Here is a 56,417-nt window from a genome sequence, read left to right on the forward strand (position 1 = left end):
ACTCCCGCTCGGGGGCCCACAGGGCCCCGGGGGTGCGGTGGCTGAGGTGGCCCGGGTGTCCGGGTTCGCCCTGGTCGTGCGGATCGCGAGAGCCGTCGGAGCCGTCGTCGGTCGGCATCCGGCTCTCGGAGCAGGTACGGCACAGCAGCCGGACGGAGGACGACCAGTCCTCGGCGGCGTAGCCCGCGTCGGCGGCGAGTTGCTCCAGAGCGTCGCGGTCCGACTCGGTCGCCGCCTCCAACAGGACGAGCCAGGTCGGTACGGGCGAGGGCGCCCACAGCTCGATCTCGTCGAAGACGGGGTACGTGGCGCCGTCGGCGGTGCGCCGCTCGCCGTGCGGGACGCCGTCGTGGAGCACGACCTCGCCCCAGCGGCGGCCGGAGGACGGCAGCGGGATGCTCAGGACCTCGATGCGGGCTGGGTCGATGCGGCGGCCCCAGACCACCTCGGCCTCGCCCTCCGGGGAGAGCCGCACCGCGGAGCTGCCCAGCTCCATCTCGACGGCGCCGGACCCGGCGGCGTCGGGGCGCAGCCCGTACGCCTGCCAGGCGCGGCGGGCGAGCGGCCAGTCCTGCAAGGCGGTGGCGGCGATGCCGACGTTCCACCAGTCGGGGGCGCCGGGCGCGCGGTCCAGCAGGGCGACGGCCCGCAGGCCGGTGGTGCGGGCCTGCTCCCAGTCGTGCCGGAACTTGTGGAGCAGCGCGAGGTTGTACCAGGACTCCGAACGCCAGGGCTCGAGGTCGGCCGCACGGATGAGCAGCGCGCCGGCGTCCTCGTACCGCCCGTCGCTGATCAACGTGAACGCCCGGTCGGTCGCCTGCCGCCACGTGGCGGAGGGCCGGTGCCGTGCCCTGCCGAAGATCCTCAAGGTGTCCCGCCTGCCGTTCGCTTTCGCTGGTGCCCCACGGTGCCCCGTCCGTTCCCCCACGTCCCGTGCTCAGCGGTGCTCATCAGTCCTCCTTGCCATCGGCGGGGCCTGTCACACACGGCCGGGCTCGTCGGTTTGGCAGCATCGGCGCCATGGTGCGCCTCTTGAGTGCTCTGCGCCTCTGCGGGCATCCAACCATGCCCCTTGGTGCGCCCGCTCATTACCGGTGGGTTCACGCCCCGGCACGGGCAACGACCCTGGTCAGCGCCTCAACCACCCGAGGGTCGTATTCGTGCGCGGTATCGAGGCGTAACCGCTCCAGCGCCTGCAGCCCCCGGCCCACGGCCGTACCGCCCCCGGCCAGGTCCTCGTAGGCGTTGGCCGTACGCACGATGCGTCCCGCGAGCGGCTGGTCCCGGTACGGATCGGCCTGTCCCTCCACGATCCGCGCGACTTCCTCGGGGGCACCCGTCCGGCGTACGACCTCCGCCCCGAGCAGGGCGATGCGCCGGCGTTCCACCTGATCGAGGGACGAGGTGGCACCGCCGGGCACCGGGTCGACGAGGGAGAGCTGGCCGATGTCGTGCATCAGCGCGGCGTGCTCCAGGGCCGCCAGCGCCTTTCCGCCCAGGCCGAGTTCGCGGCCCATGGCGTGGCTGAGCGCGCTGACCCGGCGGGCGTGCCCCACCGGGGTGTAACCGGCGACCTCGGTGGCCCGGGCCAGCGAGGCGATGGTCTCCCGGTGGGTGGCCCGGATCGCCGCGTGCCGCCGGAAGGCCGTCTGGGTCAGCAGCAGCGGGACCCCGCACACGGGCAGCGCCCACAGTCCCGCCGCCTGCTCGGCCTGCGCCAGCACGACCCCGCCGGCGCACACGGCCGAGCCGACGCCCGGCAGGACGGCCAGTTCGTCGCGCAGGACCGAGGCGAAGGGATGCCCGGTGCGGGCGGTGCCCAGCACGGCGGCCAGTACCGCGTCGCAGAGGATCGTGCTGGCCAGCAGCAGGACGGCGTACCCCGGATGGCCGCCGCTGCCGCCGTACAGCGGCTGCGCGGTGGCGGCGGCGAACGCCACCGTCAGCACGCGCCGCGCCGCCGCGTCGCGGGGTGCTCCCCTCAGCTGCCCGGCGACCACCGCTGCGGCCGAGACCGCCACCACGACCGCCACCGCCTCGGCCGCGAGCAGCGCGTACGCCAGGGCCCCGGCGAAGGCGACGGGGGCGGCCTCCCGGCCCTCGGGTTCCGGGATCCGGAAGGCCTCGCCGACGACGACCAGCGCCCCGAAGGCGGCGGCCGCCGCGGGATCGGCGACACCGTGCACCGCCGTCCACGCCGTCGCGGCGCCGCCCACGGCGAGCGCGAGCCCGTGGACGGCGAAGACGACGGAGGGCGTGCGTCTGCGGTGACGCCGGTGGTCCCCGCCGCCGCGGCGTCCGGGGGCGCTCACGGGCGCGGCTCGGGGGTGGGGCGCGCGGCGGCCTCGCGGCGGGCGTGGCGCCTGGCCTGGGCGGGGGCGAAGGGTTCGGGCTCGTCGGCGGTGACCGCCGGGTTCCAGCCCTCGCGGCGCACGGCGCGGATCAGGGCCTGCACCATGAGCGGGTCGAAGTGGCTGCCGGCGCAGCGGCGCAGCTCCCCCAGCGCGTCGTCGACACCGCGGGTGGCCTGGTAGGCGCGGGTGGAGGTCATCGCGTCGAAGGCGTCCGCCACGGCCACCAGCCGCGCGGAGGACGGGATGGCCTCGCCCGCCAGGCCGTACGGGTAGCCGGATCCGTCGAGGCGTTCGTGGTGGTGGAGGATCGCGGTGCGGGCGTCGTCGAGGAAGGCGATGCCGCGCACCATCTCGTGGCCGTAGCCGGGGTGCAGCTCGATGATCCGCCGTTCCTCGGGGGTGAGCGGGCTGTCCTTGCGCAGCACGCGGGTGGGCACCCCGAGCTTGCCGATGTCGTGCAGGATGCCGGCCAGCCGCAGGGCCTCCACCCGCTCGGGCGGCAGTCCGATCTCGCGCGCGATCAGTGCCGACGCCCGCCCGACGCGCTCGCTGTGGCCCCGGGTGTAGCGGTCCTTGATCTCCACGGCCTGCACCAGCGCCCGGACCGTCGCCTGGTGCGCGGCCCGTTCGCGGCGGGCCTGGCCCACGACCCAGCGCGCGATGTGCGTCGGCAGGAGGGCGAGGACCGCGGCCACCGCCCCGTACGGGCCCTGCCAGAGCACCGCGGCCATGAGCCCCACCAGGCCGTAGGTCAGGTGGGGGGCGAGCGGTTCCAGCAGCGCCTCGCGCCAGGCCGCCGGCGGGGCGGTGCGTTCGGCGGTGATCAGCACGCCGGCGGTGAGCGCGGCGGAGAACAGGCAGAAGGCGAGGACGGCCGCGAGCGCGGGCACCAGCAGTCCGGGCAGCCGCGTGAAGGGGCCGTCCCCGAAGGCGGTGCGCACCTGGGCCGCGGCGGCCGTCGCCAGGGCGAGCTGCGCGGCGTGCCAGACGCGGCGCACCGTCCGCGGCTCGCCCCGGACGGGCGCGAGCAGGCCGCCGGGCACGGCGACGAGTGCGGCCGCGCCCGGGGGAAGCAGGAGCGCGGCCGCGAAGAGCACCGGGGGCAGTGCCGCCCCCGTGCGTTCCCCCGCCGCGTAGAGCGCCGCCAGCACGGCGGCGGTCGCCCAGGGGGTGCCCTCGTGGGGGCCGGTGACGAGGGCGCCGCAGGCCGACACGACGACGACCGGGATGTAGACCCGCGCCGCCGCGGGGAGCATCCGGACCGCCCGCTTCGCACGCACCCCACCGAGGCTAGGGGCGCGGCCGCCGCCCGGTGGGCGAGCGGCCGCGATTCCCGCCTTCGGGTGATCCCGGGTGACCTGCCGGCGCCGTGCGCGTCAGACGGTCGGCGAACCGGTCGGCGCGCTGCCGCCGTCGGCCGGCTCCGGTACCGGCGCCACCTCGCCGGCGCGGATCAGCTCGATCCGCGTGAGCACCTTGGAGCGCAGGTCCGTGGGCACGTCGTCGTGCCCGCAGCAGCGCTTGACCAGCTTCTTGACGGCCTGCTCGAGGCCGTACTTCTCCAAGCAGGGGTGGCACTCGTCGAAGTGCTGCTTGAACTTGGCGCAGGCGTCGTCGGACATCTCGTTGTCCAGGTACTCGTAAAGGTGTTCGAGTACCTCGGAGCAGTCCGTCTCATGCGGGTTGCCGCAGCTCATGTGCCCGAGCCCTTCTCGTCTCCCGCGCCCGCCGGGACGAGCCCGCGCTCCCGCGCGTAGTCCTCCAGCAGCGAACGCAGCTGCCGCCGCCCACGGTGCAGACGGGACATCACCGTACCGATGGGGGTTCCCATGATGTCGGCGATCTCCTTGTAGGCAAAGCCCTCGACGTCGGCAAGATAGACCGCGATCCGGAACTCCTCCGGGATCGCCTGCAGAGCCTGCTTCACGTCCGAGTCGGGCAGGTGGTCCAGGGCCTGGGACTCGGCGGAGCGCAGGCCCGTGGACATGTGCGACTCGGCGCGTGCCAGCTGCCAGTCCTCGATCTCCTCCGTGCCGCTGCGCTGGGGCTCGCGCTGCTTCTTGCGGTAGGAGTTGATGAAGCTGTTGGTGAGGATGCGGTACAGCCACGCCTTCAGGTTGGTGCCCTCACGGAACTGGTGGAACGACGCGTACGCCTTCGCGTACGTCTCCTGCACCAGGTCCTCGGCATCGGCCGGGTTGCGGGTCATGCGCAGCGCCGCCGAGTACATCTGGTCCAGGTACTCCAGGGCGTCCCGCTCGAAGCGCGCGCTGCGCTCGACGTCGGACTCCGGAGTCACCTGCACCTCAGGCACCTCGGACGGGCTGTCGTCGTTGCCGCTGACCGGACCCACCTCCTCCACGACGGTCACGGGGCCGTAAGCGGACCCCACGCCATCGGAGGATATCCCGGTCGGGATCGGCGCGCTGTTCCTGTTCGCCCCGCCCGTCGACGGCCACTCCGGCCACGACAGGTACGGTGCCTCGGCACGCGCGCGGCACTCGGCTCTGACCATCCGGCTGCCTTCCTCACTGTGCGTACGTTCTTTCGTGCGGACGCCTGGCACAACACGGGCCGCGCACCGCTCATTCCCGAAGCGGGGGCAGTTCCTCCAGCCAGCCCAGCACCGCGTCGGTGATGACGCTCAGTGCTCCTTCCTGGGTGAGGTCCGCCGACTTCGGGACCGCGAACCCGTGGTCGCCGAAGGGCACCCCGACCGGCTCGTACCCCTCGGGGAACTCCTCGGGGCGGCCGAAGGGGTCGCGCCCGCCCTGGACGACCAGCAGGTGCACGCCCTTGAGCGACGCCCCGAAGAGCTCGTCCGCGCGGGATTTCTCCGGCTTCCCCGGCGGATGCAGCGGGAAGGACAGCGCCAGCACCGCCACCGCGCCCAGTTCCGCCGCCGTACGGCAGGCCACCCGGGCGCCCGCGCTGCGGCCGCCCGCGACCACCGGCAGACCGGGCCGCGCGAGCGCCGGCCACAGCGCCGTCCACGCGGTGTCCAGGGTCTTCGGCGCGGGCGCCAGCTTCCTGCCCGCCACCCGCCAGGGCTGCTCCACCAGCGCGACCGTCCAGCCGTGCGGCGGCAGTGCCGCGGCCAGGGCCCGCAGGTCGCGTGCTTCGACGCCGCCTCCCGCGCCATGGCCCAGCGCCACCACGGCGCGGGGCCGACGGGCCCGGTGCCAGGTGACGCGGGCGTCCCCGACGGGCGTCGGCACGGTCTCCATGATCTCGCTCACAGCGGCCAGTCTGACACCGCGGGCGGTCAGAACAGCGTCGCCTCCTCGGGCGCCTCGATCGGCTCGACCAGCTCCGGCCCGTTGTTGCGGACGTTGCTCACCTCGGTGCGCACGGGGTGCACGCGCAGCAGGCCGGCCGCCGGCGGCGCGAGCAGCCCGCGCAGGTCCTCGACGTCGGTGCGCGTGGGGTCGAGCCAGTCGCCCCAGTGGTCCGGGGTGATCCACAGCGGCATGCGCGGGTGGATCTCGGCCAGGGAGCGCGGGCCGCCGGGGTGCTCGTCGGCGTCGGCGAAGGGCTCGCCCCAGGCCTCCGTGGTGATGACGGTGCAGGTGACCCACCAGGCGCGCGGGTGCTCGTCGGGCAGGGTGCGGTCGCGCCAGAACTCGTACAGCCCGGCCATCGCGAAGACCGAGCCGTCGACGGGGGTGACGAAGTACGGCTGCTTGCGGGTCCGCTTCTTCTTCCCCTGCTCCTCCAGCTGCCGCTCGTCCCTGCCGGTGACCCACTCGAAGTAGCCGTCGGCGGGCAGCAGGCAGCGGCGCGAGGCGAAGGGTCGGCGGTAGGAGGCCTTCTCGTGGACGGTCTCGGCCCGCGCGTTGATCATCTTGACGCCGACGTCGGGCGTCTTCGCCCAGCTCGGCACCAGCCCCCAGCGCAGGGCGCGCAACTGGCGGACGATCTCGCCCGTCTCCTTGTCCGGCCGTTCCAGCACCGCGTAGGTGGTGTCGGTGGGCGCGACATTCCAGTTGGCGTCCAGCGCCTCCGTGGGATCCCATTTCTGCACGTCGAACACCTCGACGAGCTCCTCGGGCCTCCGACTCGCTGCATATCGACCGCACATGAGTGCCAGATTGCCACGGCGCGGACACGGCCGGACATCGTATGGTGCGGAACCGTGCAGCTCATCGACTCGATCCTCGGCACCCAGCCCGCGCCCTCGTCCTGGCTGGTGGGCGTCACCGCGGCCGTCGCCTTGGCCGCGGTCCTGCCGCACGCTCTGTGGCGGCTGTCCCGCAACGCGATCACGATCGCCCACGAAGGAGGACACGGCCTGGTCGCCCTGCTGTCGGGCCGCCGCCTGCAGGGCATCCGGCTCCACTCGGACACCTCGGGCCTGACCGTCTCCCGGGGCAAGCCGTACGGCCTCGGCATGATCCTCACCGCGGCGGCCGGGTACACCGCCCCGTCCCTGCTGGGCCTCGGCGGGGCCCTGCTTCTCGCGGCGGGCCACATCACGGCGCTGCTGTGGGGGGCGACGGCCCTGCTGCTGGTGATGCTGGTGATGATCAGGAACGCGTACGGGGTGCTGACGGTGTTCCTGACCGGCGGCCTCTTCCTGCTGGTGTCCTGGCTGACCGAGCCCGCCGTCCAGGCGGCGTTCGCCTACCTCGTGGTCTGGTTCCTGCTGTTCGGGGGTGTGCGGCCGGTGCTGGAACTCCAGCGCAAGCGGCACGGCGGTGCGGCTCCGGGCTCGGACGCCGACCAGCTGGCCCGGCTGACCCACACCCCGGCGGCACTGTGGATGGTGCTGTTCTACGCGGTGGCGCTGCTGTCGCTGTTCGGCGGCGGCCGCTGGCTGGTGGGGCTGTAGCCCTTGCGGGCGGGTTACTGTTTCCTTGAGGTTTCGTCCGCTTTGTGAGCGATTCGCCTTCTCCTTGAGCCACTACGCTTGGGGGCATGACCGGTAACCCCGCGCACACCGCCCTGTGGCCCGCGCCGCTCGCGTCCGCCCCCGTCCACGCGACGGTCACCGTGCCCGGATCGAAGTCGGTCACCAATCGCGCCCTGGTGCTCGCGGCGCTCGCCTCCGAGCCGGGCTGGCTGCGCCGTCCGCTGCGCAGTCGCGACACCGTGCTGATGGCCGACGCGCTGCGCGCCATGGGCGTGCAGATCGACGAGGTCGTCAACCCCTACGGCGGCGAGGCCTGGCGGGTCATCCCGGCGGGGCTGCACGGGCCGGCCACGGTCGACGTCGGCAACGCCGGCACGGTGATGCGGTTCCTGCCGCCGGTCGCCGCGCTCGCCGACGGCCCGGTGCACTTCGACGGCGACCCCCGCAGCCACGAGCGCCCGCTGGGCGGGGTCATCGACGCGCTGCGCACCCTGGGCGCCCGCATCGACGACGAGGGCCGCGGCGCGCTTCCGCTGACCGTGCACGGCGGTGGGGCGCTGGACGGCGGTCAGGTGTCGGTCGACGCGTCCTCCTCCTCCCAGTTCGTCAGCGCCCTGCTGCTGTCCGGCCCCCGCTTCAACCAGGGCGTCGAGGTACGGCACACCGGCCCGACGCTGCCGTCGCTGCCGCACATCAGGATGACGGTGGAGATGCTGAGGCATGCCGGCGCCAAGGTCGACACCCCGGAGAACGGCGGCGAGGCGAACGTGTGGCGGGTCGACTCCGGCGCGCTGCTCGGCGTCGACCTCACCGTCGAGCCGGACCTCTCCAACGCCCAGCCCTTCCTCGCCGCCGCGCTGGTCACCGGCGGCCGCGTGGTCATCCCCGACTGGCCGCACCGCACCACCCAGCCCGGTGACGCACTGCGCGAGTTGTTCACCCGCATGGGCGGTTCCTGCGAGCTGACGGACACGGGCCTGGTCTTCACCGGCTCCGGCCGCATCCACGGCATCGACGCCGACCTGTCGGAGGTCGGCGAACTCACCCCCGGCATCGCGGCGGTCGCCGCGCTCGCCGACTCCGAGTCCGTGCTGCGCGGTGTGGGTCACCTGCGGCTGCACGAGACCGACCGGCTGGCCGCGCTGAGCAAGGAGATCAACGAACTCGGCGGCGACGTGACCGAGACCGAGGACGGACTGCGCATCCGGCCGCGGACGCTGCGCGGCGGCGTCTTCCACACCTACGACGACCACCGGCTGGCCACCGCGGGCGCCGTCCTGGGCCTGGCCGTCGACGGCGTCCGGGTCGAGAACGTCGCGACCACCGGCAAGACGCTCCCCGACTTCCCCGAGATGTGGACGGCCATGCTGGGTGCCGCACCGGCGGCCCCCGCGTCCCCGGTCCGGGCCTGAACCATGCGGCGCTACGGCAAGCACACCGACGAGGACGACGTCCGGGTCCGCCCGAACCGCAAGGGGAACCGTCCCCGCACCAGCATCCGGCCCAAGCACGAGGACGCCGAGGAGGGCTTCGTCCTCACCGTCGACCGGGGCCGCGTCACCTGCCTCGTCGAGGACCGCACGATCACCGCGATGAAGGCCCGTGAGCTGGGCCGCAAGGGGATCGTGGTCGGCGACCGGGTGGGCATCGTCGGCGACCTGACCGGCGAGAAGGACACCCTCGCGCGGATCGTGCGCGTCGAGGAGCGCAGCTCGGTGCTGCGCCGCACCGCCGACGACACCGATCCCTACGAGCGGGTGGTCGTCGCCAACGCGGACCGCCTCGCCATCGTGACCGCCCTCGCCGACCCCGAGCCGCGGCCCAGGCTCATCGACCGCTGCCTGGTGGCCGCCTACGACGCCGGGCTCGAACCGCTCCTGGTGCTCACCAAGTCCGACCTCGCGTCCGCCAAACCCCTGCTGGAGACGTACGCCCCGCTGGGCGTCCCCTATGTGGTGACCAGTCACGAGAACTTCGACGCCGAGGCGACGGAGGCCGTGCGCGAGCACCTCAAGGGCCGCGTCACCGCCTTCGTCGGGCACAGCGGCGTCGGGAAGACCACCCTGGTCAACGCACTGGTGGAGCGGCAGCGCGCGACCGGCCACGTCAACGCGGTGACCGGCCGCGGCCGGCACACCACGACCTCCGCACTGGCGCTGCCGCTGCCGGCCGACGAGGGGTGGGTCATTGACACCCCCGGCGTGCGTTCCTTCGGCCTGGCCCACATCGACCCGTCCCGGGTCATCCACGCCTTCCCCGACCTCGAGCCCGGCACGGCGGACTGCCCGCGCGCCTGCAGCCACGACGAACCCGACTGCGCGCTGGACGCCTGGGTGGCCGACGGACACGCCGAACCCGCCCGGCTGTTCTCGCTGCGGCGCCTGCTCGCGACGCGTGAGCGCAAGGAAGGGGACTGAGGAGCCATTTCCGGGCATGCTGTGTGATGATCGCTCATCGACAGACGGAAACGGGAGGGCGCTCGATGGCCTGGCTCCTCGTGGTGGTCGCCGGACTCCTCGAAACCGGCTTCGCGGTCTGCCTCAAACTCTCCCACGGGTTCACCCGCCTGTGGCCGACCATCGCGTTCTGCGCCTTCGCGCTCGGCAGTTTCGGCCTGCTCACGCTCGCCCTGAAGAAGCTCGACGTCGGGGCCGCGTACGCGGTGTGGACGGGCATCGGGGCGTCCGGGACGGCGATCTACGGCATGGCCTTCCTCGGTGACGTCGTCTCGACCCTGAAGCTGATCTCCATCGGCCTGGTCGTCATGGGCGTCATCGGACTCCAACTCTCCGGCTCCACCCACTGATCCATCAACCACGTACCCTCGCCGGCCCGCCCCCGTGCCGGTTCGCGCCCGTGCCGGTTCGCGCCCGTCACCAGCCGCGCTGGAGGAGTCCCCGGACCAGCCGGGCGACCCGCCGGCACACCTCCTCGTCGGAGGCCGCGGGGGCGAGGACGTAGGAGACGGTGACGCGCACCGCGGTCCCGCAGGCCCAGTCGGCCTCGGCCTGGTCCAGTTTGGGGAAGCGCCGCCCCAGCACGGTCACGGCGCGCGCCCGGAACGCGTCGAGGAGCTCGGCCGGAGCGATCGGGGTGTCGTCCTTGCGCGGTCGCCGACCCGGCAGCCGCGGCACCGGCACCGGCACGACGGCCGCCGCCGGCACCCGGTCCCCGCGGCAGCCGGTGAGCACCGCGCGCACCAGCGGGCTGCGGCGGGCGCTGTGCAGGGTCCAGGCGGTCGCCGCGGCGAAGCAGTCGCCGGCGTCGGCGCCCTGCCGCCCGGCGGTGTCCAGGGCGCGTTCCACGCCCGCCAGGAACGCCTCGGCCTCCCGCCGCGCCAGGGCCCGCGCGAGCCCCTCCTTGGTGCCGAACTCGTTGTAGAGGGTCTGCCGCGACACCCCGGCGGTGGTCGCGACGTCCACCATCCTGACCGTCGCCCACGACCGGGCGCCCAGTGCGGACAGCGCGGCGTCCAGGAGCGATTCACGCGCTGTCGGCACGGTCGCCTCCAAGGTCTCGAGCGGTCTCGAGCGGTACCGAGCGGCCTCAGGGAGCTGTGGGGCCAGAATTGACGCGCCGTCGGCCGGTGTCAACCCTCCCCGCGCTCCCTGCGTGACCTCGACCTCCCACGATCGATACTGTTCGCTTCATGCCGGACTTCAACGACGATCTGCGCCTCGCGCACATCCTTGCCGACGCCGCCGACGCCGCCACCATGGAGCGCTTCAAGTCCCTGGACCTCAAGGTCGAGACCAAGCCCGACATGACGCCGGTCAGCGAGGCGGACAAGCGCGCCGAGGAGCTGATCCGCAGTCAGCTCGGCCGGGCCAGGCCGCGCGACGCCGTGCTCGGCGAGGAGTACGGCACGGAGGGCAGCGGCCCGCGGCGCTGGATCGTCGACCCGATCGACGGCACCAAGAACTACGTCCGCGGGGTGCCCGTGTGGGCCACCCTGATCGCCCTGATGGTGCGCGGGGAGCGGGGCGACGAGGGCGTGGTCGGCCTGGTGTCCGCGCCCGCCCTGGGGCGCCGCTGGTGGGCGGTGAAGGACGGCGGGGCCTACACCGGTCGCAGCCTGGCCTCCGCCACGCGGCTGCGGGTGTCGCAGGTGAGCCGGCTGGCGGACGCCTCGTTCGCGTACTCCTCGCTCAGCGGCTGGGAGGAGCAGGGCCGCCTGGACGGCTTCCTCGACCTGACCCGGTCCTGCTGGCGGACGCGCGCCTACGGTGACTTCTGGCCGTACATGATGGTCGCCGAGGGCGCGGTGGACATCTGCGCCGAGCCCGAACTGAGCCTGTGGGACATGGCGGCGAACGAGGTGATCGTGCGCGAGGCCGGCGGGCGCTTCACCAGCCTGGACGGGACGCCGGGCCCGTACGGCGGGAACGCGGCGGCGTCCAACGGGCTGCTGCACGAGGAGACGCTCGCCTTCCTGAACCGCCCGTAACCGACCGCCCCCTCACACTACCGATCACACTCCGCACGCCCCTTGCTGCGGACCGCGGCGCATGTGAACATGAGAATGCGTGAGCTTGTGCATTTGTGAAACTGTTCTCAAGACGGCCACGACGCAGCCCGAGGGGTATCCCATGCTCGTACGCGACGCCATGAGCACGGTCGTTCTCACGGTCGGTCCCGCCCACACCCTCCGCCAGGCCGCCCGGCTGATGTCCGCCCGACGGGTGGGCGCGGCGGTGGTACTCGATCCCGACACCTGCGGTCTCGGCATCCTGACCGAGCGCGACATCCTCAACGCCATCGGCGCGGGGCTCGACCCCGACCACGAACTCGCCGCCGCCCACACCACGACCGACGTGGTCTTCGCCGCGCCCCGGTGGACCCTCGAAGAGGCCGCCGCCGCAATGGTGCGCGGCGGCTTCCGGCACCTGGTGGTGCTGGACGACCGCAACCCGGTCGGCATGGTCTCCGTACGTGACATCGTGCGCTGCTGGCAGCCCGCGCACGCGGCCCTCACCGGCTGACGGCCGGGCCGGACGTGGATCGGAGGGGGCCGGGTGCCTGGACGCACCCGGCCCCCTCCGGGCCTGTGGGACGGACGCCGGTCAGCCGCGCAGGGCCTGGACGGCGGCCTCCAGCCGCTTGCCGAAGTCCTCGTCGGCACGGCGGAAGTTGGCGATCGCGCGCTCGGCGATGTCGTCGCGCGACACCTTGGCGATGAAGCCGGAGAGGTTGGCGACCAGGCGCTCCCTCTCCTCCTCCGACATCAGCCGGTAGAGGTCGCCGGCCTGCGCGAAGTCGTCGTCCTCGGCGTGCGAGGGCGCCTCGTGGTTGCCGGTGTACCCGGTGACCGCGGTGGCCGACCACAGGGGGCGGCCGGTCTGCGCCGGGCCGCCGAAGCTGTTCGGCTCGTAGTTCCTGGCACCGCCGTGGCGGCCGTCGTACAGCGCGCCGTCGCGGCCGTGGGTGCGCGCCTCGGTCGCGTGCGGGCGGTTCACCGGCAGGTGGTCGGCGTTGATGCCCACGCGGTAGCGGTGGGCGTCGCCGTAGGCGAAGAGCCGGCCCTGCAGCATCTTGTCCGGGGACGGGCCGATCCCGGGCACGAAGTGCGCCGGGGAGAAGATCGACTGCTCGACCTCGGCGAAGACGTTCTGCGGGTTGCGGTTGAGCTCCAGCCTGCCGATCTCGATCGGCGGATAGTCCTCGTGCGGCCACACCTTGGTGAGGTCGAACGGGTTGAAGCGGTAGCCCGCCGCTTCGGCCGCGGGCATGATCTGCACCTGCACGGTCCAACTGGGGAACTCGCCGCGCTCGATGGCCTCGCGCAGGTCGCGCTGGTGGGAGTCGGGGTCCTCACCGGCGATCCGGTTGGCCTCGCCCTGGGTGAGGTTCCTGATGCCCTGGTCCGTCTTGAAGTGGTACTTGACCCAGAAGACCTCGTCCGCCTCGTTGGTCCACTGATAGGTGTGCGAGCCGTAGCCGTTCATGTGGCGGTAGCTCGCGGGGATGCCGCGGTCGCCGAACAGCCAGGTCACCTGGTGCGTCGACTCCGGTGACAGGCTCCAGAAGTCCCAGACGTTGTCCGCCTCCTGGGAGCCGGTGTACGGGTCGCGCTTCTGGGTGTGGATGAAGTCGGGGAACTTGACGGCGTCCTTGATGAAGAACACCGGGGTGTTGTTGCCGACGAGGTCGTAGTTGCCCTCCTCGGTGTAGAACTTCAGCGCGAAGCCCCGGGGGTCGCGCACCGCGTCCGGCGCGCCCAGGTTGCCCGCGACGGTGGAGAAGCGCAGGAAGGTCTCCGTCTGCTTGCCGACCTCGGAGAGGAACTTCGCCCGCGTGTACCTCGTCACGTCCGCGGTCACGGTGAAGGTGCCGTAGGCGCCGGCGCCGCGTGCGTGCACCACGCGCTCCGGGATGCGCTCGCGGTTGAAGCGGGCGAGCTTCTCCAGCAACTGCTGGTCCTGGACCAGGACCGGCCCTCCCAGGCCCGCGGTCTCGCTGTTCTGGTTGTCCGCGACCGGGGCGCCCGCCTCCGTGGTCAGCGGGCCGGTCTCCTGAACCGTCACGTGCCTCTCCCTGGGTTGGTGCTGTGCCGTGGCTTTCGCCGGAAGCGATCCTACGATAGACAGAGTCCAAGTCAAGAAGAGCCCCAAACTCATACCCGGTCGGAACACGGACTGTCACTGTTAAGCTGTTCGCATCCCACTGATAGGTGAACTGGAATGAGTGACCTGCTGGAACGACTGCGCGGCCGCGGGTGGCGCATGACCGCGCAGCGGCGCGTCGTGGCCGAGGTCCTGGACGGAGACCACGTCCACCTGACCGCCGACGAGGTGCACGCGCGGGCGGCGGCCCGGCTGCCCGAGATCTCCCGCGCGACCGTCTACAACACCCTGGGTGAACTGGTGTCGCTCGGTGAGGTCATAGAGGTCGCCACCGACGGCCGCGCCAAGCGCTACGACCCCAACGCCCACCGGCCGCACCAGCACCTGGTGTGCTCCGGCTGCGGCACCATCCGGGACGTCCACCCGCACGGCGACCCGATGGCGGACCTCCCCGACGCGGAACGCTTTGGCTTCACCGTCTCCCAGGTGGAGGTCACCTACCGGGGCCTGTGCCCCGCCTGCGCCTGACGCTGGGCCGCCCGCCGCACGCGTTCCGCGGCCTTGCGCACCGCCGGCTCCGGACGGGTGCGCCCCACCCACACCGTCTCCACCGGCACCTGTCCCGCCACCTTGGAGAGCGCCTCGAAGGCCTCCCTGGCCACCCCGGGGTCCGGGTCCACGGCCAGCGACGCCAACTGCCGCACCAGCCCCTCCCGCGGGACGAGCCGGCCCGCCGCGCGCACCGCGGCCCGGCGCACCACCGGCGGCCACGGGGCGCGCACCTCGCGCGCCAGCCGCAGCACCAGTGGTCCGTCCGAGGCGTCCCCGCACTCCCCCAGCCCCGTCACCAGCCCGGCCACCAGCCGCGGCGGGCTCTGCGGGCCGCAGCGCAGCAGCTGCCTGCGGTACGCCAGGGCCGGGGGCTCGCCCCTGCTGTACAGCCGCCAGCGGGCCTGGGCGCGGACGATCCGCGCCGGGTCGGCCAGCGGCGCCGTCAGCCGGGCCGCGGGCACGTCGTCCGGCAGCGCCGCGACCGCCAGCTCCCGCACGGCCGCCGAACGGGCCCACAGCAGGCGCCCCGCCTGGTCCGGGTCCATCTGCAGCAGCCGCTCGGCGCACAGCCTGCGGCAGACCTGGTCCGGGTCGCGCAGTGCCGTGCGCACCAGGTCGCCGCGGACGAACTCCCCCAGCTGCAACGCCAGCTCGACCCCGAACCGCCGGGTCAGCGGGTCCGCGTCGGCCGCCAGCGCACGCACCGCACGCCGGGCCTCGGGGGCCGCCAGCACCCCGCGGTACGCCTCCGGGGTGTGCGCGGCGCGGCTCCGTCCGCGCAGCCTCAGCAGCAGCCGTACGGCCGCGGCGGCCTCGTCCGGGGCGGTACGGCGCAGCAGCGCCGCCAGGGCCGGGTCGCGGACCTGGTCCACCCAGTCCGCCGTGCGCAGCGCGAGGGCCGACGCCACCAGCGGCCCGCCGTGCACCGCCAGCTCCTCCACGGCTGCCTGGCGGGTCCGCCCGTCCCGGTCCATCGCGGCCAGCAGCAACCGCAGCGGCTCGCTGTCGCCGGGCGCCGGTGGTGCGGCGTCCTGCAGCCGCGCGGCACGGTCCAGCAGCACCCACAACCGCGGCGGCGCCGCGGCCAGCGCCTTCAGCGCCGCCGCGCGGTCGTAGGCGGCGTCCTCGTCATCCGCGGCGCCACGCAGCTCACGGAGCAGTTCCTCCACGTCCGCGGCCGCGCACAGTCGACCCCACCGCGTCACATCCCTGAGTTCCGTCGGCCGCCGCTTACGCCGCCTGCGAAGCACCCCGCCTCCTCGCGCCGCCTGAGGGCCTGCCCTCAGGATCGCGCGCCGGCGCCGGCCGGCCCAGGACCGTCGGCACCCTTTTGCCCGAACCATGCCTTGGCTGTACCGAACGCATAAGAGAAGGGCCCGGAAGCCATGGCTTCCGGGCCCTTCTCTTCAGTAGCGGGGACAGGATTTGAACCTGCGACCTCTGGGTTATGAGCCCAGCGAGCTACCGAGCTGCTCCACCCCGCGTCGTTGTGCCCTAAGACTAACCTCCCTGGGCTGAGCAGCGCAAATCGCTTCTCACGCGGAGAGTTCGTGCTCCAGGGCGTCGGTCAGCCGGGCCGCCCGCTCGGCCACCTCGGCGGGGCCGCACTCCATGGCGCGGGCGCACCACGCCTGGGCGTCCGCGAGCTGTCCGTGCCGCGCGGCCAGCAGCGCCAGCCGCAGCGCGGCGCGTCCGTGGCCCGCGTCGGCGGCGCGGGTCCACCACAGGGCCGCCTCCGGCTCCGCGCCCTCACGGGCGAGGAGCAGCCCGAGGTTGAAGGCCCCGTTGCGGCTGCCGCCCTCGGCGGCCTCGCGGTACCAGTGGGCGGCGTCGACGACGTCCCCGCGCTTGGCGGCGCACATGCCGAGCCGCACCTGGGCGCGGCGGTGCCCCTGGCCGGCGGCGCGGGCGTACCACTCCTCGGCCTCGGCGGCGGCCTCCGGCGTGTCCTGGGCGTCCAGCAGCGCCCCGAGCCGGAACGCGCCCTCCGGGCTGCCGCTGCCCGCGGCGCAGCGCAGGTGGCGCTCGGCGCCGTGCGTGTCGCCCTCCTTCTGCAGGGCGATGGCCACCTGGAGCGCGGCCTCGCCGTGCCCGCTGGACGCGGCGCGCTCGTACCAGCGCCGCGCGGTGGCGTCGTCGCCCCGCCCGGCGTACAGGATGCCGAGGTTGAAGGCGGCGTCCACGCTGCCCGCCTCCGCGGCCTTGGAGAACCACGGCTCGGCGCCCGCGGCGTCGCCGCGCTGCAGCAGCAGCACGGCCAGCGCGTTGGCGGCCTCGCGGTGCCCGGTGTAGGCGGCCTTGCGGTACCACTGCTCGGCCTGGGTGGTGCGCCCCTGGCCGGCGCAGAGCAGCCCGAGGTTGAAGGCGCCGTTGACGTCCCCCGCGTCGAGGGCCGCCCGGTACCAGCGCTCGGCGGTCTGGGTCTCGCCCTCCTGGGCGTGCAGTGCGCCCAGGGCGTTGGCCGCGTTGCCGTCGCCCGCGTTGGCTGCCCGCCGCCACCAGGTGGCGGCGCCGTCGACGTCGCCGGCGTCACGCAGCAGGAAGCCGAGCGCGCAGGCGGCGCGCGGCTCCCCGTCGCGGGCGGCGGTCAGGTACCAGCGCTTGGCCTCCTCGAACTCGCCGCGCTCCTCCAGGAGCGTGCCGAGCCGCAGGGCGGCCCTGCGGTGCCGGCGGGCCGCCGCCTGCCGGTACCACTGCTCGGCCTCGCGCTCCTCGCCGCGCTCGGCGCAGATGCGGGCGAGCCGGTAGGCGGCCTCGCGGTGGCCGTGCTCGGCGGCGGCGTGGAACCAGCGCTCGGCGCCGACGTCACGCCGGTGGTCCAGGAGGTCGGCCAGCGCGTACGCGCCCAGGGCGTGCCCGGACTCGGCGGCCTGGCGCAGCCAGTACTCCGCCCCGGGTTCGTCGCCGCGCTCGCGGAAGTGCCTGCCGAGCGCGTGCGCGGCCGCGGCGGAGCCGGCGACCGCGGCGATCCGCCACCATGCGGCGGCCTCTTCGGCGTAACCGCGCTGGTGCAGCAGCAGGCCCAGGTTGTTGGCGGCGGGACGGTCCCCTCCGGCGGCGGCGCCGCGCAGATGGGGCTCGGCGCCCTCCAGATCGCCGCGGCGCAGCAGCATGGTGCCCAGCACGCTCATGGCCCCGATGTCGCCGTGCTCGGCGGCCCGCCGGTGGCGTGCCTCGAGTTCGGCCTCCTCGCGGGCCTCCAGGGTCTCCTCGTCGGGGAGTTCGGACTCGATGAGGCGCTCGTCGTCGAGACCGCCCACCCGCGGACCGGGCAGCAGGTCGGCGACGGCAGGCACGAGCGCGGTCCCGGCCGCGGGCACGGTCGTCCGCCCCGCGGACCCGGTATCCCGGATCTGACGAGTGTTCAGCAGCCTTGCACCATCCCCCATGAGGTCCATCGTCGCATCACCCGTACCCGCAGTACACCTGGTATGCGGCAAACCTGCAGGTTCTGCCGATCCCAGTCGGTCACTTCGTAGGTCACTACAGCGTTTTGTCGACTTCCCGACAGGATGCCTGCCGAAACCTCAGGGGAAAGGAGTTCCCCCCAACAAGTGAAAGGGCCCGGAGTCTATTGACTCCGGGCCCTCTCCAACAGTAGCGGGGACAGGATTTGAACCTGCGACCTCTGGGTTATGAGCCCAGCGAGCTACCGAGCTGCTCCACCCCGCGTCGGTGCACCAACAGTACCACGACGCGGGATGGGTCCCGTCAGCCCGTCTTCTCCGCCTGCTGCTCGGCGTCCTTCGCGCGCTTCAGCGCGTCGGCGAGATCCTTCTGCGCCTGGCCGTACGCGCCCCAGTCGCCGTCCTTGAGCGCCTTCTGACCCGCGTCGTACGCCTGCTGGGCGTCCTCCAGGGCCTGGGCGACCGTCGGGTTGCCCGCGGCCGGCGGTTCGGTGCCCCCGCCGCCGCCCGTCTCCGGCGGCGTCACGGGCTCCCCGCCGTCCGATCCGAAGACGGCGTCGAGCGCCTGCCCGAGCGTGTCCTCGAACTCGGTCTGGCCGCCGTAGCTCACCAGGACCTTCTTCAGCAGCGGGTAGTTGGTGCCCGCGCCGCGGACGTAGACCGGCTCCACGTACAGCAGCCCGCCGTCGAGGGGCACCGTCAGCAGGTTGCCGTACTCGACCTCCGAGTCACCGCCCTTGAGCAGCCTGATCTTCTCCGCCACATTGGGGTCGGAGTTGAACTGGCTCTGCACCTGCTGCGGACCGGACACCGTGGTGTTCGACGGCAGCTTCAGCACCCTGATCGCGCCGTACTCCGGACTCTTCGCGTCCGCGTCGACCGCCATGAAGGCGCTGAGGTTCTCGCGCTTGTTCGGCGTGAACGTCGTGGTGAGCGAGAACGCCTGGTCGTTCTGGCCGGGCATCTTCAGGCTCAGGTAGTACGGCGGCACCGACTTCCCGGTCTTGGCGGCCGGGTCGTTGGGCACGGCCCACACCTCACTGCCGCTGTAGAAGGTCGACGCCTTGGTGACGTGGTAGCGCGTCAGCAGCTCGCGCTGCACCTTGAACAGGTCCTGCGGGTAGCGCAGATGCGCCATCAGCGCGTCGTCGATCGCCGTCTTGGGCTGGACGGTGTCCGGGAAGGCCTTCATCCAGGTCTTCAGCACCGGGTCCTTCGTGTCCCACTGGTAGAGCGTGACCTTGCCGCTGTACGCGTCGACGGTCGCCTTCACCGAGTTGCGGATGTAGTTGACCTGGTTCTGCTGCGCCAGCACGGCGCGCTGCCCGTCGGTCAGCGAGTCCGCGGTGGTGTCGCCGAGCGTCGTGCGCGAGGAGTACGGGTAGCCGTTGCTCGTCGTGTAGGCGTCGACGATCCACACGATCCGGCCGTCCACGACCGCCGGGTAGGAGTCGCCGTCGATCGTCAGCCAGGGCGCGACCGCCTCGACCCGCTCCTTGGGCATGCGGTTGTACAGGATCTGCGAGTCGTCGCCGACGGCGCCCGAGTAGAAGATCTGCGGCTCGCCGAAGGACACCGCGTAGGCGAGCCGGGTCACCGGGTTCTTCAGGCCGACACCGCTCTTGGCGGTGTACGTGTACGGCTTCTCACCGTTGTCGTCGGTGTAGTCGATCTCCGGCGTGCTCTTGTCACCGACGATCGACCACTGCTTGGTCTGCTCGCCGTAGTAGATCCGCTGCTGGTACGTCCCGAGGTCGCCCTTGGTCGGCAGGTTGTACTCGGTGAAGTCCGGCTCGCCGCTGGCCGTCGTGGTGGTGCCCTTGGCGGCCACCATGCCGTAGCCGTGCGTGTACTTGAAGTGGTCGTTGATCCAGCTGTGCTGCGGGATGCCCTCCAGGTTCAGCTCCCGCAGGCCCACCACGGTGTCCTGCTCCTTGCCGTCGATCGTGTAGCGGTCGACGTCCAGCGTGGACGGGAAGGCGTAGTAGCCGCGCACCTTCTGCAGCTGCTGGTAGGTCGGCGAGACCACGTTCGGGTCGAGCAGGCGGATGGACGCCGCCGTGTCGGCGTCGCTGCGCAGCTTCTCCTTGGCGTCGCTGCTCGTGCCCGTGTAGTCCGTCACATCGGTGTGGTCGATGCCGTACGCCTCACGGGTGGCGTCGATGTTCTTCTGGATGTACGGCTGCTCCTTGGCGGCCTCGTTGGGCTGCACCTGGAACTTCTGCACGATCGCCGGGTACAGGCCGCCGATCAGGATCGCCGACAGCACCATCAGGCCGAAGCCGATCAGCGGCAGCGACCAGGTGCGCCGCCACAGGGTGGCGAAGAACAGCAGCGCGCAGATGATGGCGATGGCGAAGAGGATCGTCTTGGCCGGCAGATAGGCGTTGGCGTCCACATAGCGCAGACCCGTCCAGTCGCCCGACCTGAGGTTGCCGGACTTCACCGCCAGGGAGTACCGGTCCAGCCAGTACGCGACCGCCTTCAGGGTGACGAACAGTCCCAGGAGCACCGACAGGTGCCCGGTCGCCGCCGCCGTGGCCCGGCCGCCCGGGGAGGTGATCCGCAGGCCCCCGTACAGGTAGTGCACGAGTGCCGCCGCCAGCAGCGAGAGCACGACGGCCGCGAAGCCGAAGCTCAGCAGGAAGCGGAACCAGGGCAGGTCGAAGGCGTAGAACGAGATGTCGACGTGGAACTGCGGGTCCTTGGTCCCGAACGGGGTGGAGTTCGTCCACAGCAGCCATGTGCGCCACTGGCTGGAGGCGGACGCGCCCGCGATCAGCCCCACGAGGGCGCAGACGGTGAGCAGCACCCACTTCTTGTAGGGGGCGATGCCCATCCGGTAGCGGTCGAGGCTCTGCTGCTCCATCGACATCGCGCTCAGCGGCGGCCGCAGCCGGTGCGCCAGGTACACGTTGACGCCGACCGCCGCGGCCATCAGCAGGCCGAAGACGAAGAACAGGCCGATCTTGGTCCACAGTGTGGTGGTGAAGACCGAGGAGTAGTCGACGGAGCGGTACCAGAGCCAGTCGGACCAGAAGCCCGCGAACATGACGAACGCCATGGCCAGCACGGCCAGTACGCCCAGGGTCATCAGCAGTGTCCGGGCTCGCCGCGACGGGCGGCCCACTCTGATCCGTGGCCCGTGCGGACCCCCGCCACGGTCCGGCATCTGGAATACCAAGGTGCGCACCTCGAAGTGTCGGTCTCCGTCGGACGCCGTCCCGGCGCCCACTGATGCAACTTACTCAGCGTTTACTCAGTTCCCCAAGGCTCCCGATTGGGGATGCGGGTCACAGAACAGGCAGGATATTGGGCATGTCCAACATCACGTCCGAGGGTGCGCCGCTCGCCGCGAACCCGCTCACCCGTGCCGTCCTGGAGATCGACGACTACGCGTCCGGCCTGGGCTGGGACCAGCCCGCCCGGCTCTTCGCCCTGGTCGACACCGCGGCGCTGCGCACACAGGAACCGAAGCTCGCCGAGGAACTCGGCCTCGGCGACCAGACAGCCGCCGGGCTGACCCCGATCGAGCAGGACGAGCTTCCGGCGGGTGCCGCGCTGGACGAGTTCCTCGCCACCATCGCCTGGCCGGGCGTCGTCAGCGGCTGCGCGCTCACCGTGGAGCGGCTGATGCTGCCGCCGTCCGCGGAGGAGTCCATCCCGCAGGGGCTCGACGACGCCGCGCTGGCCCGCTGGGTCGCCGCGCACCCCGACCGCCAGGAGGTCCGCATGACCGTGGGCGTGCTGCGGGACGGGTCCCGGGAGGCGGCGGTACGGCTGCGCGAGAAGGACTCCCCCACCGAGGTACTGACCGGCTCCGCACTGGTGCCGGGGCTTGCCGAGGCCCTGGCGGCGACCTTCGAGGACTGACGCCGACGGCCCCGGGGAGAGTGCCCCGGGGCCGTCGGACCGTGCGGACGCGCCGGGCTCAGCCCTTCGTGCAGGAGGGCAGGGCGGACGTGCGGCCCTCGCGGATGTCCTTGAGCGCGTCCAGGGCGTCGTCGATGGTCTTCACCTTGACCAGGGTGAGGCCGCTCGGGGTGTCGGCCGCCGCCTCCGCGCAGTTGTCAGCGGGGGTGAGGAAGTACTCGGCACCCTTCTCCCGGGCACCGATGGTCTTCATGTCTATGCCGCCGATGGGGCCGACCTTGCCCTGGTCGTCGATCGTCCCCGTGCCCGCGACGAACTTGCCGCCGGTGAGGTCCTCCGGGGTGAGCTTGTCGACGATCCCCAGCGCGAACATCAGGCCGGCGCTCGGGCCGCCGACGTCCGCCAGCTTGATGTCGATCTTGAACGGGAAGGTGTGCTCGACCCCGGCCTGGATGCCCACGACCGCCCGGGCCGCGCCGTCGTCGTCCGACTTCGCCGTAGTGATGGTCACGTCCCGGGTGGCGTCGCCCTTCGCACCCTTGGGCACGACGGTGAACACCACCTTCTGCCCCGCCTTGTGCTTGGTGACCAGCTCGGCGACGTCGCCCGCCACCTTCACCGGCCGGCCGTCCACGGCCTTGACCACGTCGCCCGCGTGCAGCTCGCCCTCGGCGGGGGCGCCCTTGACCACGGCGGAGACGATCACCCGGGAGCCGACGGGTATGCCGAGCTCGTCGAGCGCCGCGACCTTCGCGCTGTCCTGGGACTGCGTGAACTCCTCGGCGTTCTCCTGGTCGGCCTGCTCGGCCGTCTGCCCCTTGGGGTAGAGCGTGTCGTGCTCGACGACCTTCTGGTCGTGCGCCAGCCAGCCGACGACCGCCTCGACCAGGTTCATCGAGTAGTCCGCGCTCGTCACCCGCACCGTGGTCATGTTGAGGTGACCGCTGGTCGGGTACGTCTTGTGCCCCGAGATCTGCAGCACCGGATCCCCGCCGTGCGACCCGAGCGTGTTCACCGTGGGCCCCGGTGACATCTCCGCGTACGGGACGCGCCACAGCAGCGCGACACACAGCAGCGCTATCAGGGTCAGGGTCGATGCGAGCAGCGTCGCGGTGCGGCGTGGCATGGAACGACAGTACGGTACGTGACCGTCAGCCGCCCCGTGGGCCCTCAGGCCGGTCCGCCCGATCCGGTGCGCTGCATCGCCTCGCGGAAGCGCTCGTAGTCGGCGAGCGAGGCACCGTCCCCCGTGGAGCGCGTACGCGCCGCCCAGCTTCCCCAGACGGCCGCGGCGACGGCGGCGACCAGCGGGATGAGCAACCATGCGAGCGCTGCCACTTCGGCCTCCTGGACGCGCATGCCGATCAAGAACTATGAGCAGACTAATCTTCTGCTGCTACAACGTTCAGAGCGGGTCGCAGGTTACGCAACCGCAGGTGGGCCACCCAGTGGGGAGGCCGGTGGGGGACCGCGCGCCCGGTGGTCAGTGGGCGCAGGCTCCGACCCACTCCTCGGTCCCGTCGGCGAAGGCCTGGTGCTTCCAGATCGGGACCTCGCGCTTGAGGTCGTCGATCAGCCTCCGGCAGGCGGCGAAGGCCTCGGCCCGGTGCGGGCAGGAGACCGCCACGACGACCGCGAGGTCGCCGACCCGCAGTTCGCCCACCCGGTGGACGGCGGCCAGTGCCCTGACCGGGAAGTCCGCGGCCACCTTCTCCGCGACCCGGCGCAGCTCCGCCTCCGCGCTGGGGTGCGCCGAGTAGCCGAGCCCGGTCACCTCGGCGCCCGAGGGGCCGTCGTGATCACGGACCGTGCCGACGAACAGCGCGGTGCCCCCGGCGGAGTCGTGCCCCACCGCGCGGAAGACCTCGTCCACGGACAGTTCGGTGTCCCGGATCGCGAGGAGCCGGAGGGGTTCGTCGTGCGTCTGTGCCATGCGGCTCATGCTGCCCCATCGCCCGTCATGCGGAAACCCCCTTCCGGAGCGAGTTCGCGCGGCGACGCTCAGACACCGCGGCGCCTGCGCGCCCTCCGCACCATCGCCGCCGTGCCGACCAGGGCGACCGTCGCGCCCGCCGCCCCGAGCGTGGCCGCGTCCTTGCGCCCCAGGCGCCGCCCGACGACGGAGTTGCGGCCGGAGACCTCCTCGAGCAGGACGGCCAGCACCTCCTCGTTGGTCCACTTCGGCCGCCAGCCCGACTCGTGCAGCCGGCTGCCGCTGACCACCCAGGGATGCATCGTGTACGCCAGGTCGCCCGCCGGGGAGGGCGTGAGACCCAGCCGGTGCAGCCGGGAGGCCGCGCCGAGCGCCACGGCGGGCGGCAGCTCCATGCGCCGGATGCCCGAGAGCTCCTCGACCTCCTCCTGCTCCAGCCAGCCGTCGCACCCCACGGCCATCTCGCCGTCGACCTTCTCCAGCGCCGCGTGCTCCAGCGCCGTCACCAGGTCCTCCACGTGGCAGAACTGCCAGCAGGGGCGGCTGCCGCCCACCACCAGCAGGCGCGGCGACTCGAAGTAGCGGGTGAGCGCGGTGTCGGTGCCGCCCACCAGCACGGCCGGACGCAGGATCGTCACGTTCAGGCCGGGGTGGGCACGGGGGGCCCGCTTGCCGAGCCGCTCGATCTCCAGCAGGTCGCCCACGAACGACGCCTCCGCGGTGGCGCGCAGGGGCGCGTCCTCGGCGAGCGGGACGTCGTTGTCCGCGTGGGCGCCGTAGACCATGGCCGAGGTGCACAGCACCACGCGCCGCACGCCCGCGGCGGCCGCCGCGGTGAGCACCGTCTGGGTGCCGCGCACATTGAAGGCGCTGCGCGCCTTGGGGTCGGACTCCAGGTCCAGGTCGAGCGCGAGGTGGACGACGACGTCCACGCCGCGCAGCCGCTCGGCGATCGCCGGGTCGCGTACGTCGAGCACAGCCCACTGGGCGCCGGGAACGTCACCGCGGCGCTCGTCGATCGCCACGACCTTCTTGACCTGGTCGGATTCGGCCAGCCGCAGGGCCAGCAGCAGGCCGACGCCGGAGGCGGCGCCGGTGACGGCGACCACGGGCCCGGCGGGGGCCCGGCCGCCGCTCCGCTCTGGGCGAACGGTCGGTTCTGGGGAACTCACCAGGTGTCTCCCACGGTTGTCTCTGGTACCGGGTGCGCGGTCCGCAACCGCGGTCCGTACGCAGCCATCCTGCCTGACGGGTGTCTAGGCTGGAGGTACAGCCCACAACACACAGAGCCGAGGAAACCGTGAGCGACATCCCATTCGGATTCGGAGTCCCTCCCGAGGAGCCCGAGGAAGGGGACGACGGCAAGAAGCCGGGCGGTTCCGGCGACAGCTCCCGGGGTCCGGCCAATCCCTTCGGTTTCGGCGGCGCGAATCCCTTCGGCGGCGGACCGGGCGGGGACAACCCCTTCGCCGCGATGTTCGGTTCGCTGAACCCCAACGACCTGGGCGCGGCCTTCCAGCAGCTGGGCCAGATGCTCTCGTACGAGGGCGGCCCGGTGAACTGGGAGATGGCCAAGGACATCGCCCGCCAGACGGTGGCCCAGGGCACGCCCGAGGGCTCGAAGGACGTCAGTGTGGGCCCCGCGGACCGGGCCAAGGTCCAGGAGGCGCTGCGGCTGGCCGACCTGTGGCTCGACGGGGTGACGTCGATGCCCTCCGGCGCCGGTTCGGCCGTGGCGTGGAGCCGCGCCGAGTGGGTCGAGGCGACCCTTCCGGTGTGGAAGGAGCTGGTCGACCCGGTCGCCGAGCGCGTCGGCACGGCGATGGGCGACGTGTTGCCCGAGGAGATGCAGGCCATGGCCGGCCCGCTGCTGGGCATGATGCGCTCCATGGGCGGCGCCATGTTCGGCACCCAGATCGGGCAGGCGCTGGGCACGCTCGCCGGTGAGGTCGTGGGATCGACCGACATCGGCCTGCCGCTCGGCCCGGCCGGCAAGGCCGCGCTGCTCCCCGCCAACGTGGAGTCCTTCGGCCGGGGCCTGAGCGTGCCGCAGGACGAGGTCCGGCTCTACCTGGCGCTGCGCGAGGCGGCGCACCAGCGGCTGTTCGCCCACGTGCCGTGGCTGCGGGCACACCTGTTCGGCGCCGTCGAGGGTTACGCCCGCGGTATCAAGGTGGACACCGCGAAGCTGGAGGACGCGGTCGGCCACATCGACCCGTCGAACCCCGAGGCGCTCCAGGACGCCCTGCAGCAGGGCATGTTCCAGCCCGAGGACACCCCGGCGCAGAAGGCGGCGCTGGCCCGCCTGGAGACGGCCCTCGCCCTCGTCGAGGGCTGGGTGGACGCGGTCGTGCACGCGGCCGCCGCCCCGCACCTGCCGTCGGCCGGGGCGCTGCGCGAGACGCTGCGCCGGCGCCGGGCGAGCGGCGGCCCCGCGGAGCAGACCTTCGCCACGCTGATCGGCCTGGAGCTGCGGCCCCGCCGGCTGCGGGACGCCTCCCGGCTGTGGGCCTCGCTCACCGACGCGCGCGGCGTCGACGGGCGCGACGGGCTGTGGGCCCACCCGGACATGCTGCCTACCGCCGCGGACCTGGACGACCCCGACGGCTTCGTCCACCACGAGCAGCTGGACTTCTCCGAACTCGACAAGATCCTCGGCGAGGCCGCGGGCGGTCATGTGCAGGACGTCCCGCGGGACGAGGACGGACGCGACGGCACCGACGAGGGCAAGGGCGACGACGAGAAGTGAGTCTGCACGACGACGCGGTGCGCGTCCTGAAGGACTGGTCCGCGCCCGACGCGGGCCAGGAGCGGCTCCGGGAGACCTACCTGGCGCACCTGCAGGAGCATCCGGACGGCATGTGGAAGGCCTGCGCCGAGGGACACCTCACGGGCAGCGCCCTGGTGGTGGACCCGGAGCGCGGAAGGGTGCTGCTGACCCTGCACAAGAAGCTCGGGATGTGGCTGCAGATGGGCGGTCACTGCGAACCGGAGGACACCTCGCTGGCCGCGGCCGCGCTCCGCGAGGGTGTCGAGGAGTCGGGTATCCGCGGGCTCGCCCTGCTGCGCCCCGAGCCGGTCAACCTCGACCGTCACCTGACGCCGTGCGCCTGGCACCTGGACGTGCAGTACGCGGCCGTGGCCCCGCCCGGCGCGGTGGAGGAGATCAGCGAGGAGTCGCTGGACCTGAAGTGGTACTCCTACGACGAGGTCGCCGACGTCGCGGACGGTTCCGTCCGGACGCTGCTGGCCCGCACCCGCGCGCTGCTCTGAGGCGGCGCGCGGGGCGGGACCCGCGGCGGGCGCTCAGCGGTTGCTGAAGATGTTGCCCTGGTTCATGCCGTGCGCACCCTGCTGGCCGAAGCCGTACTGCGCGGCGACGCCCCCGCCGAGCTGGGCGTTCTGCGGCGGCATCAGCTCGCTGGGCTGCACCAGGACGTAGCCCTGGCCGAGGAAGTTGAGCTCCCAGCCCTCACCGGTGTTGCCGCGCCGCCGCCAGACGCCCGAAGAGCTGGTCTGGGCCTGCATCTGCACCCGGAGCGAGGACGACCAGGCGACGACCGCGTCGGAGTCGGCGGAGACGTACTTGTCCGGGGTGACCGGCATCAGCAGCGGCTTGCCCGAGGTCATCAGCGCGACCTTGCCGTGCCCCGTGATGTTGAGGTTGTAGGCGCCGCTGCCGGAGATGCCGAACTGGCTGTCGACGGAGATGACCTCCCAGTGCAGTCCGGAGTCGAGCGCCAGCACATAGGCGCCGTCCACGGTCAGGCCCTCCTGGTCCACGTCGACGACGTGGACGTGCTGGGCGAGGTTGGCCAGATAGACCGTGCCCTGCCCGGAGCAGCGCATCAGGTCCAGACCCTCACCGGTGCGGTGGCGGGCGGAGCGCTGGGCGTGGCTCTGGTACTCGCCGTCGAACTCGATCAGGCCCTGGTACGCGACCATGGCGCCCTTGCGGGCCAGGCAGTCGGTGCGGCCGTCGAGCCTGACCCGCAGCAGGTACGGGTTCTGGAGTGCGTACTGGTCCTCGGTCTGGACCTCGGTGTAGCCGAAAAGCGGGCTCTGCATGGTGTCTCGCTCCCCCTCAGCCCCGGACTCGGAGGCGGTCGGTGCTGTCCTCACTGGGCTGTACGACGACGAAGCCCTGGCCGGAGAAGCCGATCTGGAAGGCCTCGCCGCTGCCGCGCCCGATGAGGGCGGACGCCTTGAAGCTGCGCTTCGCCTTCGTCTTCAGCCCGCTCGACCAGGCCACAAGCGCGTCCGGGTCGACGTAGGTCTCGTCCTCGCCGCGGCCGCAGTCGACCACGACCGGGGTACCTCGCGAGGTGACGGCCACCCAGCCGGTGCCCGAGATCCCGACGTTGAACAGGCCCTGGCCGGCGAACTTGGCCAGCCCCTTCACCCGCTCCACGCCCCACTGCAGCTGGGCGTCGAAGGCGAGCAGATTGCTGCCGTTGACCGACAGCGCCTCGTTGTCGAGGTAGACGCACACGACGTCGGCGCCGTAGTCCGCGAGGTACAGCAGGCCGTCGCCGGAGCACTTCATGATCGGTGCGCCCTCGCCGGTGAGCCACTGCGAGGCCATCTGGCGGACGGCGGGCGGGTTGGGCTCGTACTGGACGAAGCCCTCGTAGGCGACCATCGAGCCGGTGCGCGCGAAGAGGTCCTGGCCGCTCTGCATGGCCACCTTCAGCATGCTGCTGCCGTGGTTCTCCATGCGGGCGGTGACCGGTGCCGGGGTGTACCCGGAGATCAGTGACTGGTCCATGACGGGCTCCCCCTCAGACCTCGTACGGCTGGACGATGATGAAGTTGCCCGGGGCGCCCCGGAACTGCAGGTTCACGGTCTCCCCGCTGTGTCCCGGGTACGCGTTCCTGCGCAGCCTCACCTGGCTGGAGAGCACCACCTGGGAGGCCGCCGACCAGGCGACGATCGCGTTGCTGTCGGCGTAGGTGGTCGGGGTGACCGGCAGCACCACCGGGGTGCCGTGGGTCTTGACCACCACCGTGCCCGTGCCCTGGAACAGCATGGTGAACAGGGCGCCGCCGGGAATGCCGTGGCCCTCGATGCGGCGGACCTCGTGCTGCAGGGACTCGTCGAAGGCGAGCACGTTCTCGGCGGAGACGCAGATGGCGTCGCCCTGGAGCTCGATGGGGTGCAGGTAGGACGCTTCCTCGGCGAAGAAGACCTGACCGCGGCCGGTGCAGCGCATCAACTGCATCTCCTGGCCGGTCATGTTGCCGACGATGCGGCCGGTGAACCCGGCGCCCTTGTAGCCGAATTCGACCTTGCCCTGGTAGAGCACCATGCTGCCCTGGCGGGCGAGCACGGGCTGGCCGCCGGCCTGCGCGAGGTCGGCGCGCATCAGCTTCGGGTTCTGCTGGGTCCAGCGCTGGCCGGTGGGCAGCTCACGGTACTTCTGCATGGCCGCCGCCAGACCCGCGCCGGGGGTCTGCGGGACCTGGCCGGCGTGCGGGGCCTGCGGCGGCTGGCCGAAGGCGGGCTGGCCGAAGGCGGGGTGGCCCGGCATCGGCTGACCGGGGACGGGCTGGCCGGGGACGGGCTGGCCGTACGAGGGCTGGCCCGGTGCGGGCTGGCCGTACGAGGGCTGTCCGAAGGGCGGCTGACCCGGCATCTGGCCCGGGACCTGACCAGGAGGCGCCTGCGGCGGCGGGACCTGGCCGAACGGCGGCTGACCGGGGGGCGCCTGCGACGGGGCCTGGGGCGGCGGCGTGGTCATCGGCGCCACCATGGTGGGGGCGGCGTGCACGGGCGCCGGAGCCGGAGCCGGAGCCGGCGGGGCGCCGAATCCCGGCGCGGGCTGCGGAGGGGCGGGCGGCCCGGTGGCCACCGGGGGCGCGAAGCCGGGCGCGGGGCCCGCCGGGGGCGCGAAGCCCGGTGCCGCGGCGGGCTGCTCGGGCGCGGCCTGCTGCTCTTCGGCGACCTCGCCGCCGAAGTTCTTGAGCAGGGCGTCCAGTCCGCCGTCGAAGCCCTGGCCGACGGCCGCGAAGCGCCAGACGTCCTTGAGGTAGAAGTCGGCGAGCATGACCGCGCGCTCGGTGCTGAACTCGGCCCCGGTGAAGGCGTAGCGGGCGACCTCCTCGCCCCCGGCGACGATCCTGACGTAGCCCGGGCCGATCTGCGACATCTGCCCGGCGCCGTCGATCGTCGCGGTGAAGCTCAGCTTCTGGATCTGCGCGGGAATCCGGTCCAGGGTGACCCGGAAGGACTCGGTGTCGCCGGCCTGCGTCCCCAGCTGCTGGATCGCCTCCTCGGGCGACTTGGGCTGGTTGTAGAAGATGAAGTAGCGGTCGTCGGAGAGCTGTTCCCCGGCGTCGAGCCCGAAGCAGCTGATGTCGAAGCCGAGACCGGGTCCGCTGATCTGCACGCCGATGTACAGATCCGTCCCCGCGGTCAGGTCACTGATCTTGGCCTTGTGGCCGCGCTGGAATTCCCTGGCCATTGCTAAGGACCGTCCCCCCATCCGTACGTACGTACTTGGTGCGTTGCGCCAGGCTAACCGCTGGCCGTGACAGGGGCTATTCCCCCGCTATTCCTCGTGTGCCGTGGGCGGGTGGGGCAGCCGGGCCGCGGCGACGACGCCCTCCAGGTACCCGCGCGCGCGTTCGGTGCGCGGGTAGGACTCCAGCAGCCTCCAGAAATCCGGCCCGTGACCGGGCACCAGGAGGTGGGCCAGTTCATGGAGCAGGACATAGTCGACGACGTACTCGGGCATGCCCTGGAGCCGGTGCGACAGGCGGATGCTGCCCTCGGCGGGCGTGCACGAGCCCCAGCGGGAGTTCTGGTTGGTGACCCAGCGCACGGTCCGCGGTATCGCGCGGCCTCCGAGGTACTGCGCGGACAGCTGCGCCGCGCGGGCGGACAGCCCGTCGTCACCGAGCCGGCGGCGGCTCTCCTGGGCGGCGAGCTTGTCGAGCATGACCGTCACCCAGCGCTTCTCCTCGGCGGCGGACATCCGGGCGGGGATGAGGACCACGGTGACGTCGCCCTCGCGGTACGCCGAGACCGTCCGGCGTCGTCGGGCGCTTCGGCGCACTTCCACGGCGCTGGTCCTGGGGGCGCGCGGGGGCTGGCCGGAAAGGCTCTGGGCGGGGTCGGCGGACACGCCCCGACGTTACCCGCACCGGGTCCGGGAAGTCCCGCCCCCGGTGGTGCCCGGTGAAAAAGGAGCGCGGAAAGTTACCGGATGCCGGGTGCCGGATGCCTGGTCCCAGTCATATCGAATGATCATTCGCGGCACCTGTGGATAACTTTCGCGGTCTGTTCGCGGATTCCGGGCATGCTGGTCCGGTACGGAATCGGAACGATCTCTCGATCGGGAACTGAGCCCACGGGGGTGGCGATGCGTCCCATGCTCAAGCCGGCGATGCGCCGCAGTTGGCGCAGCCGGGAAAGTCTGCAGTTCGGCGTCGACCCGGCGCACGCGGTGGTCCTGGACCCGGTGGACGGCGCGGCCGCCGCCTTCCTCGACCTGCTCGACGGCACGCGCGGACTCGGTCCGCTCGCCCGCGAGGCCGAGTCGCTGGGGCTTCGGCCCCCGCAGGCCCGGCGGCTGCTCGGGCTGCTGGCCGAGGGCGGTGTGCTCGACGACGCGACGGCGCACACCGAGCTGTCCGAGACCATACGGCACCACTCGGCCGCGCTGGACCGGCTCCGCCCCGACCTCGCAGCGCTGTCCGTGGTGCACTCCGACCCGGGCGGCGCGGCGGACCGGATGGGCCGCCGGCGGGCCGCCCGCGTACGGGTGACCGGGGCCGGCCGGGTCGGCGCGACGGTCGCGGCGGTCCTCTCCGCGGCGGGAGTCGGCCGGGTCGACGTACGCGACGGTGGCCGGGTCGAACCCTGGGACACCGCGCCGGGCGGCATCCCCGCCGAGCACATCGGCGAGCGCCGGGACGCGGCGGCGCGCGGTCTGGTGCGCAGGGCGGCGCCCGATCCACGGGCGGCAGCGGTGGGCCGCCGGGGGCCGTCCGCCGCGCCGGAGCCCGGGCTGTCGCTGGTGGTGGTCGCACCGCGGGACGGCCTGGCGGCCTACGCCCCCGACGCGCACGAGGCCGAGCCACTGATGGCCGCCGGCATCCCCCACCTCTATACGGGGGTGCTGGAAGGCCGGGGAGTGGTGGGTCCCCTGGTGGTGCCGGGGAGCACGGGGTGCGCGGGATGCCTGGGACTTCGGATGGCCGACGCCGACGCGGCCTGGCCCAGGGTGCTGGCGCAGTTGCGGTCCGGCCGGGGCGGGGTCCCCGCCTGCGACATCGCTCTGGCCACCACGGTCGCGGGGCTCGCCGCGGCGCACGCACTGGCCTTCGTCGACGGCGGGCGGCCGCCGAGCTGCGGCGGGCGCGTCGAGATGGGTCTCGCCCGGCTGACGACAGAGGTACGGCCGGTGCCGGGGGACCGCAGATGCGGGTGCGGCGCGCACACCGCGGATGCCGGGGTGACCGACGACGCATGAGGTTTGTGACACCGCCGGTGCCATGGTCCGGGAGGGGCGGGGGACAATGACGACGTGACCGATCGGAAAGAGGGGGCGCATGTCTGATCTTCCGCGCAAAGCGGTGACCCGTACCGCCAAGTTGGCGGCGCTCCCACTGGGATTCGCCGGGCGGGCGACGCTGGGACTGGGCAAGCGGCTCGGCGGGCGCCCCGCGGAAGAGGTCGCCACCGAGCTGCAGGAGCGGACGGCCGAACAGCTCTTCAAGGTCCTCGGCGAGCTGAAGGGCGGTGCCATGAAGTTCGGGCAGGCCCTGTCGGTCTTCGAGGCCGCCCTGCCCGAGGAGGTCGCGGGCCCCTACCGTGCCGCCCTCACCAAGCTTCAGGACGCGGCGCCGCCGATGCCCGCCCGCACCGTGCACGCCGTACTGGCCGAGCGCCTCGGCGAGGACTGGCGCGAGTTCTTCACCGAGTTCGACGACCGCCCGGCGGCGGCCGCCTCGATCGGGCAGGTGCACCGGGCCGTGTGGCACGACGGCCGCAAGGTCGCGGTGAAGGTCCAGTACCCCGGCGCCGGGGACGCCCTGCTGTCGGACCTCAACCAACTCGGCCGGGTGGCCCGGCTGTTCGGGCCGCTCATTCCCGGCATGGACATCAAGCCGCTGATCTCCGAGCTGCGCGACCGGGTCGCGGAGGAGCTGGACTACGAGCTGGAGGCGCAGGCCCAGCACGCACACGCGGTCGAGTTCGCCGACGACCCGGACGTGGTGGTGCCCGACGTGGTGCACCGCACGGACCAGGTGCTGGTCACGGAGTGGATGGACGGCGTGCCGCTGGCGGAGGTGATCTCGGAGGGCTCCGCGCAGATGCGCGACCGCGCGGGCCAGTTGCTGGCGCGCTTCCTCTTCGCCGGCCCTGCGCGGACCGGGCTGCTCCACGCCGATCCGCACCCGGGCAACTTCCGGCTGCTGGTCGACGACGGTCCCGCGCGGGGCTGGCGGCTGGGCGTGCTGGACTTCGGCACGGTGGACCGCCTCCCCGAGGGACTGCCGCTGCCCATAGGGACGGCGCTGCGCCTGGCGCTGGCCGACGACGCGGACTCGGTGCACTCGATGCTCCGCCAGGAGGGCTTCGTCAAGCCGACGGTCGAGCTCGACCCCGACGCCGTGCTGGACTACCTGCGGCCGATCATCGAGCCCGCGGGGGTGGAGGAGTTCACCTTCGCGCGCGGCTGGATGCGTGCGCAGGCGGCGCGGATCGCCGACCCGCGCTCACCCGCGCACCAGCTGGGCAAGCAGCTCAATCTGCCGCCCTCGTACCTGCTCATCCACCGGGTGACGCTCAGCACCATCGGGGTGCTGTGCCAGCTGGCGGCCACGGTCCGGCTGCGGGACGAGCTGCTCGAATGGCTGCCGGGCTTCTCCGGGGAGGACCTGGCCCCGCTGCCCGAGACCGAGGACGCCTCGGCCTAGGCGCAGCGGGCCCGGCGGGCCCTACCACCAGGAGGAGTCCAGCCGCCCCTCGATGCTGCGGATGTTGGTGCGGGCGCAGTCGTCGCAGAAGTACACGCGGCTGCCGTTCTCGACGGAGCAGGTCCAGGTGAGGGGAAGTTCCTCGGCGACGGCTCCGCACCGGGCGCATGTCGCCGTGGGAGCAGTCCCGACCCGTTCAAATTGAGTCTTCTGGTCCATTTTGTGACGATATCGCGGGGCCGGTCGAAATCGACCGGCCCCGCGGTTGTGTGTCGTTGCCGATGTGTGAGCGCTACTGCATCACGGCCATCGCCAGCGCCCGGCGGGCGCGGAGCGAGGCGCGCTCGGCGCGGCGCTGCAGGCGCCGGGCGTTGAGCACGCGGAGGGCCATCCGTTCGTGCTCGGCCTCGTAGAGGCGCTCTTGCATATGGGCACGAGCCAGGGCTTCTGGCATGAGTTGCATTTCGAGGTTCCTGTTCTGGCGCTCAGTGGGAGCGTCGGACGGCGGGGCGGGGCGTTCGGTGACGGACGGGTTCATCGGGGCCTGCTTCTTGGGGTCGTGCGTGAGGGGACGGTCGATCGTTCCGACGGCGGGACGCTTCATGCCACAACCGCGTTCTTGCGCGGACGGCCACGGGGACGCTTGCGCGGCACCACGACGCCCTGGACGAAGAGCTCGCCACCCCAGACACCCCAGGGCTCACGGCGGTCCTTCGCACCGGCGAGGCAGGCCTCGCGGACCGGGCAGGTCTGGCAGAGCGACTTGGCGTACTCGACGTCCGCCGGGGACTCGGCGAAGAAGACCTCCGGGTCGTAGGTCCGGCAGGGGACGGGGACGCCGAGGCGGTCGATCTCGTCTTCGAGCTCGGTGAGGGGCAGCAAGGGGACCTCCGGGTCAGGGTCAGGCGGGCGTACGGGGGCGGGTACGGACGGTGCGTGCGGGGTGAGATGCACGATCGCTTCGTTCCTCATCTGTTTGTCGGGGGGTGGGGAAAACAGAAGGGCCGCGGATCCCGGTCTGGGATTCCGCGGCCCTGAAGGCGCCTGCCTGATCGTCGATCAGACTGGATCACTCCAGGGTTCGAGCCCGCGGAAGGCCCACTTCGGGTGCTGCTGCTTCTGGGTTCCGGCACCATTGGTCGCCGCAAAGGCATAGGCCTGAGCCTCAGCCGTCACTGCCACCGCCGGCACCTGCGTCGGTCGCTCGCCGCCGCGCTCCCGAATGGAGAGAACGGTGGTGGGCAGTTCGACGGACAGGTGGCTGGACAGACCGGTGCCACGGAGCGAGACACCAAGAGAGCAGGCGGCGGCGACCGGACGATCGGTCATTTTCGTCATGAAGCTGGTCACTGGTCTCGCCTCCTCTCGGCGTCTCGTTGGGCTGGTCTGGCAAGTGGTGCTGGGTCAGTACATCACGGATTCCACCGCTCCGGGAAGGTCCTTCACAGAGCCGCGTCGTTCGCGCTCACGCAGGCTATGGGGATTTCCTCGGGGCGCGCAAACTATTTTCCGGGCTCTTCTTCGACAACTTCCCCGACGGCCTCCTCGACCGCTCCGCCACCGGCCGCACCGCCTGGCTCGCCACCTGTGCACAGGGCGAGGACGTCGGCACCGAACTTGTCCAGTTTGCGGGCTCCGACCCCGGAGATAACGGACAGTTCACCCTCCGTGGTGGGCCGCACCTCGGCGATCGCCAACAGCGTCTTGTCGGTGAAGACGCAGTAGGCCGGCTGGCCCAGAGCCTTCGCCTGCTCCACACGCCACTCGCGCAGCCGCTCGTACAGCGCCTCGTCCATGTCGGAGGGGCAGTCCTCACAGCGCATCAGCTTGATCTCGCCCGCGTCGGACAGCGTGCGGCCGCACACGCGGCACTGCACCGGCCCGCGCCGCTTCCTGCCGCCCGAGCCGCGCTCCACGCCGCCCGTGGCGGCCGATCGGCCGCCCGCCCTGCCCCGGGCCGCCGAGCCCGGCCGCAGCCCGTCCAGGAAGCGCGAGGGCCTCCTGCCGCCGCGTCCGCCCGGCGAGCGGGACAGCGCCCACGACAGCGAGAGGTGGAACCGGGCGCGCGTGACGCCGACGTAGAGCAGCCGGCGCTCCTCCTCGACCTGCTCGTCGGTCTTGGCGTAGGTGATCGGCATCGTGCCCTCGGTCAGGCCGACCAGGAACACCGCGTCCCACTCCAGGCCCTTGGCGGCGTGCAGCGAGGCCAGGGTGACGCCCTCGACGGTCGGGGCGTGCTGGGCTCCGGCGCGTTCGTCGAGCTCGGCGACGAAGTCCGCGAGCGTGGCCTGCGGCCGGGCCCGGTGGAAGTCCTCGGCCAGCCGCACCAGGGCCGCCAGCGACTCCCAGCGGTCACGGACCGCGCCCGATCCGGCCGGGGGTTCGGTGGACCAGCCGCGGGTGCTGAGCACCGCCCGCACGTGTGCGGGCAGATCCGCGTCGTCCAGGTCCGGGTCGGAGCCGCCGCCCGCCCGTGCGGCACCGCGCAGCAGCATCCCGGCCTCGCGGACCTCGGGACGCTCGAAGAAGCGCTCGGCGCCGCGCAACTGGTACGGCACCCCGGCGTCGGCGAGCGCCTGCTCGTAGACCTCGGACTGCGCGTTCACCCGGTACAGCACGGCGATCTCGCTGGGGCGCACGCCCTCGTCCATCAGCTCGCGGATCCGCCGGGCGGTGCCCTCGGCCTCGGCGGGCTCGTCCGGGTACTCGGTGTAGACCGGCTCGGGGCCGGCCTCGCGCTGCGAGACCAGCTCCAGGCGGTGCTGGGCGGCCTGGCCGCGGGCCTGGGACAGCAGCCCGTTGGCGAGGTGCACCACCTGCGGGGTGGAGCGGTAGTCGCGGACCAGCTTGACCACCGTGGCCTGCGGGTGCCGGCCGCGGAACCCGAGCAGGAACTCCGGGGTGGCGCCGGTGAAGGAGTAGATGGTCTGCGAGGCGTCGCCGACGACGCAGACGCTGTCACGCCCGCCGAGCCACAGGTCCAGCAGGCGCTGCTGCAGCGGACTGACGTCCTGGTACTCGTCGACGACGAAGTGCTGGTACTGGGAGCGGACGGCGTCGGCGACGTCCGGCCGGTCCTCCAGGACGCCGACGGTGAGCAGCAGCACGTCCTCGAAGTCGATGACCCCGCGATCGCGCTTGAGCTGCTCGTAGGTGGTGTAGATCCGGGCGATCTCGGCGGGGTCGCGGGGCACGTCGCGCGCGGCCTTGGCGGCGGCCGCCGGATAGTCCTCGGGAGCGGTCTGGGTGACCTTGGCCCATTCGATCTCGCCGGTGACGTCGCGCAGTTCGTTGCGGTCCAGCCGGATGCGGGAACGGGCCCCGGCCTCCGCGACGAGCTGGATCTTGCGCTCGGCCAGCCGCGGCATGTCGCCGCCGACGGCCCGCGGCCAGAAGTACTGCAGCTGCCGCAGCGCCGCGGAGTGGAAGGTGCGCGCCTGCACACCGCCCGCGCCGAGCTGCCGCAGCCGCCCGCGCATCTCCCCGGCCGCACGGGCGGTGAAGGTGACGGCGAGCACACTGGACGGCTGCAGTATCCCGGCCCGCACCCCGTACGCGATCCGGTGGGTGATCGCGCGCGTCTTGCCCGTGCCGGCTCCGGCCAGCACGCACACCGGGCCGTGCAGGGCGGTGGCGACGGCGCGCTGCTCGGGGTCGAGCCCGGCGAGCACGGCGTCCGCCGAGTCCGGTACGGCGGGGAACTCCGGGAAGAGCGGGGTGTGGGTTGGTGCAGTCACCCCGCCATGCTGCCAGGTCCCGGGAGACGGCCGGGAAAGTTATCCACAGCTGAGGTGGGATGGTCGTACCGCGAACGATTGCAAGGAATGCCGAGGCGAGGGGTTAGCGTTCTCGGGATCGACGTCATCCCCAGCCTTGAAGGAGCGAACACCGATGTCCGGCACTGTGACGATGTACAGCACCACGTGGTGCGGATACTGCCGCCGCCTGAAGGGCCAGCTGGACCGTGAGGGCATCGCCTTCACGGAGGTCAACATCGAGCACGACCCGGACTCGGCGAAGTTCGTCGAGAGCGTCAACGGCGGCAACCAGCTCGTCCCGACGCTCCTGGTGTCCCCCAAGAGCGGCGCCGAGGCCGTCGCGCTGAGCAACCCCAGCCTGGCCCAGGTCAAGCAGGCCCTCGCGGGCTGAGGACGGTCCGGCCCGGCCGCGCTGCAGGCACGGCCGGGCCGGACGGGGGCCGTCGCCCGTCCTCAGCGGCGGGTCGGCAGCGGCATCCCGTACCAGCGCTCGATCAGGCGCGCCGCGATGGAGATCCCGTAGGGCGGCAGCACCTCCCCGGTCTCCATCGCCTTGCGGTACTCCTCGCGGGAGAACCAGCGCGCCTCGTGCAGTTCCTCGCCGTCCACGGTGATCTCCGCGGACGTGGCGCGCGCCATGAAGCCCAGCATCAGGCTGGAGGGGAACGGCCAGGGCTGGCTGGAGACGTACGACACTTCGCCGACGGTCACCCCGGCCTCCTCGGCTACCTCGCGCACCACGGCCTGCTCGAGGGACTCCCCCGGCTCCACGAAGCCCGCGAGCGTCGAGAAGCGCCCCTCCGGCCAGTGCACCTGTCGGCCCAGCAGCGCCCGGTCCTCCTCGTCGGTGACCAGCATGATCACCGCGGGGTCGGTACGCGGGTAGTGCTCCGCGCCGCAGGCGGGGCAGCGGCGGATGTGGCCCGCGGCCGCCACCACGGTGCGCTCACCGCAGCGCGAGCAGAAGCGGTGCATGCGCTGCCAGTTCTCCAGCGCGACCGCGTGCACCATCAGGCCGGCGTCGCGGTCCGACAGCAGGGCCCCGACCTCCCGGAGCCCGGCCGGGCGGGCCGCCTCGTCCAGCCGTCCGGGCAGCGAGTCCTTCTGCAGCGCGAAGTAGCGGACCCCCTCGTCGTCGACGCCGAGGAAGTAGCGGTGCACCTCGCTCTCCGGCGCCTCGAAGCTCGGCATCATGACCAGCTCGGTGCGGCCGTCCGGGGTGTCCTCGACCAGGACCTGACCCCCGGAGACCACGAACACCTGCGTCTTGGGGTGGCTCCAGGCGGCGGCCAGCCAGGCCTCGTCGAGCCGGTGCTCGGCGGCGCGGTCCACGCCCGACGGGCGGGCGAGGGGCGGTGGGAAGGCCGTCGTGTCGAAGGTGGGGCCGGTTCCGGACGTATCGGACAAGATTCCTGTCAACTCCCCGTAGCGCGCGGATGGGTGCGGATGCTCACAGAGTCGTGAACTCGCTCCAGAGGTACGCGGACGTCTCCACGCCCTTGAGCAGAAGGTCCAGTTCCACCTTCTCGTTCACCGAGTGCCAACCGTCGGACGGCACGGAAATTCCCAGGAACAGGACGGGGACATCGAGTACGTCCTGCAGGTCGGCCGCCGGGCCCGAGCCGCCCTCGCGGGTGAACAGGACCTCCTTGCCGAAGGCCCGGCCCATCGCCCGGGTCACCGCGCGCAGCGCGGGGTGGTCCAGCGGGGTCAGGCAGGGGCGGGTGGCCCCCCAGAAGGTGATCTCGTGCCGGATCCCGGCCGGGACGCGGGCGGCGACCCAGTCGGCGACCAGCCGCTGCACCCGGTCGGTGTCCTGCCCGGCCACCAGCCGGAAGGACAGCTTCAGCTGCGCCGCGGACGGCACGATCGTCTTGCCGCCGGGGCCCTGGTAGCCGCCGCCGATGCCGTTGACCTCGGCGGTCGGCCGGGCCCAGACCCGCTCCAGGGTGGAGTAGCCGGCCTCGCCGCTCGTCGCGTGCGACTTGGCGGTGCGCAGCCAGCGCTCCTCGTCGAAGGGCAGCCGGGCGAACAGTTCGCGCTCGTGGTCGCCGAGCTCGACGACCCCGTCGTAGAAGCCGGGGATCGCCACCCGGCCGTCCGCGTCGTGCAGCGCCGCGGCGAGCCGGGCCGCCTCGGTCGCCGGGTTGGGGACGGCGCCGCCGAAGGATCCGGAGTGGATGTCCTGGTCGGGGCCGTGGAGGTCGATCTGGCAGTCGGCCAGGCCGCGCATGCCGGTGCACACGGTGGGGGTGTCCTCGTCCCACATACCGGTGTCCGAGACGATCACGGTGTCGCAGGCCAGCCGCCCGGCGTTGGCGCGCACGAGGTCGGTGAAGTGCGGGGAGCCGGACTCCTCCTCGCCCTCGATCAGCAGCTTCAGATTCACCGCGGGGGCGGTGCGGCCGGTGGCTGCCAGGTGCGCGCGGACGCCGAGTGTGTGGAAGAACACCTGACCCTTGTCGTCGGCGGCGCCGCGTCCGTACATCCGGCCGTCGCGGATCCTCGGCTCGAAGGGCTCGCTCTCCCAGCCGTCCTCGAGGGCGGCGGGCTGGACGTCGTGGTGGCCGTAGACGAGCACCGTCGGCGCGTCCGCGGCGTCGGAGGGCCACTCGGCGAAGACCGCGGGGGCACCGGGGGTCTCCCACACCTCGGCCACGGGGAAGCCGGTCTCCTTCAGCTTCGCCGCCAGCCACTCTGCGCTGCGCCGTACGTCGGCCGCGCGCTCCGGATCGGCCGAGACCGAGGGGATGCGCAGCCACTCGGCGAGGTCGCCGAGGAAGGTCTCGCGATGGGCTTCGACGTACGTACGGACGACGCTGTCCGGGGTGGTGCTCATGGCCTTGAGCCTAGCGGGCCGCGCCGGGACCCCCGGCGTCGGCACCGGGCGCGGCACCCGGCCCGGACTCCCGTCCCGGTGCCGGCCCGCCCAGCAGCAGGCGTTCCAGCGCGGCCCGGTCGGGCAGCGGTCCCGGCCGGGTCAGCTCCCCTGTCCGCACGTGCAGGAAGGCCGCCGTGACCTGCGACAACGGAACTCCGCGCTGCTCGGCCCAGGCGAGCCGGTAGACGGCCAGCTGCAGCGGGTCGGCGGTGCCGGCCCGCCCGGTCTTCCAGTCGACGATCTCGTAGCCGTCGCCCTCCCGGTACACCGCGTCGATCCGGCCGCGGATCACCCTCCCTGCGAGGCCGAGCTGGAACGGCGCCTCGACGCGGTAGGGGGTGCGCTCGGCGTACGGGGTCCGCAGGAAGGCCTCCTTGAGCGCGGCGAGGTCGCGTTCGTCGGCGATCTCGTCGTCGCCCTCGATGCCGGGCAGCTCCTCGGGCGCGATCAGCGGCAGCTCCTCGAAGCGGGACTCCACCCAGGCGTGGAAGCGGGTGCCGCGCCGGGCCGCGGGCCGCGGCGGACGGGGCATGGGGCGGGCCAGCTCGCGGGCGAAGCCGTCGGGGTCGGCGGCCAGCCGCAGCAGCGCGGAGGCACTGAGCGTCGTGGGCAGCAGGACGTCGCGGACCGCCGCCCGGGAGCGGAGCAGCTCCTCGGTGAGGGCGTCGAGGTCCCGGTCCCAGGACGCGACGGCGCGGGCCTCCTCGGGGAGCAGGCCCCGCTCTCCGCCGTGCCCGGGCGCGGGTACGGCGGCGGCGGGAACGGGCCCGGACGGGGGGCCGGGCTGATCGGGGATGGCGGGCCGGCCGTCCGACAGGTCCTCCCAGCCGCCGGCGTCGTCCTCTCCGCGGGGGCCTTCGTACGGGCCTTCGTACGGGTCCTCGTACGGGTCCTCGTACGGGTCGCCGTACACGTCGTACGGCGGCTCCTCCTCGTCCTCGGGGGGCGGCGGCCACTCGGGGTCGGACGGCGCGGCCACCGGGTGCACGGCCGGGGCGTGCAGGTGGGCCAGCACGTTGCGCGCGGCCTCGCGGCGACGGGCCATGGCGGCCTGGTCCAGGGGCAGCGGCCACGGTGTCTCGCCGGTACGGGCCAGCGCCGGGTTGCCGGCGTCGGGCGCGGGCTCCTCGGCCCAGTGCTCGACCTCGCCGTGGCCGGCCTCGCAGTGCGCGCGCAGCGCATCGAGGAAGGCGGACGGGCCGAAGGGCCGCTTCTGGTTGGGGCCCCACCAGTGGCCGGAGCCGAGCAGCAGGGAGCGCGGCCGGGTGAAGGTGACGTAGCCGAGCCGCAGCTCCTCGACCCGGTTGTGCTCGGCCATGGCCGCCTTGAAGCCGGCCAGGCCCGCCCGGGACCACTCCTCGACGTCGGGGAGGGTGGCGGCGTCACCGCGCAGCGCGTGCGGCAGCACCTTGGCGTTGAAGTGCCACAGCTCGCGGCCCCGCTCGCTCGGGAAGCCCTTGCGCACCAGGCCCGGGACGGCTACGACGTCCCACTCCAGGCCCTTGGACTTGTGCGCCGTGAGCACCTTCACCGTGTTCTCGCCGCCGGGCAGTGAGCTGTCCAGGCCCTTCTCGTACTGCGCGGCGGTGCGCAGGAAGCCGAGGAAGGCCAGCAGCGTGGCCTCGCCGTCCAGGGAGGCGAAGCCGGCCGCGATGTCCAGGAAGGCGTGCAGGGTCTCCCGGCGGCGGGCGGCCAGCGCGTGCGGGGACGCGGAGAGCTCGACCTCCAGGCCGGTGACGGCGAGCACCCGGTGCAGAACGTCCATGAGCGGGTCGGCGAGGGAGCGGCGCAGCTCGCGTATCTCGGTGGCCAGGCGCGCGAAGCGCACCCGCGCCTCGGCCGAGAAGGGCAGCCGGTCCTCGGGCTCGCCGTCGACGAAGGTCTCCAGGGCGTCGGCGAGCGAGATCACCTCGGCCGGGTCGACGCCCTCCACCGCGGCGGCCAGCCGGTCCGCTGTGTCCCCGCGGCCCGGCACCAGCAGCCGCGCACGCCGCCCGAGCAGGGCCAGGTCGCGCGGCCCGATCCGCCAGCGCGGCCCGGTGAGCAGCCGGACGAGGGCGGCGTTGGCCGTCGGGTCCTGCAGCACCTCGCAGACGGCGACGAGGTCGGCGACCTCCGGCAGGTGCAGCAGCCCGGACAGGCCGACCACCTCCACCGGCACGTCGCGGGCGACGAGGGCCGCGTGGATGTCGGCGAAGTGAGCCGCGGCCCGGCACAGCACGGCGATCTCGCCGGGCGCGGTGCCCGTGCGGACCAGGTGCGCGATGGAGTCGGCGATCCAGGCGATCTCCTCCGCCTGGGTGGGCAGCAGCGCGCAGCGCACCACGCCGTCCCGTTCGGCGCCGGGCGCGGGCCGTAGGGCCTCGACGCCCTCGTGGCGCTCGCGCAGTTCCACGGCGAGGTCGTTGGCGAGGTCGAGCAGCCGGCCGCCGCTGCGCCGGTTCTCCGACAGGGACTGGCGGCGGGCGGGGGTCCCGTCGGCGTGCGCGAAGTGGAGCGGGAAGTCGTCGAGGTTGGCCACCGAGGCGCCGCGCCAGCCGTAGATGGCCTGGCAGGGGTCGCCGACCGCGGTCACCGGATGGCCCGTGCCGTCGCCGAACAGGGCGGAGAGCAGCAGGCCCTGGGCGACGGAGGTGTCCTGGTACTCGTCGAGCAGCACCACGGCGTACTGCTCGCGCAGAATGCGGCCGACCTCGGGGCGGGTGCGGGCCAGGGTCGCCGACAGGGCGATCTGGTCGCCGAAGTCGAGCAGGTCGCGCTGCTTCTTCTCGGCGCGGTACGCGGCGGCGAGCCCCGTCAGGTCGACGCGGGCGCGGGCCGTCTCGGGGAGCCTGCGCAGATCCGCGTTGGTGAGGCGGACGCCGTCGAGGGCGGCGAGCCACTCCCGGTCGTGGGCGAGCAGCCGCTCGGGCGGCACCAGGTGCTCGGCCAGCTCGCCCTCCAGCGCCAACAGGTCGCTGACCAGGCTCGGGATGCCCTTGGTGAGCGCCGGGAAGGGGCCGGGCGCGGCCCGCAGGACGCGCGCGGCGAGCTGGTAGCGCGTCGCGTCGGCGAGCAGCCGCGCGGTCGGTTCCAGCCCGATGCGCAGTCCGTGCTCCTTGAGCAGCTGCCCGGCGAAGGCGTGGTAGGTGGAGATCTGCGGCTCACCCGGCGCGTGGTCGGGGTCCGCCGGGTCAAGATCGCCGACTCCGGCCCGGACGAGGGCCTTGCGCACGCGCTCCGACAGCTCCCCGGCGGCCTTGTTGGTGAACGTCAGGCCCAGCACCTGCTCGGGCGCGACCTGCCCGGTGCCGACCAGCCACACCACGCGGGCCGCCATGACCGTCGTCTTCCCGGAACCCGCGCCGGCCACGATCACCTGAGGGGCGAGCGGCGCGGTGATGCACGCCAGCTGCTCCGGGGTGAACGGGATGCCCAGCAGCTCCTTCAGCTGCTCGGGACCGGTGATGCGGGAGGACACGAAGGGGAGGTTATCGGGCGCCACCGACAGCGGCCGCCGCCGCCCCGGTACGCGGGCTGTCACCGGTTCGGGCGCATTCCGCCCTACCGACGTAGAACATCGCGTTCTACGCTGGAAGCATGGAGCGCATCCCGGTACGCGAGCTGAACCAGAACACCAGCGCCGTGCTCGCGCGCGTGCAGCACGGCGAAACATTGGAGGTGACCGTGAGCGGAACCCCGGTGGCCCGTCTCGTGCCCATCTCGGGCAGCCAGTCGGTACTGGACCGCATGGTCGCCGAGGGACGCGCCACCCCACCCGCGGCCTCAGGTCCGGTCCCGGCGCCGCCTGTGCTCGGCGATCCGGGGATCGACACGGCGGCCGCACTCGTCGCCATGCGCGAGGAGGAGCGCTGGTGATCTACCTGGATTCGGCGGCGATCGTGAAGATGGTCCGCCGGGAGCAGGGCACACGGGAGTTGATCGCCTGGCTGAACGACCGCCCTGACGAACCCCTGGTGTCGTCGTCGCTCGTCGAGGTGGAGGTGCCACGTGCCTTGCGCCGGTCGGCCCCGCAGGCACTCGCCGGCGTCCCCGGTGTGATCACCCGGCTCTACCGGTTCGAGATCGACGCGGCCGTCCGTGCCACGGCTTCCGCCTACAGTGATCCGCTGCTCCGCTCGCTCGACTCGATCCACCTCGCGACGGCGCAGCTCCTGGCCGGTCAGGCAGGCGCGGATCCGCTCGTCTTCGTCACGTACGACCAGCGCCTGCTGAAGGCCGCCCAGGACATCGGGCTGCGGGCCGAGGCCCCCGGCTGCTGAGACCCGCGCCTCACTCCACCACGTGCCGCCCCTCCGCGCGGGCGCTGCAGGAGGCGCGGAAGGCGCAGTTCTCGCAGTGCTGGCCGGTGGAGGGGGTGAAGCGCTCGTCGAGGACGCGGGCGGCCGCGCCGGCGAGCAAGGTGTCGGCCCAGTCGCCGCTCAGCGCCTCCTGGTGCTGGACGGTGGGCTGGGTGTCGCCGCCGTCGCGGCGGGCCGCGCCGATGCGGAGCTGGACGAGCTCGGCGCCGCCGGGGGCGGGCCGGGTGCCGTGGAAGAGCTCGTCGACGGCGCCCTCGCGGACGGCCAGCTGGTAGACCGCGAGCTGCGGATGGCCCTCGACCTCGGCGGCGGTGGGCTTGGCCTTGCCGGTCTTGAAGTCGACGACGTAGGCGTTGCCGTCCGCGTCGGTCTCGACGCGGTCCATGCTGCCGCGGATGCGGACGGCCACGCCCCCCGTCTCCAGGGTGACGTCGAAACCGTGCTCGGAGGCGACGGCCTGGCGGCCGCGTTCCATGACGTGCCAGCGCAGGAAGCGCTCCAGGGCGGCGCGGGCGTTCTCCTTCTCCTGCTGTGACTTCCAGGGCGCGTCGAAGGCCAGCGCGTTCCACACCGAGTCCAGCCGCTCCATGAGCACGTCCAGGTCGGCCGGGGTGCTGCCGGAGGCGACCTCGTCGGCCAGGACGTGCAGGACGTTGCCGAAGCCCTGGGCCGCCGTGGAGGGCGGCTCCGCCTTCACCTCACGGCCGAGGAACCACTGCAGGGCGCAGGTGTTGGCCAACTGGTCCAGCGCGCTGCCGGAGAGGGTGACCGGCTGGTCGCGGTCGCGCAGCGGCACCTCGGAGCGGGTCTGCTCGTACAGGCCCCACCAGCGTTCGGGATGGGCGGCGGGCACCAGGGGCTGGCCGGCGTCCTCCAGGGCCGCGAGCCGCGCCAGCCGGCGGGCTGCGGCCTCGCGCAGCGCCGGGGAGGCGGCCGGGTCGACGGTCGTGGCGCGCAGCTCGGCGACGAGGGCCGCGACGGACAGCGGGCGGCGCGCCCGGTGGGTGACGTCGGCGGGCTCGACACCGAGTTCGGTGAGGAAGCGGGAGGGCTGGTCACCGTCGTCGGCGGCGGCCTTCACGGCCGTCACGACGAGCCGCTCGCGGGCCCGGGTGGCCGCGACGTAGAAGAGCCGGCGCTCCTCGGCGAGCAGCGCGCCCGGGGTGAGCGGCTCGGCGAGGCCGTCGCGCCCGATGCGGTCGGCCTCCAGCAGCGAGCCGCGGCGCCGCAGGTCGGGCCAGAGCCCCTCCTGGACGCCCGCGACGACGACGAGCCCCCATTCCAGGCCCTTGGACCGGTGCGCGGTCATCAGCCGTACGGCGTCGGGGCGTACGGCGCGCCGGGTCAGCACGTCGGCGGCGATGTCCTGGGCGGACAGCTCCTCCAGGAAGTTCAGCGCGCCGCGGCCGCCGGTGCGCTCCTCGGCGCGGGCGGCGGCGTCGAAGAGCACGCACATCGCGTCCAGGTCCCGGTCGGCGTTGCGTCCGGCCGCGCCGCCGCGCGCCGCGGCCCGCTCCAGCCGGCCGGGCCAGGGGGTGCCGTCCCACAACCCCCACAGCGCCTCCTCGGCGGTGCCGCCGCCGGCCAGCAGCTCGCGTCCCTTGCGCAGCAGCCCGCCGAGCCGCTGGGCGCCCCGCGCGTACGAGGGGTCGTGCGCCACCAGCCGCTCGGGCTCCGCCAGCGCCTGCGCGATCAGCTCGTCCGACGGCCGCGGCACGGCGACTCCGGCGGCCCGCTCCTCCTCGCGCAGCGCACGGCCGAGGCGGCGCAGGTCGGCGGCGTCCATGCCGCCGAGCGGCGAGCCCAGCAGGGTGAGGGCGTCCTCGACGCGCAGGCCCGGCTCCGGGGCGTCGGGCAGGGCGGCGTGGGCGCAGACCCGCAGGGCGAGCAGCAGCGGGGCAACGGCGGGCTCGTCGCGCAGCGGGAGGTCGTCGCCGTCGATGTCGACGGGCACGCCGGCGGACGTCAGGGCCCGCCGCAGCACGGGCAGCGAGCGGGAGCCTGCGCGGACCAGGACGGCCATGTCGGACCAGGGGACGCCGTCCTCCAGGTGGGCGCGGCGCAGGATGTCGGCGATGCCGTCGAGTTCGGCGCCGGGCGTGGGGTAGGTGCGGACGGCGACCGAGCCCCCGTCGCGGACCGGCGCGAGCTCGCGGTGGGCGCGGACGGCGGCGGCCGGGAGCCGGGTCAGCGGCATCCGCCGGGTGAGGAGCCGGGTCGCGGCCAGCAGGCCGGCGCCGGAGCGCCGGGACGTGGTGAGGACGCGGACGGCGGCGGGGCGGCCGTCGGCCTGCCGGAAGGCGTCGGGGAAGCCGAGGATGCCGTTCACGTCGGCGCCGCGGAAGGCGTAGATGGACTGGTCGGGGTCGCCGAAGGCCACCAGGTGGCGGCCGCCGCCGGCGAGCGCCCGCAGCAGCCGCACCTGCGCCGGGTCGGTGTCCTGGTACTCGTCGATGTAGACGGCCTCGTAGGCGCCGGCGAGATGGCGGGCCACCTCGGGACGCCCGGCCAGCAGCACCGCGCGGTGCACCAGTTCCGCGTAGTCGACGACGCCCTGGAGGTCGAGGACGTCCAGGTACTCGGCGAGGAAGCCGGCCGCCGCCGACCAGTCGGGGCGGCCGGTGCGCCCGGCGAACGCCGCCAGGGCGCGCGGGCCGAGGCCCAGCTCGCGGGTGCGGGCCAGCACCGCCCGCACCTCGTCCGCGAAGCCGCGGGTGGTCAGCGCCGCGCGCAGCTCGTCCGGCCAGCGCACCCCGGTCCGCCCCCGCCGTTCCAGTTCGGCCTCGCCCGCCAGGAGCTCGCGCACCGCCAGGTCCTGCTCGGGGCCGGACATCAGCCGCAGCGGGTCGGCGAACAGCTCGGGGTCCTGGTGGGCGCGGACCAGGGCGTAGCAGAAGGAGTGGAAGGTGGTGGCCTGCGGTGCGGCCGCGCCGCCCATCCGGCCGGCCATGCGGTCCCGCAGTTCACCCGCGGCCTTGCGGCTGAAGGTGAGGACGAGGATCCGTTCCGGGTCGGTACCGCGCCGCACGCGCTCGGCGACGGCCTCGACCAGGGTGGTGGTCTTGCCGGTGCCCGGTCCGGCGAGGACGAGGAGCGGACCGCCGGAGTGCTCAACCACCGCGCGCTGTGCGGCGTCCAGTTCAGGGGGCGTCACCGGTTCCGGAGCGGTCCGTAGCAGCCGGTAGCCGCCGGAAGGCCCGACCGTCCCCCCGGAGCGCCGTGCGGCGGCGTCCGTCTGGTGTGCGGAGGAGGAGGTCACGTGGTTCGCCGGTTCCGTGTGCGTGCGGGTGCTTGTGCGGTGGCCTGTGCCGCCGGTGGCCGGGGGAGGCCGGGTGCCGACGGTACGCCACCGGTCACCGGGGCCGCCGCGCGTCCCGCCCTTCCCGTACGGATGCGGGAGCGGCCGGACGCGGGCCGCCGTACTCCGTCCGGACGGCCGATCGCATCAACCGGTCCCGGATGGCGGAAGCTGGATGGTGTGAGCGTCCGGTCGTCAGTCGTCTCCGCCGGGGCGGGGCACGGGGTCCGTGCCGTCCCAGCGGGCCCCGCGCATGTCGAGACGGGGTATGTGGCCCTTCGCCGCCCGCGGGGCCGGGCGCAGGGGGGTGCCCTCGGCGCGGTAGTGCTCCAGGGCGCGCAGCTCGTGGCCCGGCAGCAGCCCGCCGTCCGCGCGCACCACGCGCCACCACGGCACGGCCCCGCCGTACAGCGCCATGACGTGGCCCACCTGCCGGGGCCCGCCCTCCCCGAGCCACTCGGCGACGTCGCCGTACGTCATGACCCGTCCGGGCGGGATCCGCTCGGCGACGTCCAGCACGCGCTCCGCGTACGCGGGGAGCTCCGGGACGTCGTCCGGAACGTCGTCCGGGTCGTGCGCGGTGTCCTTGCTCATCCGTCACATGGTGCCCCACGGCACCGACAGTGGCGGGCACAGGGAGCGCGCGTGGGGGCGCCCGGAACGGCGAATTGCCCCCTCCTGCGCCCATGCTCGGGCTGCTCGTGCCACCATCATCCGGGCGGTGACTGGTGATACGAGATCAAAAAGAGACAGCCGGAGAGCACGACGTGAGCGGGAACGGAGCCGCTCACGCGGTCCCCGCTGCCTCCGAGGGCCCGCGGGACGCCGCTGCCGCGGCCCCGCACGAGGGCGCCGGGCAGGCCGTGTCCGCGTCCGGTGACGCCCCGCGCGAGGAGAGCCGCGGCGCGTCCGCGGCCCCGGCCGGGGAGCCGGCGGCGACGCCCGCGCGGCCCGGGGACGACACCGCTGACGGACCGGGCGCCACCGGAACCCCTGAGGGCGACCCCACCGGCCGCACCGGGGACCCGGGCACCACCGGCGAGCCCGACGCCTCCGACGGCACCGACGGCACCGACTCCGGGGAGCCCGTCACCGGCGCCTCCCCGCACACCGACCCGGTGGCGCGGGACGAACCGCTGCTCCCCGCGCGCGTGCACCGGCCCGTCGATCTTGTGCGCTTCCTCTTCGGGCTGCTCGGCATCGCGATCGTGCTGATGATCGCGGGCTTCGCGCACGCGACGACCTCCGGCGTGGAGCAGGACATCGCCGAGGGCGCGACGCACGCACCCGAGCCGCTGATCACGATCGCCGGGTTGCTGGCGACCGTGGCGGTGCTGATCGTGCCCGTGGCCTTCGCCGTGGAGCGGCTGATCAAGCGCGACGGGCTGCGCATCGCGGACGGCGTGCTGGCCGCGGTCCTGGCCCACGGGGTGTCGCTCGCGACCGACCTGTGGGTGTCGGACGCGGCGCCGGTGGCGATCCGGGACGCGCTGACCCGGGACGCGCCCGGCGGCGGGATCACCGACCCCGTCCACGGCTATCTGGCCCCGGTGATCGCCTACATGACCGCGGTCGGCATGGCCCGGCGCCCGCGCTGGCGGGTGGCGCTGTGGTTCGTGCTGGTCGTGGACTCCTTCGCGGTGCTGGTGGGCGGCTACACCACACCGTTCTCGATCATCGTCACCGTGCTCATCGGCTGGACCGTGGCCTACGGCACCCTCTACGGGGTCGGCTCGCCGAACGTCCGCCCGACCGGCCAGAACCTGCTCGCGGGCCTGCGCCGGGTGGGCTTCGCCCCGCTGACCGCGGTCCGCGCCGAGGACGAGTTCCCCGACGCGCCCGACTCCGACCGCGGCCGCCGCTACCTGGTGACCCTGGAGGACGGCCCGCTGCTCGACGTCACGGTGGTGGACCGCGAGCAGCAGGCGCACGGCTTCTTCTACCGGATGTGGCGCCGGCTCCAGCTGCGCGGGATCACCCAGCGGCGCAGCCTGCAGTCGCTGCGCCAGGCGCTGGAGCAGGAGGCGCTGCTCGCCTACGCGGCCATCGCCGCCGGTGCCAAGGCCCCGCGGCTGATCGCCACCTCCGAGCTGGGTCCGGACGCCGTAATGCTGGTCTACGAGCACATGGGCGGACGCTCGCTGGACGCGCTGCCGGACGAGGAGATCACCGACGAGGTCCTGCACGGCGCCTGGGAGCAGGTGCGGGCGCTGCAGTCGCGGCGGATCGCGCACCGCAGGCTGGTCGGCGAGGCCCTGAAGATGGATCGTTCCGGCGGCGTCTTCCTGACCGACCTGCGCGGCGGGGAGATCGCCGCGGGCGACATCGTGCTGCGCATGGACGTGGCGCAGCTGCTCACCACCCTGGCGCTGCGCGTCGGCCCGGAGCGGTCGGTGGCCTCGGCCGTCGCCGTACTGGGCCCGGACGCCGTCGCCGACTCCCTGCCGCTGCTGCAGCCGATCGCGCTGAGCCGCACCACCCGGGCCACGCTGAAGCAGCTGGCCAGGGAGCGGGCGCAGCGCGAGCGCGACGCCGTGCTGGCCGCGTCCCGGGCCCGGCGGGCGGACGGGGAGGCCGGGGAGACCGGCGCCAAGGACGCGGGCAAGGAGACCAAGGCCGAGCGGCGGGCCGAGAAGAAGGCGATAGAGGACGCGCTGGAGGGGGTCCGCGAGGAGGACCTGCTCACCCGGATCCGCCACCAGGTGCTGCTCATCCGTCCGCAGGCCCCGGTCGAGCCGGTGCGGCTGGAACGGGTGCGGCCGCGCACGCTGATCAGCATCATCGCGGGCGCCTTCGCCGCGTACTTCCTGCTCTCCCAGATCAGCAGCATCGACCCGGCGACGCTGCTGGGCGAGGCGAACTGGATCTGGGTGATCGTGGCCGTGCTGGCCTCCGCGCTCAGCTACGTCGCGGCGGCGATGGCGCTGTCCGGATTCGTGCCGGAGAAGCTGTCCTTCCTCCGCACCACGCTGGCGCAGATCGCCGGCTCCTTCGTGAAGCTGGTGGCCCCGGCCGCCATCGGCGGTGTCGCGCTCAACACGCGCTACCTGCAGAAGTCGGGCGTGCGCCCCGGCCTCGCGGTGGCGAGCGTGGGCGCCTCGCAGCTGGTCGGCCTCGGCTCGCACATCAGCCTGCTGCTGGTGTTCGGCTACATCACCGGCACCGAGAAGACGCCCTCGCTGTCGCCGTCCCGGACGGTGATGGCCGGGCTGCTGACGGCCGGCGTGCTCTTCCTGGTCGTCACCGCCGTCCCGCCGCTGCGGCGCTTCGTCTCCACCCGGGTGCGGGCGCTGTTCGCCGGGGTGGTGCCGCGCATGCTGGACGTGCTGCAGCAGCCGATGAAGCTCACCACGGGCATCGGCGGCACGCTGCTGCTGACCCTCGCCTTCGTGCTGTGCCTGGACGCGAGCATCCGCACCTTCCACGGCGAGGTGAACTTCGCGGCGATCGCGGTGGTCTTCCTGGCGGGCAACGCCCTGGGCTCCGCCGCCCCGACCCCGGGCGGCCTGGGCGCGGTCGAGGGCGCGCTGATCGCCGGTCTGACCACCATCGGCCACCTGGACTCGGCGACGGCCACCTCCGCGGTGCTGCTGTTCCGGGTGCTGACCTTCTGGCTGCCGGTGCTGCCCGGCTGGCTGGCGTTCACCACACTCACCAGGCGGCAGGCGTTGTGACGCGGGCCCACTGACAGCAGATGTCAGTGGGCCGCCCCTACGGTCCCCAGTCATGGAGACCACGCACATCGTCGAACTGCGGCAGTACACCCTGCGCCCCGGCGCGAGGGACACCCTGACCGAGCTGTTCGAGCGCGAGTTCGTCACCGGCCAGGAGGCCGCCGGGATCCGGGTCGGCGGCCGTTTCGCCGATCTGGACGACCCGGACCGCTTCGTGTGGATGCGCGGCTTCCCCGGCATGCCCGCGCGGCTCCGCGCGCTGCGGGCCTTCTACGGCGGCCCTGTGTGGCGGGCGCACCGGGACGCCGCCAACGCCACCATGACCGACTCGGACGACGTCCTGCTGCTGCGCGGCCCCGGCTACCGCGTGCCGCCGGACGCGGGTCAGATCGTCGTGACCGTCTGCCACCCCGCCGACCCCGCGGTCTTCGCCGAGGCCCTCGCGCGGCCCGGCGGGCTGCCGGCGGACGCCGCGGTGCACCGCAGCGAGCACGCGCCGAACGACTTCCCGGCGCTGCCGGTCCGTACCGGTGAGGACGTCGTCCTCTGGTTCACCGCCTTCGCCGACGCCGGGGAGCGGCCCGGGCGGCCCGAGCTGCCCGCCGCGGCGGCACGGCTCCCGCTGCTGCGGCCCCCGCGGCGGCTGCGGCTGGCGCCGGTACGCGTACCGGGGACCGGGGGCCCTGAGACTCAGCGCAGGATGTCGCCGAGGTCGTAGCCGACGGGTTCCTCCAGCTGCGCGTAGGTGCAGCCGGCCGGGTCGCGGTCGGGGCGCCAGCGGCGGAACTGGGCGGTGTGCCGGAAGCGGTCGGCCTGCATGTGGTCGTAGGCCACCTCCAGGACGCGCTCGGGCCGCAGCGGGATCCAGGAGAGGTCCTTCCCCGCGCTCCAGCGGCTCTGGGCCCCGGGCATGCGGCCGCCGGGATCCGCCTCGGCCCAGTCGGCCCAGGGGTGGCCCTCGGCGGACTCCATGCGCAGCGGCTCCAGTTCGGCGACGAGTTCCTCGCGGCGCCGCATGGGGAAGGAGGCGCAGACGCCGACGTGCTGGAGCCGGCCGGCGGCGTCGTGCAGGCCGAGCAGGAGGGAGCCGATGACAGGACCGGACTTGTGCCAGCGGAAGCCGGCGAGCACGCAGTCGGCGGTGCGCTCGTGCTTCACCTTGATCATCACGCGTTCGTCGGGGCGGTAGCCGACGTCGGTGGGCTTGGCGACGACGCCGTCCAGCCCGGCGCCCTCGTACTGGTCGAACCACCGCCGCGCGAGCTCGATGTCGGTGGTGGCGGGGGCGACGTGGACCGGCGCCCGTGCCGGGCCGAGCGCGTCGACGAGGGCCTGGCGGCGCCAGGTCTGCGGGTCTGCCATCAGGGAGCGGCCGCCGAGCGCCAGCAGGTCGAAGGCTACGAGGGAGGCGGGGGTGCGTTCGGCGAGCTGGCGCACCCGGGAGTCGGCGGGGTGGATGCGCTCCAGCAGCGCGTCGAAGTCCAGCCGGCCCTCGCGGGCGATGACGATCTCCCCGTCGACGACGACGCGCGGCGGGAGTTCGGCGCGGACCGCCTCGACGACCTCCGGGAAGTAGCGGGTCAGGGGCTTGCCGGTGCGGCTGCCGATCTCCACCTCGTCGCCGTCCCGGAAGACGATGGCGCGGAAGCCGTCCCATTTGCCCTCGTACAGCATGCCGGGCGGGATCGCGGCGGCGGACTTGGCGAGCATCGGCTTCACGGGCGGCATCACCGGGAGGTCCATGCCGCGATTGTCCGCCCGACAGGCGCCGCCCGCCCGTCGGGCCTACCGTGTCGGGGACGGGAGAGGCGGTGTCGGGAGAGGCGGTGACGGCATGGCGGAGGCGGTCGAGCTGACCGTCGGCGAGCGGACGGTCCGGATCTCGAACCCGGGGAAGGTGTACTTCCCCGAACCGGGCTTCACCAAGCTGGACGTGGCCCGCTACTACCTCGCGGTCGGCGACGGCGTCCTGCGGGCGCTGCGCGACCGGCCGACGACGATGGAGCGTTACCCGGACGGGGTCGAGGGCGAGTCGTTCTTCCAAAAGCGCGCGCCGAAGAACACCCCGGACTGGATCCCCACCGGCCGCATCCGCTTCCCCTCGGGCCGCCACGCCGACGAGATCTGCCCGACCGAGACGGCCGCGGTCGTCTGGGGCGCCAACCTCGGCTGCCTCACCTTCCACCCCTGGCCGGTCCGGCGCGGCGACCTCGACCACCCGGACGAGCTGCGCATCGACCTCGACCCCCAGCCCGGCACCGACTTCTCCGACGCGGTGCGCGTCGCCGTCGAACTGCGCGGGCTGCTGGAGGAACTGGGCCTGCGCGGCTGGCCCAAAACCTCGGGCGGGCGGGGCCTGCACGTCTTCGTCCCCATCGAGCCGCAGTGGACGTTCACCGACGTGCGGCGGGCCGCCATCGCCATCGCCCGCGAGATGGAGCGGCGGATGCCGGACCAGGTCACCAGCGCGTGGTGGAAGGAGGAGCGCGGCGAGAAGATCTTCGTCGACTACAACCAGACCGCGCGCGACCGCACCATCGCCTCCGCCTACTCCGTACGGCCCAGGCCGTTCGCCCCGGTCTCCGCGCCGCTGCGCTGGGAGGAGGTCCCGCAGGTGCACCCGCGGGACTTCGACCTGGTCACGATGCCCGCGCGGTACGCGGAGCTGGGCGACGTGCACGCCGGCATGGAGGAGCACGCCCACCGGCTGGACGCCGTCCTGGAGCTGGCCGAACGCGACGAACACGACCGCGGGCTGGGCGACATGCCGTATCCGCCGGACCACCCCAAGATGCCCGGGGAGCCGCCGCGGGTGCAGCCGAGCCGGGCCAGGCACAAGCCGGAACCCGCCGGGAGCGAGGACTGACGGCGCGGCACGACCTCTTCCCACCGCGACCGCGCTGACGCATCATCAGGCGCATGCCCGCGCCTCGACCCGTGCCCCTGGACGAGTACCCGGTCCATCAGATCGCCCGATCCATGCGCCATGTCGCGACCGGTGACCGCAACGCCTACGACCGCTCGATCTTCCACTTCTTCGACCACGACGGCCGCGCCCTGCTCGTCACGGGCCTCGGCGTCCACCCCGACCTAGGCGTCACCGACGCCTACGCGACCCTGACCCGCGGCACCGGCATGCTCGCCGTGCGCGCCTCCGACGCGCTCGGCGAGGACCGCATGCGGCAGCATGTCGGGCCGCTGCGCGTGGACGTCCTGGAACCGCTGCGCAGGCTCCGCCTGACCTGCGACGACGAGTTCCTCTCCTACGACCTGGAATGGGAGGCCGCCTTCCCGGCCGTCGAGGAGCCGCACCACGCCCAGTACCGGGGCGGCCGGCTCTTCCTGGAGGCCAGCCGCTTCGTCCAGGCCGGCACCTGCCACGGCGTGGTGCGCACCGGCGACGGCGAGGAGATCCGCGTGGAACGCGGCCGCTGGACGGCCACGCGGGAGCGCAGCTGGGGTGTGCGCCCGGTGCCCGGCGAGGCTCCGGGGCCAGCCGAGGAGGAGCACCGCCCGCGGGGTTTCCACTGGCTGTGGATACCGATCCGGTTCGACGACCGCTTCGTCATGGTGATCGCCCAGGAGGACGCCGACGGCTACCGCTCCCTGGACGAGGCCCTGCAGATCACCGAGCACGGCCCGGACCGGCAACTGGGCCGGGCCTCGGTCGACATCACCTACCGGGAGGGCACCCGGGTGCCGGTCTCGGCCGTCGTCCACCTCGACGGCGGGAAGATCGAGGCCGAGGTGATGGTCTCCAGCCCGCTCGCCGTCGGCGCCGGCTACCCGCCCGCCCGCGACTGGCGGCACGGCGAGTGGAAGGGCCGCGGATGGCTCGACCGCCGTGCGTATGACCTGACGGATCCGGCGGTCACCGCGCCCGCCGCGTTCGGAGTCACCGACCACGCCGCGCGTTTCGCCTGGGACGGCCGGGTCGGCTACGGCATCTTTGAGCACGGCAGCTTCGGCCGCCACACCCCCAGCGGCTTCACCGGTCAGGAGGCCATGTGACAACGGTGCGCACCACCACCCGCGATCCCCGACTGCTGCGCAGCCGCCTCGACGAGTGGCTGGCGGCGAAGCACCCCGGCGCCCACAGCCGCGGCGTGCACCTGCCCGCCGCCAACGGCCTGTCCGGCGAGACCGTCCTGTTCGACCTGGCCGTCCCCCACCCGGAGGGCACCGCGCGCCAGCGCATCCGCCCCTGCGTGCTGCGGCTGGCCGGCGACCCGGACGCCTACGCCGTCTTCCCGACGTACGACATGGCCGAGCAGTACCGCGTCATCCGCACGGTCGCCGCCCGCACCCGCGTCCCCGTGCCCGAACTGCTCTGGCTGGAACCCGACCCGGGGCCGCTCGGGGCGCCGTTCTTCGTCATGGAGCGCGTCCCCGGGCGCGTCCCGCCGGACGTCCTGCCCTACACCCACGGGGGCAACTGGCTCTTCGACGCCTCCGAGGAGGACCGGGCCCGGCTGGAGCGCTCGACGGTGCGGGTCCTCGCCGAACTCCACACCGTCCCCGGCGAGGGGACGCTGCGCGCCCACGTCGACGCCCAACGCGCCTACTACGAATGGGTCGTCGACGGACCGGCCCGCTCCCCCCTGATCGAGCGGGCCTTCGCCTGGCTGGAGAAGCACTGGCCGGCCGACCCCGGGCCGTCCGTGCTCAGCTGGGGCGACGCCCGGATCGGCAACATCGTCTACGACGCGGACTTCTCCCCGGTCGCCGTCCTCGACTGGGAGATGGCCTCCTCCGGCCCCCGCGAACTCGACCTCGCCTGGCTGGTGTACCTGCACCGCTTCTTCCAGGACCTCACCGTCACCGCCGGATTTCCCGGCATGCCGGACTTCCTCGACCGCGACCGCATCGCCGCGACCTACGCGGAACTCACCGGGCACACCCCGCGCGACCTGGACTTCCACCTCCTGTACGCCGCGCTGCGGCACGCGGTCGTGATGCTGCGGATCGGTCACCGCCAGGTCCACTTCGGCGAGCGCGAGATGCCGGCCGACCCCGACGCGCTGATCCTGCACCGGGACACGCT

51 protein-coding genes and 2 tRNA genes (2 of these 53 only partly in view) are annotated in these 56,417 nt (G+C 73.3%); 20 read left to right on the plus strand and 33 right to left on the minus strand.

What is annotated here, in order from left to right; genetic code table 11:
* The 7 genes from PV342_RS28095 to PV342_RS28125 form a co-directional block, all read right to left on the minus strand.
* Positions 1-868, minus strand: partial view of a tetratricopeptide repeat protein gene (locus PV342_RS28095; RefSeq protein ID WP_329185797.1) — the 5' portion only. The gene continues 104 nt to the left of window position 1, outside the view; 868 of the gene's 972 nt are visible here — the first part of the coding sequence; it begins with the start codon at positions 866-868; the stop codon falls past the left edge of the window.
* Between the two features lie 232 nt (positions 869-1,100).
* The gene (locus PV342_RS28100) at positions 1,101-2,312 is read right to left on the minus strand and encodes an HD-GYP domain-containing protein (RefSeq protein ID WP_018561560.1); all 1,212 of its coding nucleotides are present in this window, start codon (positions 2,310-2,312) and stop codon (positions 1,101-1,103) included.
* On the minus strand, positions 2,309-3,610 hold the full coding sequence (locus PV342_RS28105) for an HD-GYP domain-containing protein (protein ID WP_386994240.1): 1,302 nt from the start codon (positions 3,608-3,610) through the stop codon (positions 2,309-2,311). Before PV342_RS28105 ends, PV342_RS28100 begins: the two co-directional genes overlap by 4 nt.
* 120 nt (positions 3,611-3,730) lie before the next feature.
* Positions 3,731-4,051: a mycothiol system anti-sigma-R factor gene (gene rsrA / locus PV342_RS28110; protein WP_018561558.1), complete on the minus strand. Its 321-nt coding sequence runs from the start codon at positions 4,049-4,051 to the stop codon at positions 3,731-3,733.
* Positions 4,048-4,707 (minus strand): sigma-70 family RNA polymerase sigma factor, encoded by a 660-nt coding sequence (locus PV342_RS28115; RefSeq protein WP_026251453.1) that lies wholly within the window; start codon positions 4,705-4,707, stop codon positions 4,048-4,050. The genes rsrA and PV342_RS28115 overlap by 4 nt, the downstream gene beginning before the upstream one ends.
* A gap of 232 nt (positions 4,708-4,939) precedes the next feature.
* Positions 4,940-5,581, minus strand: a complete 642-nt coding sequence (locus PV342_RS28120; RefSeq protein ID WP_037732478.1) for an alpha/beta hydrolase family protein — start codon at positions 5,579-5,581, stop codon at positions 4,940-4,942.
* A gap of 38 nt (positions 5,582-5,619) precedes the next feature.
* Positions 5,620-6,435 carry an SOS response-associated peptidase gene (locus PV342_RS28125; protein ID WP_392610417.1) on the minus strand — a complete coding sequence of 272 codons (816 nt, stop codon included), beginning with the start codon at positions 6,433-6,435 and terminating at the stop codon, positions 5,620-5,622.
* A gap of 54 nt (positions 6,436-6,489) precedes the next feature.
* Here PV342_RS28125 and PV342_RS28130 point away from each other — a divergent pair, with 54 nt between their 5' ends.
* The 4 genes from PV342_RS28130 (at position 6,490) to PV342_RS28145 (ending at position 10,012) form a co-directional block, all read left to right on the plus strand.
* Positions 6,490-7,185 carry a M50 family metallopeptidase gene (locus PV342_RS28130; protein ID WP_329185801.1) on the plus strand — a complete coding sequence of 232 codons (696 nt, stop codon included), beginning with the start codon at positions 6,490-6,492 and terminating at the stop codon, positions 7,183-7,185.
* Positions 7,186-7,271: 86 nt separating this feature from the next.
* The gene (aroA, locus tag PV342_RS28135) at positions 7,272-8,618 is read left to right on the plus strand and encodes a 3-phosphoshikimate 1-carboxyvinyltransferase (RefSeq protein WP_400798520.1); all 1,347 of its coding nucleotides are present in this window, start codon (positions 7,272-7,274) and stop codon (positions 8,616-8,618) included.
* Positions 8,619-8,621: 3 nt separating this feature from the next.
* Positions 8,622-9,623, plus strand: a complete 1,002-nt coding sequence (gene rsgA / locus PV342_RS28140; protein WP_400798525.1) for a ribosome small subunit-dependent GTPase A — start codon at positions 8,622-8,624, stop codon at positions 9,621-9,623.
* Positions 9,624-9,688: 65 nt separating this feature from the next.
* Positions 9,689-10,012, plus strand: a complete 324-nt coding sequence (locus PV342_RS28145; protein ID WP_018561551.1) for a DMT family transporter — start codon at positions 9,689-9,691, stop codon at positions 10,010-10,012.
* A gap of 67 nt (positions 10,013-10,079) precedes the next feature.
* Here the strand turns inward: PV342_RS28145 and PV342_RS28150 are convergent, their stop codons facing one another.
* Positions 10,080-10,706 (minus strand): TetR/AcrR family transcriptional regulator, encoded by a 627-nt coding sequence (locus PV342_RS28150; RefSeq protein ID WP_500319099.1) that lies wholly within the window; start codon positions 10,704-10,706, stop codon positions 10,080-10,082.
* 149 nt (positions 10,707-10,855) lie between these two features.
* On the opposite strand from PV342_RS28150, the gene hisN reads away from it, so the two are divergent.
* Positions 10,856-11,653, plus strand: coding sequence for a histidinol-phosphatase (gene hisN / locus PV342_RS28155; protein WP_329185808.1), 798 nt, complete (start codon positions 10,856-10,858; stop codon positions 11,651-11,653).
* 142 nt (positions 11,654-11,795) lie between these two features.
* Positions 11,796-12,188 (plus strand): CBS domain-containing protein, encoded by a 393-nt coding sequence (locus PV342_RS28160; protein ID WP_089224055.1) that lies wholly within the window; start codon positions 11,796-11,798, stop codon positions 12,186-12,188.
* Positions 12,189-12,269: 81 nt separating this feature from the next.
* On the opposite strand, the gene PV342_RS28165 is transcribed toward PV342_RS28160, so the two are convergent.
* Entirely contained in the window at positions 12,270-13,730 is a 1,461-nt protein-coding gene (locus tag PV342_RS28165; RefSeq protein ID WP_386994037.1) for a catalase, read from the minus strand.
* Positions 13,731-13,886: 156 nt separating this feature from the next.
* Here PV342_RS28165 and PV342_RS28170 point away from each other — a divergent pair, with 156 nt between their 5' ends.
* A complete protein-coding gene (locus PV342_RS28170; RefSeq protein ID WP_329185812.1) occupies positions 13,887-14,297 on the plus strand; it encodes a Fur family transcriptional regulator in 411 nt (136 codons plus the stop codon).
* Here PV342_RS28170 and PV342_RS28175 read toward each other — a convergent pair.
* From PV342_RS28175 to PV342_RS28195, 5 genes are all read right to left on the minus strand, one after another.
* Entirely contained in the window at positions 14,267-15,526 is a 1,260-nt protein-coding gene (locus PV342_RS28175; protein WP_500319100.1) for a HEAT repeat domain-containing protein, read from the minus strand. The two genes, PV342_RS28170 and PV342_RS28175, sit on opposite strands and share 31 nt — an antisense overlap.
* A 205-nt stretch (positions 15,527-15,731) precedes the next feature.
* Positions 15,732-15,805: transfer RNA gene (locus PV342_RS28180), tRNA-Met, on the minus strand.
* Positions 15,806-15,856: 51 nt separating this feature from the next.
* Complete coding sequence (locus PV342_RS28185) at positions 15,857-17,719, minus strand: tetratricopeptide repeat protein (RefSeq protein WP_391577649.1); 1,863 nt, start codon at positions 17,717-17,719, stop codon at positions 15,857-15,859.
* A gap of 200 nt (positions 17,720-17,919) precedes the next feature.
* Positions 17,920-17,993: transfer RNA gene (locus PV342_RS28190), tRNA-Met, on the minus strand.
* A 39-nt stretch (positions 17,994-18,032) separates the two neighbouring features.
* A complete protein-coding gene (locus PV342_RS28195) occupies positions 18,033-20,900 on the minus strand; it encodes a UPF0182 family membrane protein (protein WP_500319137.1) in 2,868 nt (955 codons plus the stop codon).
* Between the two features lie 146 nt (positions 20,901-21,046).
* Between PV342_RS28195 and PV342_RS28200 the strand changes: the two genes are divergently transcribed.
* A complete protein-coding gene (locus tag PV342_RS28200) occupies positions 21,047-21,601 on the plus strand; it encodes a PPA1309 family protein (RefSeq protein WP_386994043.1) in 555 nt (184 codons plus the stop codon).
* A gap of 58 nt (positions 21,602-21,659) precedes the next feature.
* Here the strand turns inward: PV342_RS28200 and PV342_RS28205 are convergent, their stop codons facing one another.
* From PV342_RS28205 to PV342_RS28220, 4 genes are all read right to left on the minus strand, one after another.
* Positions 21,660-22,727 carry a YlbL family protein gene (locus PV342_RS28205; RefSeq protein WP_361009042.1) on the minus strand — a complete coding sequence of 356 codons (1,068 nt, stop codon included), beginning with the start codon at positions 22,725-22,727 and terminating at the stop codon, positions 21,660-21,662.
* Positions 22,728-22,771: 44 nt separating this feature from the next.
* Positions 22,772-22,939 carry a hypothetical protein gene (locus PV342_RS28210; RefSeq protein ID WP_018561540.1) on the minus strand — a complete coding sequence of 56 codons (168 nt, stop codon included), beginning with the start codon at positions 22,937-22,939 and terminating at the stop codon, positions 22,772-22,774.
* 145 nt (positions 22,940-23,084) lie between these two features.
* Positions 23,085-23,543 (minus strand): molybdenum cofactor biosynthesis protein MoaE, encoded by a 459-nt coding sequence (locus PV342_RS28215; protein WP_026251449.1) that lies wholly within the window; start codon positions 23,541-23,543, stop codon positions 23,085-23,087.
* 59 nt (positions 23,544-23,602) lie between these two features.
* Positions 23,603-24,706, minus strand: coding sequence for an SDR family oxidoreductase (locus PV342_RS28220; protein ID WP_361009040.1), 1,104 nt, complete (start codon positions 24,704-24,706; stop codon positions 23,603-23,605).
* 128 nt (positions 24,707-24,834) lie between these two features.
* On the opposite strand from PV342_RS28220, the gene PV342_RS28225 reads away from it, so the two are divergent.
* Both PV342_RS28225 and PV342_RS28230 read left to right on the plus strand, forming a co-directional pair.
* The gene (locus PV342_RS28225) at positions 24,835-26,283 is read left to right on the plus strand and encodes a zinc-dependent metalloprotease (RefSeq protein WP_500319102.1); all 1,449 of its coding nucleotides are present in this window, start codon (positions 24,835-24,837) and stop codon (positions 26,281-26,283) included.
* Positions 26,280-26,807 (plus strand): NUDIX hydrolase, encoded by a 528-nt coding sequence (locus PV342_RS28230; RefSeq protein WP_329185824.1) that lies wholly within the window; start codon positions 26,280-26,282, stop codon positions 26,805-26,807. The genes PV342_RS28225 and PV342_RS28230 overlap by 4 nt, the downstream gene beginning before the upstream one ends.
* Before the next feature lie 33 nt (positions 26,808-26,840).
* Here the strand turns inward: PV342_RS28230 and PV342_RS28235 are convergent, their stop codons facing one another.
* The 4 genes from PV342_RS28235 to PV342_RS28250 all read right to left on the minus strand — a co-directional run bounded on the left by PV342_RS28235 (position 26,841) and on the right by PV342_RS28250 (position 30,661).
* On the minus strand, positions 26,841-27,602 hold the full coding sequence (locus PV342_RS28235; RefSeq protein WP_018561535.1) for an AIM24 family protein: 762 nt from the start codon (positions 27,600-27,602) through the stop codon (positions 26,841-26,843).
* A gap of 16 nt (positions 27,603-27,618) precedes the next feature.
* Positions 27,619-28,302, minus strand: a complete 684-nt coding sequence (locus PV342_RS28240; RefSeq protein WP_500319103.1) for an AIM24 family protein — start codon at positions 28,300-28,302, stop codon at positions 27,619-27,621.
* 13 nt (positions 28,303-28,315) lie between these two features.
* Positions 28,316-29,998, minus strand: a complete 1,683-nt coding sequence (locus PV342_RS28245) for a TerD family protein (RefSeq protein ID WP_500319105.1) — start codon at positions 29,996-29,998, stop codon at positions 28,316-28,318.
* Between the two features lie 87 nt (positions 29,999-30,085).
* A complete protein-coding gene (locus PV342_RS28250; RefSeq protein ID WP_329185829.1) occupies positions 30,086-30,661 on the minus strand; it encodes a M48 metallopeptidase family protein in 576 nt (191 codons plus the stop codon).
* A 237-nt stretch (positions 30,662-30,898) separates the two neighbouring features.
* Here PV342_RS28250 and PV342_RS28255 point away from each other — a divergent pair, with 237 nt between their 5' ends.
* Positions 30,899-32,011: a TOMM precursor leader peptide-binding protein gene (locus tag PV342_RS28255; protein ID WP_391577669.1), complete on the plus strand. Its 1,113-nt coding sequence runs from the start codon at positions 30,899-30,901 to the stop codon at positions 32,009-32,011.
* Positions 32,012-32,090: 79 nt separating this feature from the next.
* The gene (locus PV342_RS28260; RefSeq protein ID WP_391577642.1) at positions 32,091-33,461 is read left to right on the plus strand and encodes an ABC1 kinase family protein; all 1,371 of its coding nucleotides are present in this window, start codon (positions 32,091-32,093) and stop codon (positions 33,459-33,461) included.
* A 21-nt stretch (positions 33,462-33,482) separates the two neighbouring features.
* On the opposite strand, the gene PV342_RS28265 is transcribed toward PV342_RS28260, so the two are convergent.
* The 5 genes from PV342_RS28265 to PV342_RS28285 all read right to left on the minus strand — a co-directional run bounded on the left by PV342_RS28265 (position 33,483) and on the right by PV342_RS28285 (position 37,198).
* Entirely contained in the window at positions 33,483-33,680 is a 198-nt protein-coding gene (locus PV342_RS28265) for a hypothetical protein (RefSeq protein ID WP_400798555.1), read from the minus strand.
* Positions 33,681-33,753: 73 nt separating this feature from the next.
* Positions 33,754-34,065 carry a putative WhiB-interacting protein gene (locus PV342_RS28270; protein ID WP_089224072.1) on the minus strand — a complete coding sequence of 104 codons (312 nt, stop codon included), beginning with the start codon at positions 34,063-34,065 and terminating at the stop codon, positions 33,754-33,756.
* Positions 34,062-34,415: a WhiB family transcriptional regulator gene (locus tag PV342_RS28275; protein WP_026251444.1), complete on the minus strand. Its 354-nt coding sequence runs from the start codon at positions 34,413-34,415 to the stop codon at positions 34,062-34,064. Before PV342_RS28275 ends, PV342_RS28270 begins: the two co-directional genes overlap by 4 nt.
* Positions 34,416-34,520: 105 nt before the next feature.
* On the minus strand, positions 34,521-34,811 hold the full coding sequence (locus tag PV342_RS28280; RefSeq protein WP_018561526.1) for a hypothetical protein: 291 nt from the start codon (positions 34,809-34,811) through the stop codon (positions 34,521-34,523).
* Between the two features lie 152 nt (positions 34,812-34,963).
* On the minus strand, positions 34,964-37,198 hold the full coding sequence (locus PV342_RS28285; RefSeq protein WP_386994058.1) for an ATP-dependent DNA helicase UvrD2: 2,235 nt from the start codon (positions 37,196-37,198) through the stop codon (positions 34,964-34,966).
* A 154-nt stretch (positions 37,199-37,352) separates the two neighbouring features.
* On the opposite strand from PV342_RS28285, the gene PV342_RS28290 reads away from it, so the two are divergent.
* Positions 37,353-37,610, plus strand: coding sequence for a glutaredoxin domain-containing protein (locus PV342_RS28290; RefSeq protein WP_018561524.1), 258 nt, complete (start codon positions 37,353-37,355; stop codon positions 37,608-37,610).
* 62 nt (positions 37,611-37,672) lie between these two features.
* On the opposite strand, the gene nudC is transcribed toward PV342_RS28290, so the two are convergent.
* From nudC to PV342_RS28305, 3 genes are read right to left on the minus strand one after another with little or no spacing between them, the layout of a single operon-like run.
* On the minus strand, positions 37,673-38,626 hold the full coding sequence (nudC, locus tag PV342_RS28295; protein WP_400798564.1) for an NAD(+) diphosphatase: 954 nt from the start codon (positions 38,624-38,626) through the stop codon (positions 37,673-37,675).
* Between the two features lie 43 nt (positions 38,627-38,669).
* Complete coding sequence (locus tag PV342_RS28300) at positions 38,670-40,058, minus strand: dipeptidase (RefSeq protein ID WP_500319109.1); 1,389 nt, start codon at positions 40,056-40,058, stop codon at positions 38,670-38,672.
* 10 nt (positions 40,059-40,068) lie between these two features.
* Positions 40,069-43,560: an ATP-dependent helicase gene (locus PV342_RS28305; RefSeq protein ID WP_500319111.1), complete on the minus strand. Its 3,492-nt coding sequence runs from the start codon at positions 43,558-43,560 to the stop codon at positions 40,069-40,071.
* A 119-nt stretch (positions 43,561-43,679) separates the two neighbouring features.
* Here PV342_RS28305 and PV342_RS28310 point away from each other — a divergent pair, with 119 nt between their 5' ends.
* Both PV342_RS28310 and PV342_RS28315 read left to right on the plus strand, forming a co-directional pair.
* Complete coding sequence (locus PV342_RS28310) at positions 43,680-43,958, plus strand: type II toxin-antitoxin system Phd/YefM family antitoxin (protein ID WP_018561520.1); 279 nt, start codon at positions 43,680-43,682, stop codon at positions 43,956-43,958.
* On the plus strand, positions 43,955-44,362 hold the full coding sequence (locus PV342_RS28315) for a type II toxin-antitoxin system VapC family toxin (protein ID WP_386994068.1): 408 nt from the start codon (positions 43,955-43,957) through the stop codon (positions 44,360-44,362). Before PV342_RS28310 ends, PV342_RS28315 begins: the two co-directional genes overlap by 4 nt.
* Before the next feature lie 10 nt (positions 44,363-44,372).
* On the opposite strand, the gene PV342_RS28320 is transcribed toward PV342_RS28315, so the two are convergent.
* On the minus strand, positions 44,373-47,555 hold the full coding sequence (locus PV342_RS28320; protein ID WP_500319113.1) for an ATP-dependent helicase: 3,183 nt from the start codon (positions 47,553-47,555) through the stop codon (positions 44,373-44,375).
* Between the two features lie 339 nt (positions 47,556-47,894).
* Positions 47,895-48,293: an MGMT family protein gene (locus tag PV342_RS28325; protein ID WP_018561517.1), complete on the minus strand. Its 399-nt coding sequence runs from the start codon at positions 48,291-48,293 to the stop codon at positions 47,895-47,897.
* A 173-nt stretch (positions 48,294-48,466) separates the two neighbouring features.
* Here PV342_RS28325 and PV342_RS28330 point away from each other — a divergent pair, with 173 nt between their 5' ends.
* Together PV342_RS28330 and PV342_RS28335 are read left to right on the plus strand one after the other, a co-directional pair.
* Positions 48,467-51,373 (plus strand): lysylphosphatidylglycerol synthase transmembrane domain-containing protein, encoded by a 2,907-nt coding sequence (locus tag PV342_RS28330; RefSeq protein ID WP_500319115.1) that lies wholly within the window; start codon positions 48,467-48,469, stop codon positions 51,371-51,373.
* Positions 51,374-51,425: 52 nt separating this feature from the next.
* Positions 51,426-52,091: an NIPSNAP family protein gene (locus PV342_RS28335; protein ID WP_500319117.1), complete on the plus strand. Its 666-nt coding sequence runs from the start codon at positions 51,426-51,428 to the stop codon at positions 52,089-52,091.
* On the opposite strand, the gene PV342_RS28340 is transcribed toward PV342_RS28335, so the two are convergent.
* Complete coding sequence (locus PV342_RS28340; RefSeq protein WP_386994076.1) at positions 52,064-53,116, minus strand: ATP-dependent DNA ligase; 1,053 nt, start codon at positions 53,114-53,116, stop codon at positions 52,064-52,066. The genes PV342_RS28335 and PV342_RS28340 overlap by 28 nt on opposite strands.
* Positions 53,117-53,207: 91 nt before the next feature.
* Here PV342_RS28340 and ligD point away from each other — a divergent pair, with 91 nt between their 5' ends.
* The 3 genes in view from ligD to PV342_RS28355 are tightly spaced (at most 53 nt apart) and all read left to right on the plus strand, a layout consistent with a single transcriptional unit that may run on beyond the window.
* Complete coding sequence (ligD, locus tag PV342_RS28345; RefSeq protein WP_400798588.1) at positions 53,208-54,239, plus strand: non-homologous end-joining DNA ligase; 1,032 nt, start codon at positions 53,208-53,210, stop codon at positions 54,237-54,239.
* Positions 54,240-54,292: 53 nt separating this feature from the next.
* A complete protein-coding gene (locus PV342_RS28350) occupies positions 54,293-55,384 on the plus strand; it encodes an Rv3169 family protein (protein WP_400798591.1) in 1,092 nt (363 codons plus the stop codon).
* Positions 55,381-56,417, plus strand: the 5' portion of a protein-coding gene (locus tag PV342_RS28355; protein WP_386994080.1) for a phosphotransferase family protein. 31 nt of this gene lie beyond the right edge of the window; 1,037 of the gene's 1,068 nt are visible here — the first part of the coding sequence; the start codon lies at positions 55,381-55,383; its stop codon lies beyond the right edge, outside the window. Before PV342_RS28350 ends, PV342_RS28355 begins: the two co-directional genes overlap by 4 nt.

It is taken from the genome of Streptomyces sp. PA03-3a, assembly GCF_033792735.1.
Classification (GTDB): domain Bacteria; phylum Actinomycetota; class Actinomycetes; order Streptomycetales; family Streptomycetaceae; genus Actinacidiphila.

Bases quoted from the DNA above. Each gene is read 5' to 3' on its own strand.
- PV342_RS28105 (WP_386994240.1), bottom strand. From the start codon at position 3,610: ATGCTCCCCGCGGCGGCGCGGGTCTACATCCCGGTCGTCGTCGTGTCG.
- rsrA (WP_018561558.1), bottom strand. From the start codon at position 4,051: ATGAGCTGCGGCAACCCGCATGAGACGGACTGCTCCGAGGTACTCGAA.
- PV342_RS28120 (WP_037732478.1), bottom strand. From the start codon at position 5,581: ATGGAGACCGTGCCGACGCCCGTCGGGGACGCCCGCGTCACCTGGCAC.
- PV342_RS28125 (WP_392610417.1), bottom strand. From the start codon at position 6,435: ATGTGCGGTCGATATGCAGCGAGTCGGAGGCCCGAGGAGCTCGTCGAG.
- aroA (WP_400798520.1), top strand. From the start codon at position 7,272: ATGACCGGTAACCCCGCGCACACCGCCCTGTGGCCCGCGCCGCTCGCG.
- rsgA (WP_400798525.1), top strand. From the start codon at position 8,622: ATGCGGCGCTACGGCAAGCACACCGACGAGGACGACGTCCGGGTCCGC.
- PV342_RS28145 (WP_018561551.1), top strand. From the start codon at position 9,689: ATGGCCTGGCTCCTCGTGGTGGTCGCCGGACTCCTCGAAACCGGCTTC.
- hisN (WP_329185808.1), top strand. From the start codon at position 10,856: ATGCCGGACTTCAACGACGATCTGCGCCTCGCGCACATCCTTGCCGAC.
- PV342_RS28160 (WP_089224055.1), top strand. From the start codon at position 11,796: ATGCTCGTACGCGACGCCATGAGCACGGTCGTTCTCACGGTCGGTCCC.
- PV342_RS28170 (WP_329185812.1), top strand. From the start codon at position 13,887: ATGAGTGACCTGCTGGAACGACTGCGCGGCCGCGGGTGGCGCATGACC.
- PV342_RS28185 (WP_391577649.1), bottom strand. From the start codon at position 17,719: ATGGACCTCATGGGGGATGGTGCAAGGCTGCTGAACACTCGTCAGATC.
- PV342_RS28195 (WP_500319137.1), bottom strand. From the start codon at position 20,900: ATGCCGGACCGTGGCGGGGGTCCGCACGGGCCACGGATCAGAGTGGGC.
- PV342_RS28200 (WP_386994043.1), top strand. From the start codon at position 21,047: ATGTCCAACATCACGTCCGAGGGTGCGCCGCTCGCCGCGAACCCGCTC.
- PV342_RS28205 (WP_361009042.1), bottom strand. From the start codon at position 22,727: ATGCCACGCCGCACCGCGACGCTGCTCGCATCGACCCTGACCCTGATA.
- PV342_RS28215 (WP_026251449.1), bottom strand. From the start codon at position 23,543: ATGAGCCGCATGGCACAGACGCACGACGAACCCCTCCGGCTCCTCGCG.
- PV342_RS28235 (WP_018561535.1), bottom strand. From the start codon at position 27,602: ATGCAGAGCCCGCTTTTCGGCTACACCGAGGTCCAGACCGAGGACCAG.
- PV342_RS28240 (WP_500319103.1), bottom strand. From the start codon at position 28,302: ATGGACCAGTCACTGATCTCCGGGTACACCCCGGCACCGGTCACCGCC.
- PV342_RS28245 (WP_500319105.1), bottom strand. From the start codon at position 29,998: ATGGCCAGGGAATTCCAGCGCGGCCACAAGGCCAAGATCAGTGACCTG.
- PV342_RS28255 (WP_391577669.1), top strand. From the start codon at position 30,899: ATGCGTCCCATGCTCAAGCCGGCGATGCGCCGCAGTTGGCGCAGCCGG.
- PV342_RS28260 (WP_391577642.1), top strand. From the start codon at position 32,091: ATGTCTGATCTTCCGCGCAAAGCGGTGACCCGTACCGCCAAGTTGGCG.
- PV342_RS28265 (WP_400798555.1), bottom strand. From the start codon at position 33,680: ATGGACCAGAAGACTCAATTTGAACGGGTCGGGACTGCTCCCACGGCG.
- PV342_RS28270 (WP_089224072.1), bottom strand. From the start codon at position 34,065: ATGAAGCGTCCCGCCGTCGGAACGATCGACCGTCCCCTCACGCACGAC.
- PV342_RS28290 (WP_018561524.1), top strand. From the start codon at position 37,353: ATGTCCGGCACTGTGACGATGTACAGCACCACGTGGTGCGGATACTGC.
- PV342_RS28300 (WP_500319109.1), bottom strand. From the start codon at position 40,058: ATGAGCACCACCCCGGACAGCGTCGTCCGTACGTACGTCGAAGCCCAT.
- PV342_RS28310 (WP_018561520.1), top strand. From the start codon at position 43,680: ATGGAGCGCATCCCGGTACGCGAGCTGAACCAGAACACCAGCGCCGTG.
- PV342_RS28325 (WP_018561517.1), bottom strand. From the start codon at position 48,293: ATGAGCAAGGACACCGCGCACGACCCGGACGACGTTCCGGACGACGTC.
- PV342_RS28335 (WP_500319117.1), top strand. From the start codon at position 51,426: ATGGAGACCACGCACATCGTCGAACTGCGGCAGTACACCCTGCGCCCC.
- PV342_RS28340 (WP_386994076.1), bottom strand. From the start codon at position 53,116: ATGGACCTCCCGGTGATGCCGCCCGTGAAGCCGATGCTCGCCAAGTCC.
- ligD (WP_400798588.1), top strand. From the start codon at position 53,208: ATGGCGGAGGCGGTCGAGCTGACCGTCGGCGAGCGGACGGTCCGGATC.
- PV342_RS28350 (WP_400798591.1), top strand. From the start codon at position 54,293: ATGCCCGCGCCTCGACCCGTGCCCCTGGACGAGTACCCGGTCCATCAG.